The following is a 57,671-nucleotide window of genomic DNA, read 5'->3' on the forward strand; positions in this document are numbered from 1 at the left end:
AAAACGCCAGCCTGGTGCGAAGCCTGACCCTGGCCGAGGAAGAACTGCTGGCAGGCTTTGCTGCCGGCAGCCTGACCGGGCCGGCGGTGCTGCAGGCCAATCAGATGCTGATGAAGGTGCGCAGCGCCAACCAGTGGCTAGCCTGTGACTGTCGCAAGGACGCCTTGCCGGTGCTTAACATTGCCCTCAATGGCGATACTGGCAGGCTGGTCCTGCGCAATAATCCGGACACCCCCGAACATACCCCTGGCTGCCCGTTCAGCAAGGATGAGCGCGAGGCTGAACAGAGCCGCCACGAGAGCACACCGCCGCCCGCGTGGCTTGCACCGGACACGCCGCTGGGCCTGATTGGCGACTTCCGCAAGGCCAGCGAGCAAGGCCCCGCCGGCCCGGTCAACGAGGCTGCCGAACGCCGGGCACAACAGCACCTACTGTCGCTGCTGCTGACCTGGATCGAAATCAGCGGCCTCAACGTCTATGCCAGCCACCTGAAAAAGGACCTCACCGCGCAGTTCGCCGAGCTGCGCAGCGTGGCCAGCCGTTACCCATTGCTCGAGCGCGTGCCGGCCAGCAACTATTTGGAAACGCGGCTGGACATGAAGCACATGATGATGCTCAAAGCACGCCTGCGTGAGGCGACGGTGTTCGGCAATCACCGTCGGCATGGCTTGCTGCTCGACTGCGTCGATCAGATCAAGGGGCGCAAGCTGTTCAATCCCCGCAGTGAGGATGGCTTCGACTTCCAGGGCCATCATCTGTACTGGGGTGGCAACCGCACCAGCGGTCCGCTGCTGGCCCTGGCGCTGTACTCGCCGGCCACTGCCGGGAGCAACTTCTATGAGTTGATCCACGTTGCCAGCGTGCCGGTGCTGTCACGCGCGCATCTGTTCCCGGTGTACCGCGACGAAGAACGCGAACCGCTCAAGGCGTTGGTGTCGCTGATCGACTGGATGGCCAGCAAAGGGGTCAAGGTGCTGATGCGCCGGCCGGTGATTGGAGGCCAGGTAATGGATGAGCTGGTGCTGACCTCGGATCAGGACCGGGTGTTGTCAGTGTCACTGCTGGAACAGCCGGTCGGGCCGGAGCCCGACACCGAGCACTTCAAGCGTTACGCCGACTTCAAAAGCCTGGAGACCTTCCGCAAGTTTGTCGCCGGGTTTTTCATGCGCGAGCGCTGAAACGGCCTGGCCCCGCGTGGGGCCCGGCCGTGCTGGAACGGCTCAGAACGCCGCGCGGAAGATTGCTTCGATTTCCGCCTGGCTGGCGGTGCGTGGATTGGTCACGCCACAGGCGTCCTTCAACGCATTTTCAGCCAGCAGCGGCACGTCCTGCATACGCGCGCCAAGTTCTGCCAGGCCTGCAGGAATGCCAACCGCCGCGGCCAGGTGCTCGATCGCCGAAATCGCTGCGCCAGCGCCTTGCTCTGCATCCAGCCCACACACCTTGATCCCCATCGCCTTGGCGACGTCGCGCAAACGCGGCGAGCTGACCTTGGCGTTGAAGCGCTGCACGTGCGGCAGCAGCACCGCATTGCACACGCCATGGGGCAAGTCATACAAGCCGCCGAGTTGGTGCGCCATGGCATGCACGAACCCCAACGACGCATTATTGAAGGCCATGCCTGCCAGGAACTGCGCGTAGGCCATGTTCTCCCGCGCCTGCAGGTTGCTGCCATCGGCGACGGCCTGGCGCAGGTTGTCGCTGATCAGGCTAATGGCTTTTAGCGCGCAGGCGTCGGTAATCGGCGTGGCAGCGGTGGAAACGTAGGCTTCGATAGCGTGAGTCAGAGCATCCATGCCGGTGGCTGCAGTCAGGCCCTTGGGCATGGCAACCATCAGCGCCGGGTCGTTGACCGAGAGGATCGGCGTCACGTTGCGGTCGACAATGGCCATTTTCACCTGGCGGGCTTCGTCGGTGATGATGCAGAAACGGGTCATTTCGCTGGCGGTGCCGGCGGTGGTGTTGATCGCAATCAGCGGCAGTTGCGGCTTGCTCGAGCGGTCAACCCCTTCGTAGTCACTGATCCGCCCACCATTGGTAGCGCACAGGGCGATACCCTTGGCGCAGTCGTGGGGCGACCCGCCGCCCAGCGAGACGATGCAGTCGCAGTGTTCACGTTGCAACACGGCCAGGCCTGCTTCGACGTTGGCAATGGTTGGGTTGGGCCGCGCGCCGTCAAACACCACGGCATCGATATCACGCATGGCGAGCAGGCCGGCAATGCGCTCGGCAACGCCAGCCCGGGCCAGGCCCTGGTCGGTGACGATCAATGCCTTGCGCAGGCCGTAGCCAGCGATGGCAGTCATCGCTTCGTCCAGGCAATCAATGCCCATGATATTCACGGCGGGGATGAAAAAGGTGCTGCTCATGGGGGCGGATCCTCAAGGTCTGTCTACCTTGAGAATCTGCCCAATCGCGGCCCACCGTGTTGATCCACAGCAATGATCAATCCGCCAGGCAGACCGACTATCGGCTTAGCCGAGGAATAACCGATAGGCAGGGTTGTCGGTCTCGTCCCAGTAGCGGTAACCCATCTCATCCAGAGCAGCCGGCAGGCCCACCAGCTCCTCGTCGGGGACTTCCAGCGCGGCGAACACCCGCGCTTCGGCGGCACCATGGTTGCGGTAGTGGAACAGACTGATGTTCCAGCGTTTGCCCAAGCGCTCGAGGAAGCCCATCAACGCCCCTGGCCGCTCCGGAAACTCGAAGCGCAGCACCCGCTCATTGCTGCCTGGGGCAGCGTGCCCGCCGACGGTATGGCGCACATGCAGCTTGGCCAGTTCGTTGTCGGTCAGATCGAGCACCTGATAGCCCTGCCCGCTCAAGCTGGCCAACAACTGCTCGCGAGGGTCAGTCAGCGGGTGGGTCTGCACGCCCACGAACAGGCGGGCTTCCTTGCCTGGGTAAAAGCGGTAGTTGAACTCGGTGATCTGGCGCTTGCCCAGCGCTTGGCAGAAGGCGCGGAAGCTGCCGGGCTGCTCGGGAATGGTCACGGCAATGATCGCCTCGCGCTGCTCACCCAGCTCGGCCCGCTCGGCAACATGGCGCAGGCGGTCGAAGTTGACGTTGGCGCCGGAGTCGATCGCCACCAGCGTTTGCCCTTTTGCGCCCTCGCGGGCGACATATTTCTTGATCCCGGCCACGGCCAGCGCGCCGGATGGCTCGGTGATCGAGCGGGTGTCGTCATAGATGTCCTTGATTGCCGCACACAGCTCGTCGCTGCTGACGGTGATCACTTCATCGACAAAGTGCCGGCATAGTTCAAAGCAGTGCGCGCCGATCTGCGCCACCGCCACACCATCGGCAAAGGTGCCGACCTGGGGCAGGATCACCCGTTCGCCCGCCGCCAGTGCCGCTTGCAGGCAGTTGGAATCGTGCGGTTCGACGCCGATCACCTTGATCTCGGGGCGCAGGTATTTGACGTAGGCAGCAATGCCGGCGATCAGGCCACCGCCACCCACCGGCACGAAGATCGCATCCAGCGCGCCCGGCTGCTGGCGGAGGATTTCCATAGCTACGGTGCCTTGCCCGGCGATTACATCAGGGTCGTCGAACGGCGGCACGAAGGTCGCGCCATGCTCGTCGGCCAAGCGCAGCGCGTGGGCCAGCGCATGGGGGAAGCTTTCGCCATGCAACACCACATTACCGCCGCGCGAACGCACACCCTCTATCTTCAGGGTTGGCGTGGTGGTGGGCATGACGATAGTTGCCTGCAAACCCAGATGGGCAGCGGCCAGGGCGACGCCCTGAGCATGGTTGCCGGCAGAAGCGGTGATCACGCCGCGCTCGCGCTGGGCTGCGGTCAGGCGCGACAGGCGGGTGTAAGCGCCGCGGATCTTGAAGGAGAACGTCGGTTGCAGGTCTTCGCGCTTGAGCAGGACCTGGTTGCCAAGGCTGGCCGAGAGCGCCGCAGCGCCTTGCAGTGGAGTTTCAATGGCCAGGTCATACACCGGCGCAGCAAGAATACGCCGCACTTGCTCGGTTAGCAGTTGCGCGGGCGTGAGACGCGGGTTGACGTTGAGATTGGTCATCGATGACTCCTGGTGGTTGCGGTATTGCCCAGGAGTCAGAGAAAACAAACCCGCCTCCAGGGCGGGTTAGGTGCACGTACGCGCTAGCCCGCCAATCCGATAATGGCGGTAATAATAATGTTCAGGGCGCGACGCTGCGGGAAGGTATTCATGGGTAAGGAACTTATCCTGTTGCGCTACAAGCCGTCAACACTTGGCTTGCTGCGCCGAGAGCGGCACATCGAAGACCTTGTCGAAGCCCCACTGGAACACGAACGCGTAGACGAAGAAAAACGCGAACAGCGCCAGGTTGGTGAGCAATGCCGCCCACAGGCTGATATCCAGCCAGTACGCCACCAGTGGCAGCAACAACACAACCAGCCCGCCTTCAAAGCCCAGTGCGTGGAGGATGCGCCGCAGGACGGTGCGCTTGCGTTTGGTCTGGCGCGCCTCCCAGCGCTCGAACGCCCAGTTGAAGGCCATGTTCCAGCTCATCGCAACCCCGGACATGAGCACCGACAGCGCCGTCGAGTGGGCCATGCCGGCATCGAACATCAGCGCCAGGGCAGGGGCTACGCAGGCCACGGCGATGACTTCGTAGCAGATGGCCTGAACAATCTTGCGGGCCTTGCCTTGCATGTACGACTCCTGGGAGAAACGGCCCGCAAACGGTACGCCGCTTACCGGCGATGTTCAAGCCGCCGGCAAGCGTATGCGGAACTGCGCCCCGCCGAGCGCCGACTGGGAAACCGTGAGTGTGCCGCCCTGCCCTTCGATTGCCCGCCGGCTGATCGCCAGGCCCAGGCCAAAGCCGCCGCTATTGCGATCGCGGCTGCGGTCCAGCCGATAGAACGGCTGGAAGATCCGCTCGCGCTCCTCCTGCGGGATGCCGATGCCGTCGTCCTCAACCGTAAGCAGACAAGCGCCGTCCTCCAGGCGCAGGCGCAGCAGCAGCTTTTCGTCGCAATAACGCATGGCATTGCGTACCAGGTTTTGCACGGCGCGGGCGGTCAGGCGCGGGTCGAGGACGAAGCGCGGCAGGTTGGCCTCGGCTTTGACTTCCCACTGAACACCACGACTATCAAGCTCCTCGGCAAAACCGCCAAGGACGCTGTCGACCAGCTCCAGCAGCGACACTTCCACCCGTTCGTTGGCCTGCCCGGCGGTTTGCAGCCGGCTGTAGGACAACAACTCGAGGACCAGCTCATCCAGCTCGCGAACGTGGCCGACCAGCTCCAGCAAGCGCTTGCGGTTGGCTGGCGGCACTTCGTCAAACAGCAACACCAGACCAAAATCCAGCCGGGTCAGCGGCGTGCGCAGTTCGTGCGAGACGGCATTGAGCAGTTCACGTTGTTCGTTGACGTGCCGCTCCAGGTCGCTGGCCATGGTGTCGAACACACCGGCCAGTTCACCGATGTTGGAGCGCGCAGATATCTGCGTGCGCGCGGTTAGTTGCCCTTCGCCGAGACGCCGCGCGGTTTTCTTGAGCCGCTGCAGATCCCGCCAGTGTGGCCACACCCAGCCCAACAGGCAGCCGAGCAAGGCGGCACCGATCAGCACGGTCACGCCCCAGGACAGCAGGTTGATGTCGACCGGATCGGGCGGGCTGTGCAGGCTTACCAGCCACTCGCTGTTCAGCGCCGCCATTGCCGTTCGGTAGTAACCCCAGTCGCCCAGGCGCACAACATGCAAGCCTGCCTGCAGGCGCTCGCGTTCGGGCGCCGTTAGCGTAGCCTGATCCCAGCGCAGCAGTTGCACCTGCAACGGGCGGAAAATATCCGCCACTTCACGCTCGACAGCCGGCCATTGCTCAGCCGGTGCCTGCTGGAACTGGCGCACGATCAAGGTTTGCACGCCCCTGGCCTGGTCTTGGTTGAAGGCCATGAAACGTTCATGGAAAGCACCAACGATGGCATCGGGGATCAACAACAACGCGCCGGCGTAGGCAACGATGATCAGCAGGTAGAGGCGTACCAGAATCTTCAGCATGGTGCCTTCAGTACTCCCATTCGCCGCGGCTGAACAGGTAACCCTTGCCCCACACGGTCTTGATTTTGCGCGCTTCGCCGGCGTTGTCGTCGAACCTGCGCCGCAGCTTGGAGATCGCCACGTCCACCGAGCGATCGGTGCCGTTGAACTCGATGCCCCGCAACTGTTGCAGGATGCGGTCGCGGCTGAGCACTTCACCGGCGTTGCGCGCCAGCACCACCAGCAGGTTGTACTCACCGCTGGACAGCTCGACTGCCTCGCCGCGCCAATTCACCGTGCGCTCGGCCAGATTGATAAGCAACCCGCCGACCTGGATCACATCGCTTTCAAGGTGCGGTTCATTGACGCTGCTGCGACGCAGCAAGGTGCGTACTCGGGCCAGCAGCACCCGCGGCTCGCAGGGCTTGCTGACATAATCGTCAGCGCCCATTTCCAGGCCCAGCACCTGGTCGTGGCTATCGTCGCGGGCAGTCAGCATGAGAATCGGCAGGCACTGTGATTCCTGGCGCAGCAAACGGCATACCTGCAAACCATCCAGGCCGGGCAGCATCAGGTCGAGGATGACCAGATCAGGCCGCTGCCGCCGGCATTCGTCCAGCACCTGATCGCCGCGAGCAATGACGGTGACGTGGAAATCGTTGCGCTGCAGGTAGCTGGCAATCAGTTCGGACAACGCGCTGTCGTCTTCAACCAGAAGAATGTTCGGCATAAGTAGCTTGGCTGAGGGAAGTCAGTAATGAGGATATAGATCCTACGCAGCCGCAGCCGTTTTCCTTACACTTTTTCACATACGCCCTACAGTGCTTCACAGCTTATTAGTGGCCAGGTGCTTTAGCATAGCGCCGGTCATTATCGGAAAGCTGCGTATGTCTAACTATCCAACACTCCCCCTGCGCCATCTGGCGCCTTTGGCGCTGCTCGGTGTACTGCTCGCCGGCTGCGACAGCGCTGCCAAGCCAGACGACCAAGCGCCTCCGGCGCAGGTGCGGGTTGAGACCGTGCAGGTCCAGCCGCTGGCGATCACCAGCGAACTGAGCGGTCGCATCCTTGCCCCGCGCACCGCCGAAGTGCGTGCACGGGTGGCTGGCGTGGTGCTCAAGCGGGTTTATCGCGAGGGCAGCGACGTCAAACAGGGTGATGTGTTGTTCCTGATCGACCCGGCGCCGTTCAAGGCAGACCTCGACAGCGCCCGCGCCACCCTGGCCCGCGCCGAGGCGACCCGCTATCAAGCGCGCCTGCAGGATCAACGCTACGGCGAGCTGGTGGCCGACAAGGCCGTCAGCCGCCAGGAATACGACAACGCCCACGCCGCCTTGCTGCAAGCCGACGCCGAAGTTGCCCAGGCCAAAGCCGCGCTCGATCGCGCCCGGCTGAGCCTGGGTTATGCTACCGTCACCGCGCCGATTGCCGGGCGCATTGGCCGCGCGCTGGTCACCGAGGGCGCGCTGGTCGGGCAGAACGAAAGCACGCCGCTGGCGACGATCCAGCAATTGAACCCAATCCACGCCGACGTCACCCAGTCGACCCGCGAGCTGACCGCCCTGCGCCGGGCGCTGCGGGCCGGTGAGCTAAGCCAGGTCGGCGAGGATCAAGCCAAGGCCACCCTGATTCAGGATGACGGCAGTGCCTATCCGCTGCCGGGCAAGCTGCTGTTCTCGGACATCAGTGTCGACCCGAGCACCAACCAGATCACCCTACGCAGCGAATTCCCCAACCCGGACCTCGACCTGCTGCCCGGCAGCTACGTGCGCGTGCGCCTGGAGCAGGCGGTACAACCCAAGGGCATCAGCGTGCCGCAGCGGGCCATCCTGCGTGACAGCGCAGGCGTGGCCAAAGTCATGCTGGTCGATCAGCAGGACCAGGTCGTTGCCCGCGAAGTGGTCCTGGGCAATGCCCAGGGCGATCGCTGGATCGTCAATGAAGGCCTGCAGCCTGGCGACCGCGTGGTAATCGAAGGCCTGCAACACATCAAGGCCGGCGATCAGGTGCAGGTTGACCCAACAGCTGACGCCAACCCCATCGTCCAGCACAACGGCCAGTGAGGGCCTGATTCATGCCGCAGTTTTTCATTGACCGGCCGATTTTCGCCTGGGTCGTAGCGCTATTCATCCTGCTTGCGGGGGCGCTGAGCATTCCCAAGCTGCCGGTGGCGCAGTATCCCAACGTGGCGCCGCCACAGATCGAGATCTATGCCGTCTACCCGGGTGCTTCCGCTGCAACCATGGACGAGAGCGTGGTCAGCCTGATCGAGCAGGAGCTCAACGGCGCCGACAACCTGCTCTATTTCAACTCGCAAAGCAGCCTGGGCAGCGCCACCATCACCGCCACCTTCGAGCCGGGCACTCAGCCGGACCTGGCTCAGGTCGATGTGCAGAACCGCCTCAAGGTGGTCGAGTCGCGCTTGCCGCGGCCGGTCACCCAGCAAGGTTTGCAAGTCGAAAAAGTTTCGACCGGTTTCCTGTTGCTGGCCACCCTCACCTCCGAGGACGGCAGCCTCGATGAAACTGCCCTCAGCGACATCCTTGCGCGCAACGTGATGAACGAGATCCGCCGCCTCAAGGGTGTTGGCAAGGCGCAGCTGTACGGCTCGGAACGGGCCATGCGGATCTGGATCGACCCGGCCAAGCTGATCGGCTTCAACCTCACGCCCAACGACGTCTCGGTGGCCATCGCCGCGCAGAATGCTCAGGTGGCACCCGGCAGCATTGGCGATCTGCCGAGCCGGCCAACCCAGGAAATCACTGCCAACGTGGTGGTCAAGGGCCAACTGAGCACGCCGCAGGAATTCGCCGACATCGTCCTGCGGGCCAACCCGGACGGTTCCAGCGTGACCGTCGGCGATGTCGCCCGGGTCGAGATCGGCGCGCAGGACTACCAGTTCGGCACGCGCCTTAACGGCAAACCGTCGACGGCCTTTGCCGTGCAGCTGTCGCCCGGCGCCAACGCCATGCAGACCGCGACCCTGGTTCGCGAGAAAATGGAGCAACTGGCGCCGCTGTTCCCGGCCGGGGTCAAGTACGACATCCCGTATGACACCTCGCCATTCGTCAAGGTCTCGATCCAGCAGGTCATCACGACCCTGTTCGAGGCGATGCTGCTGGTGTTTGCGGTGATGTTCCTGTTCCTGCAGAACATCCGCTACACGCTGATCCCGACTCTGGTGGTGCCGGTGGCGCTGATGGGGACCTTTGCCGTGATGATGGCGATGGGGTTCTCGATCAACGTGCTGACTTTGTTCGGCATGGTTCTGGCCATTGGCATCCTGGTCGACGACGCCATCGTGGTGGTGGAAAACGTCGAGCGGATCATGGCCGAGGAAGGCCTGCCGCCCAAGCAGGCAACACGCAAGGCGATGGGCCAGATCAGCGGCGCCATTGTCGGCATCACCCTGGTGCTGGTCGCGGTGTTTCTGCCGATGGCCTTCATGCAAGGCTCGGTGGGGGTGATCTACCAGCAGTTCTCGGTGTCGATGGCGGTGTCGATCCTGTTCTCGGCCTTCCTTGCCCTGAGCTTGACCCCTGCCCTGTGCGCGACCCTGCTCAAGCCGGTAGCCAAAGGTGGCGAGCACGCCAGCAAGGGCTTCTTTGGCTGGTTCAATCGCCGTTTCGAGCGCATGAGCGACGGTTACCAGCGCTGGGTGGTGCACGCGCTCAAGCGCAGCGGTCGCTATCTGCTGCTGTATGGCGTGTTGCTGGCGGTGCTGGGATATGGCTTCAGCCAGTTGCCGACGGCGTTTCTGCCGACCGAAGACCAGGGCTACACCATCACCGACATCCAACTGCCGCCGGGCGCCAGCCGCGCCCGCACCGAACAGGTGGCGGCGCAGATCGAGGCGCATAACAGCGGCGAGGCTGGGGTTGGCAATACCACGTTGATTCTTGGCTTCAGCTTCTCAGGCAGCGGGCAGAATGCCGCGTTGGCGTTCACCACGCTCAAGGACTGGTCCGAGCGTGGTGCTGCCGACAGCGCGCAAGCCATCGCGGACCGGGCCAATCAGGCGTTCAGCCAGATCAAGGACGCCGTGGCGTTCTCCGTGCTGCCGCCGCCCATCGACGGCCTCGGCGAGTCGACCGGCTTCGAGCTGCGCCTGCAGGACCGCGGCGGCCTTGGCCATGCGCAACTGATGGCCGCCCGCGACCAACTCCTGGCCGAGGCAGGCAAGAGCAAGCTGCTGGTCAACGTGCGTGAGTCGTCGCTGGCGGAAAGCCCGCAGATTCAGCTTGAAATCGACCGGCGTCAGGCCAACGCGCTGGGCATCTCGTTCGCTGATATCGGTTCAGTGCTGGATACCGCGGTGGGCTCAAGCTACGTCAACGACTTCCCCAACCAGGGCCGCATGCAACGGGTAGTGGTCCAGGCCGAGGGCGATCAGCGCAGCCAGGTCGAGGACTTGCTGAAGATCCACGTGCGCAATGACAGCGGCAAGATGGTGCCACTGGCAGCGTTCGTACAGGCCAAGTGGGTCACCGGGCCGGTGCAATTGACCCGCTATAACGGGTATCCGGCGGTTTCCATCAGCGGCGAGCCAGCGCCTGGTTACAGCTCAGGTGACGCCATGGACGAAATGCAGCGCCTGGTCGATCAATTGCCTGCCGGCACTGCGCTGGAGTGGACGGGACTGTCGCTGCAGGAGCGCTTGTCCGGCAGCCAGGCACCGCTGTTGCTGGCCTTGTCGCTGCTGATCGTGTTCCTGTGCCTGGCGGCGCTGTACGAGAGCTGGTCGATCCCGACGGCGGTGCTGCTGGTGGTACCGCTAGGCGTGCTCGGTGCAGTGCTGGCAGTGACGCTGCGCGGCATGCCCAATGACGTGTTCTTCAAGGTTGGTTTGATCACCTTGATTGGCTTGTCGGCGAAGAACGCGATTCTGATCATCGAGTTCGCCAAGAGCCTGGTCGATCAGGGCCATGATCCGGTTGATGCCGCGGTACAGGCGGCAAGGCTGCGGCTGCGGCCGATCGTGATGACGTCGCTGGCGTTCATTCTCGGCGTGGTGCCGTTGGCGATTGCCAGCGGTGCGAGTTCGGCGAGCCAGCAGGCGATTGGTACCGGGGTGATTGGCGGCATGCTCAGCGCGACGCTGGCGGTGGTGTTTGTGCCGGTGTTCTTCGTGGTAGTGATGCGCTTGGCTGGGCGACGCAAGGCTGGCGTTGAGGCAAGCGAGCGCGGCTGACTGGACAAGCTGGGTGTGACATGGGAGGGTTTCTGGCTTGACTGCCGGGAGCCCTTTTTTATGTCTGCGCAATTGCCTGCCTGTTCTGTATTGATCCTTGCCGGTGGCCGGGGCGCGCGTATGGGTGGGCGCGACAAGGGGTTGCTGGAGTGGCGTGGGGAGCCGTTGGTGGCGCATGTGCAGCGGGTGGTGCGGCCGTTGACCGATGATGTGGTGATTTCCTGTAACCGAAATCAAGAGCTGTACCGTGGGTATGCCGATCAGTTGGTGGCTGATGCCGAGGCGGATTATCCGGGGCCCTTGGCTGGGGTGATTGCGGGGTTGGCGGTGGCTCGGCATGACTGGGTGGTGGTGTTGGGGTGTGATGCGCCGTTGATTGACCGTCGCTTGATCGAGGATTTGCTTGAGCTTGCGGTTGGGCAGGATTTGCCGGCGATGGTGCGTCAGGGGGGGTATTGGCAGCCGATGTTTGCGGTTTTGCCCCGGCAGGTGTTGCCGTTGTTGCGGCGGGCTTGGCTGGAGGGGGAACGGAGTTTGCAACGGGCTCTGGTGGGGGGTGGGGGGTGCTATGGGTTGGACTGTGCTGTGGGGGATCCCAGGTTGTCGAATTTCAATACTCCGGAGTTGCTTGGGTCGTGATCTTTCGACTTTAGATGCTGTCTTAGATCTATGCTATAAAATACTGATTTTTATCAGATTTTGTGTTTTAGATGATGATTGCAAGTTAGCCTTTCGTGGAGGACAGCCAATGGCCGATTGCTGTCTCTCGCCAAAAGCAGCAGCCAGCTAAAAGCGGCCTCTTGGATCGTGCACCTCTAACACCGCCCGTAGCGGCGATCTTGCCTATGTTCGCTAGCGAACAGACTCCCCCCCAATTAACACCCCACACTCGTCAGTGGAACGCTGCACCCGGCGGCACAACGCCCCGCACACCTGGCCTGGCGTAGAACCGCCTTCATTCCACATGCGACTTGCCCTGCGCGGGTCGTGCGAAGGAATTCATGCAAAATATCCTGACTCGCACCCTGTCCAGCCTATGGCGCTCACCGGCCATCTGGCTTCGGTGGAGTGCAGCGCGGCACAAGTTCGAATACGAGCCAATCCTGCGTTCCGACCTGTTCAATGCGCAGCAGATGGCAGATCACGGCATCGTACTTGCCCGTCAACATGTGCTCGGGCGCCTTTCAAGAAAGGACGCCTTGCTGGGCCGCCTGACTGACAACCAACTGCTGCTGGAACGCAGCTGCGCAGCGCTCATGACCGTGCAATTGTCCAGCCGACGCGCCACCCCTGCGGCAGAATGGCTGCTGGACAACCTCTACCTCATCGAAGAAAACATCCGTACCGCCAGAACCCACCTGCCCGACGGCTATAGTCGCGAGCTGCCACGCCTGGCCGAAGGTCCCTCGGCCGGCCTGCCGCGGGTTTACGACATAGCGCTGGAAACCATCGCTCACGGCGATGGCTGGGTTGATGCGCCCAGCCTGGATTGTTTCATCGCCTCTTATCAGACCATCACCCCGCTGACCCTGGGCGAGCTATGGGCCATCCCGATCATGCTGCGCCTGGCGCTGATTGAGAACTTGCGGCGCGTGGCGTCTCGGGTCATGGCAAACCGCGATGACCGTAACCTTGCCGATGACTGGGCCGATCGCTTGATCGAAATGGCCGAGCGCGACGCCAAGAGCGTGGTGTTGACCGTTGCCGACATGGCGCGATCGGCACCGCCGATGACGCCGTCATTCGTAGCAGAACTGGCGCGTCGCCTGCACGGGCAAAGCGCAGCATTGATATTGCCGATGGCCTGGATAGAACAAACGCTAGGCGAGTCGGGCCTGACCGTAGAACGCCTGGTGCAGATGGATGCCCAGCAGCAAGCCGGTGACCAGGTGTCCATCAGCAACAGCTTCGCCAGCCTGAGGTTGCTGACGGCGACCGACTGGCGCGAGTTCGTCGAGCTGCTCAGCCATGTCGAACAGGTCTTGTGCACGGATCCGGCCGGCGTCTACGCGAACATGGACTTTGCCACCCGCGATCGTTACCGCCATGTGATCGAACGCCTCGCCCGGCATTGCGTGCAGTCTGAAACCGAGGTGGCACAAGCGGCCATCGAACTGGCTAGCACTCCACAGCTCGTGAGCCATGTGAACGGGCATGTGGGCTATTACCTGGTGGCTGGCGGTTTGCCCCACCTTGAGCAGGCGCTGCACGCCAGCGTGCCGCTGCACCAACGCTGGAAGCGCCTGCTGCAGAGCGCCCCGTTGAAGTTCTACCTGTGCCCTGCACTGCTGCTGACGCTGCTGTTAGCCTGGCCGTTTCTCAGCAGCGCTTATCACCGCGGCACACCAACCTGGGGCTTGGTCCTGCTCGCCGTGCCAGCGCTATTGATGACCAGCAGTCTGGCGATTGGGCTGGTCAACTGGCTGGTGACCCTCACGGTAGTCTCCTCGCTTCTGCCGCGCCTAGATTACAGCAAAGGCATACCGGCCGAGGCACGGACGCTGGTGGCGGTGCCGACGATGTTTGCCAACGCCGACGACATCGAGGCGCTAGTGGAAGGCCTGGAAGTGAGGTTCCTGGCCAATCGCGATGCCAATCTGCATTTTGCGCTGCTCAGTGACTTCATGGACGCTCCTGCCGAGGTGATGCCCGAGGATGCCGAACTGCTCGCTCTGGCGCGGCAACTGATCGAGGCGCTCAACCACAAATATGCCGATGGCCAGGTCGACCGGTTCTTCCTGCTACACCGGCCCAGGCACTGGAGTTCGACCGAACGGGTCTGGATGGGGTATGAACGCAAGCGCGGCAAGCTCGCGGAGCTCAACGCGTTGCTGCTTGGTAAAGGAAAGGAGCGCTTCGCATTGATCGTCGGTGATGTCGCGCCACTGAGCACGGTACGCTTCGTCATCACCCTGGACACCGACACCTTGCTGCCCCGCGATGTCGCGCGTCAGTGCATCGGTACCATGATGCACCCGCTTAACCATCCGGTATTCGATCTACAGAGCGGTAAGATCGTCAGCGGCTACGCCATCCTCCAGCCACGCGTAGGGATCAGCTTGCCGAGTACGGCACGTTCGACCTACGCCCGCCTGTTTGGCAGCGATGCGGGTATCGACCCCTATACCCGCGCCGTCTCCGATGTTTACCAGGACCTGTTCCACAACGGCTCCTTCATCGGCAAGGGCATCTATGCCGTCGATGCCTTCGAACAGGCACTCGAAGGCTGCCTGCCCGATAACCGCATCCTCAGCCATGACTTGATCGAAGGCTGCTACGCCCGCTGCGGGTTGCTCAGCGATGTACAACTGTATGAGGAATATCCGTCGCGCTACAGCGCTGATGCCAAGCGCCGACACCGCTGGATTCGCGGAGACTGGCAAGTGCTGTACTGGGCCTTGCCGTGGGCACCGAAGCCCGAGGGAGGATTCGCACCCAACCCCCTGAGCAACCTTGCCCGCTGGAAGATTCTCGACAACCTGCGCCGCAGCCTGGAGCCAGGCGCCTTCCTGGCCATGCTGGTCTGGGGATGGTTGGGTTCGAGCGAAGCCATCTCCTGGACATTGGCGGTGGTCATCCTGGTCTTTGTCCAACCGACGCTGCAGTCAGTACTGGCGCTGGTGCAGAAAGCGGCCGATATTCCCCTGGGACAACACCTCAGCGCGGCATTACGGACCTCGGGCCAGCATTTCATGCGCGCGCTCTTGTCGATTGTCTGGTTGCCGTCCGATGCGTTGTTGAGCTTCGATGCGATTGGCCGCTCATTGTGGCGCATGCTGATCAGCAAACGCCGCCTGCTGCAATGGCAACCTTCCCGTGAGGTGGAGCGTTCCAGTGGCACCGGCCTGTCGGACATGTATAAAAGCATGTGGATTGCCCCGGCACTGGCGCTGCTGCTATTCGCGGCCCTGCTCCCCTCCCTCGCCGTACTCGCACTGGCGGCGCCTTTACTGCTGGTGTGGTTGGCAAGCCCGGCGATTGCCTGGTGGATCAGCCTGCCGACTACACCCGCGGGGTTTAGTCCTTCAGCGCAAGACCTGCGTTTCCTGCGCATGCTGTCACGCCAGACCTGGGCGTTCTTTGATCGTTACGTGAGCCCTGAGAACAACTGGTTGCCGCCGGATAACGTCCAGGAAGTACCCAAGCTGACCATTGCGCACCGAACCTCCCCGACCAACATGGGCATGGCCTTGCTCTCGCACCTGGCGGCCCACGATTTCGGTTACCTGAGCGGCGGGCGCTTGCTGGAACGCATCACTGCAATGCTTGAATCCATGGCCCGCCTAGAGCGTCATCAAGGGCACTTCTACAACTGGTACGACACCAAGACACTGCAGCCGCTGGCGCCTAGGTATGTGTCCACCGTGGACAGCGGCAACCTGGCGGGCATGCTGCTCACCTTACGACCGGGGCTGCTGGGATTGATCGACACGCCCCTGTTTGACCGAAGCACCCTGAGCGGCCTGGGCGACACCCTCGATGTGCTTCAACAGGCGTTAGAGGGCGTAAACCTCGATGACCGTGCCGTGCTTGAACTGCGCGTAAAGGTAGAGTCGGCGCTGGTCCAGGACACCCCGGACAACCTCCTGCCATTACTCGATCTAACGGCTGCTTTAACAATCGACAGTCCGCCCAGGGCTGCTGAAGAAGCCCATTACTGGCTACAGGCATTACAGGCGCAGTGCATGGATCTGCGGGCAGAACGATTACTCTTCGAGCTACCGCCGGCACCCGCCCGGGACAAGCCCCCCGCACTCACCCTAAGGCAAATGGCCGAGCTCGATTGCACCCTGTGGCTGCCCGCCGATCAGGCGCAAGTGCAGGCGGTACAAGGCTTGGCCCGCGCACGAATCATTCATCTTGAGCACCTGGCCGAATTTTGCGCGTCACTGGCCAGCATGGACTTCACCTTCCTCTACGATGCCCAGCGTGACCTGTTCTCGATAGGCTACAACGCCGACGAACGCAGGCTGGACCACGGCTATTATGATCTGCTCGCTTCAGAGGTACGCCTGACCAATTTCGTGGCCATCGCCCAGGACCAGCTGCCGCAACAGGCCTGGTTCACCCTCGGACGCCTGCTCAGCAACAATCGTGGGGTGCCGGTGCTGCTTTCCTGGTCCGGATCGATGTTCGAGTACCTGATGCCCAACTTGATCATGCCTAGCTATGAAGGGACGCTGCTGGAGCAGACCTGTCGCGCGGCCGTCGCCTTGCAGATCGAGCATGGGAACCAGTTGGGCATCCCCTGGGGCGTGTCCGAGTCGGGTTATAACACCCTCGACGCCCACTTCAATTATCAGTACCGGGCCTTCGGCGTTCCAGGCCTTGGGCTCATGCGCGGGTTGGCCGAGGACACCGTGATTGCACCGTACGCCAGCGCCCTGGCGCTGATGGTCGAGCCGCAAGCGGCCTGTCGCAACCTTCAACGCCTGGCGGCCCAAGGTTCGGCAGGGCGCTATGGCCTGTACGAAGCGGTCGACTACACCGAGGCACGCCTGCCGCGCGGCCAGCACTATGCGGTCGTGCGCTCGTTCATGGCGCACCATCAGGGCATGAGCCTGCTGGCCTTGACCAGCGTTCTGTTGGACCTTCCCATGCAGCGCCGTTTCGAGTCGATCCCGGCCTTCCAGGCGACCGTGTTGTTGCTGCAGGAGCGCGTACCGAAAACCGCCGCGCCCTACCTGCATGCAACCCAGGCACGTGCCACAGGGGAAAACCCGGAGACGCAGGAAACCAGGCTGCGCGTATTCGCCGATCCCGGGCGCAAACGCCCCGCTGTGCAGCTGCTCTCCAACGGCCGTTACCACGTCATGCTCAGCAGTGCCGGGGGCGGTTACAGCCGTTGCAACGACATCGCCGTGACCCGCTGGCATGAAGACGCGACCCGCGACAACTGGGGCATGTTCTGCTACCTGCGCGATGTCAGCAGCGGCGTATTCTGGTCCTCGGCCCACCAGCCGACCCTGCACCGGCCAGAGAGCCATGAGGCGATTTTCAGCGACTCCCGGGCCGAGTTTCGTGTTCGCGAGCTCGACTTCGATACGCACACGGAGATCGTCGTGTCTCCCGAAGACGATATCGAACTGCGCCGGCTGCACATCACCAACCGCGGCCGCGTAAGCCGTAGCCTGGAGATTACCTCCTACGCCGAGGTGGTACTGGCGCCGGCGGTCAGTGATGCCATGCACCCGGCCTTCAGCAACCTGTTCGTGCAGACCGAACTGGTGCCGGCGCTGCAGGCCATCGTCTGCACCCGCAGGCGGCGCTCCACTGAGGAAGCCGTGCCCTGGATGTGCCACCTGCTGGCCGCGCACGGCGTGGACATCGACGCCATTTCCTACGAGACCGATCGAGCGCGATTTATAGGTCGCGGACGCAACGCTTGCGCACCAGCGGCGCTCGATGGCCATGTCCAGCAGCTGTCCGGCAGCGCAGGTTCGGTGCTGGATCCGATCGTAGCCATCCGCTGCCGTATCACGCTGGAACCCGGGCAAACGGCGACCATTGACCTGGTGACCGGCGTCGCGGACAGCCGTGACGGCTGTCTGTACCTGATCAATAAATACCGCGACCGCCACCTCGCCGATCGGGTCTTCGACCTGGCCTGGACCCACAGCCAGGTGTTGCTGCGCCAACTCAATGTCTCGCAGGATGATGCACGCCTGTTTGAACAGATGGCTGCTTCGATCCTCTACGCCAATGCCTCGTTGCGCGCGGAAAACAGCATCTTGATGGCCAATCGACGTAATCAATCGAGCCTGTGGGGCCAGGCGATCTCCGGCGACCTGCCCGTCGTCCTGCTGCAGATTTCCACCGTCGAGAACATCGAACTCGTGCACCAGATGGTCAAGGCCCATGCCTACTGGCGGCAAAAGGGGCTGATGGTCGACCTGGTGATCTGGAACGAAGATCAGGCCGGCTATCGCCAGCAACTCCAGGACTTGATCATAGGTGTAGTGACATCCGGCAGCGAAGCCTCGTTGATCGATCATCCCGGGGGCATTTTCGTGCGTCCGGCACAGCAGTTGTCGAACGAGGACCGTAGGCTGATCCTGTCGGTCGCACGCTTGGTGCTGAGCGAAGACAACGGCGGCATCGCCGAGCAGGTTCATCGGCGCCACGCCGTCCCGGTACACCCGGCGCTCGTCCCCACGTTCAAGCACCAGGCAAAGGCAACACAAGCGACCCTGCCGGCTATCGAAGGTCTGCTGCTGGGCAATGCCTATGGCGGCTTCAGTGCCGATGGCGACGAGTACGTCATGACCTTGCAGCCTGGCAGGCCGACGCCGGCGCCATGGGCCAACGTATTGGCCAACCCGCACTTCGGCACGGTGATATCCGAAAGTGGTGGCGCTTACACCTGGATGGAAAACGCTCACGAATTTCGCCTGAGCCCCTGGCATAACGACCCGGTCACCGACGCCAGCGGCGAGGCGATATATGTGCGCGATGAAGAAACCGGGTATTTCTGGTCGGTGACGCCGCAGCCTTGTCCCGGTACTGGCGCGTACCGGACCCGGCACGGCTTTGGCTATAGCGTATTCGAGCACGATGAAGACGGAATCCACACCGAGTTGTGGGTGTATGTGGCGCTGGACGCTTCGATCAAATTCTCGCACTTGCAGATTCGGAATCGCTCAGGCCGCGCCAGACGCCTGTCGACTACCTGCTATGTCGAGTGGGTACTGGGCGACTTGCGCAGCAAATCGGCGATGCATGTGGTGACGGAAGCCGACCCTAGCAGCGGCGCATTGTTCGCCAGAAACGCCTATTCGATCGAGTTTGGCGAACGGGTGGCGTTCCTCGATACCGACTCGAGCGACATTCGCATCAGCGGCGATCGCACTGAATTCATCGGCCGCAATGGCAGTCTCAAAACACCTGCAGGACTGCAGCACGCGCGGCTGTCGGGCTGTACCGGTGGCGGCCTGGATCCCTGCGCGGCAATGCAGGTTGCCCTCGACCTCGACAACGGTGAAGACCAGGACGTGGTCTTCCGGCTCGGTGCAGCCAGGGATAAGGCGTCAGCCCTGCGCCTGGTTCATCAATACCGCGGCCTGGCGGCGGCCAGCGCGCAACTGGCGGCGGTACGCGAGCATTGGCGTGCGCAACTGGGCGTGATTCAAATCCAGACTCCCGACCCGAGTATCGATGTCATGGTCAATGGCTGGCTGATGTACCAAGTGATCGCCTGTCGCTTCCAGGCCCGCAGTGGCTACTATCAGTCCGGCGGGGCCATCGGCTTTCGCGATCAACTGCAAGACAGCATGGCGATGATCCATGCCGACCCCGCCAGCGTGCGTGGTCATCTGTTGCTGTGCGCAGCCCATCAATATGCCGAAGGCGACGTGCAACACTGGTGGCATCCGCCGCTCGATCGGGGGGTGCGCAGTGGCTGTTCAGACGATTACTTGTGGCTGGCATTGGCGACCAGCCACTATGTCAATGTCACCGCCGACCTCAGCGTGCTGGCAGAACCCGTGGGTTACCTTGAGGGCCGTCCGCTCAATGTCGGGGAAGAATCCTATTACGACCTGCCGGGCAAATCGCACCTGGTGGAAAGCCTCTACCAACACTGTGTCCACGCCATCGAACACAGCCTGCAGCGCGGCAGCCACGGCCTGCCCTTGATCGGCACGGGCGACTGGAACGACGGGATGAACCGGGTCGGCCAGCTGGGCCGCGGGGAAAGCGTGTGGCTGGGCTTCTTCGGCTTCGACGTTCTGCAGCAGTTTGCCATCACTGCCCAACTGCATGGCGACTCTGTTTTCGCCCAACGTTGTTCCCGTCAGGCCGCCCTGCTGCAGGCCAGTCTCGAGGAGCATGCCTGGGACGGCGAATGGTACCGGCGCGCCTGGTTTGACGATGGCCAGGTCCTGGGCTCGGCCAACAATGACGAATGCCGCATCGACTCGATCTCGCAAAGTTGGTCGGTACTGTCGGGCGCCGCCTCGCAGACCCGACGCCGCACGGCCATGGCCTCGGTCGAGCAGCACTTGGTACGGCTCGACACAGGCGCGGTCCTGCTGCTCGATCCACCTTTCGACAAGGGCGCGCTTGAGCCCGGCTATATCAAGGGCTATGTGCCGGGTGTACGAGAAAATGGTGGCCAGTACACCCATGCCGCCGTCTGGGCCGGCATGGCCTTCGCCAAGCTTGGCGACAATGCCAGGGCGTGGCGGTTGCTCAACATGATCAACCCCGCGGGCCATGAAGTCGCCAAGCGGATCGAAACCTACAAGGTCGAGCCCTATGTCATGGCTGCCGACGTCTATGGCACGCCGCCCCATGCGGGCCGTGGGGGGTGGACTTGGTACACCGGGTCGGCCGGCTGGACGTACCGCTTCATCGTCGAGTCATTGCTCGGCTTGCGGCGTGTCGGCACTTCATTGCACATCGAACCGCTACTGGCGCAGGGATGGCCTGGTTACACCCTGCAATACCGTTATGGGGCAACGACTTACCATATCGAAGTGCGGCCAGGCACGACCACTACGCTTGCGATCATGCTGGACGGCGAGTTGCTAGGCCAGGACACGCTTCAACTGTCGGATGATGGCAAGCAACATCAGGTATTGGTGACATGCCCGGTCAAAGCGCATCAGCCAGAAATACAAGGGCACGACAGAACTGTCGAAGCCGATCTTGAGCGCTGAGATGCAGCGACGTTCTCTTGAGCATCGCAGATTGCTGCGGCGGATTCGGTGCGTTGCCGCGCTTGGTGCGCTTTGGAGTAACCTGTCCCCCTCAGGAAATTTTCCCTCGAAGGGCGGCTGATATGTTCGTTGTACCCAGGCCACAACAGAACTACCTGCTGGCAGCGCTTCCGGGGCCAGCACTGGAGCGCCTCCTACCCCATCTCGAACCGGTCGAGCTGCCACTGGGCAAAGTGCTCTATGAATCTGGCGGTGCCCTGCGACATGTGTACTTCCCCACCGATTGCATCGTGTCACTGTTGTACGTGATGGAGAACGGCGCCTCGGCCGAGATTTCGGTGGTCGGAAACGAAGGCTTGATCGGCGTGGCAGTCTTCATGGGCGGCGAAAGCACACCCAGTCGTGCCGTTGTGCAAAGTGCCGGGCATGCCTATCGCTTGCCCGGCCAGCAACTCAAGGACGAGTTCAACCGCCATGAAGAGATGCTGGTGCTGATGCTGCGCTACACACAGGCACTGATCACGCAAATGGCCCAGACGGCGGTGTGCAATCGCCACCACGCCATCGACCAGCAACTGTGCCGCTGGCTGCTCTTGTCGCTTGATCGCCTACCAGGCAATGAACTGATCATGACCCAGGAATTGATCGCCAACATGCTGGGTGTCCGCCGCGAAGGCGTGACCGACGCTGCCGGCAAGCTCCAGCGGCTGGGGGTCATCGAATACAGTCGGGGACATATCAAGATCCTGGACAGGACTCGTCTGGAGGAGCTGAGTTGCGAATGCTACGCCGTGGTCAAAAGAGAAACCGAACGGTTGCAGCCTTACTTTCCGTTCCCAAGCGACTCATGAGGATGTCCGAAAGTCGGCTTTGGGTCGAAAGCGCTCAGTCGCGAATGACTGCTATCGACCCATAGCGGCCATTTACAGATACGCGCTATCAGCCAGCAGCGGGCGAACCATTCTCTACACGTCAGACCTGTCTCCGAGCACTTGCTCGAGGCATTCACATGCCCATGAAGACACAGTCGTCACCTGTCGCTTTCCAAGACTGATGAGCAAATCTCATGAACCCTTGCCAATTTAACCGTCTAGTACCCACTCAATAGCTCGCCTACTGTTCTCCCAACGCTAAATGTCGGGAGATCTAAATGCACAAGCGCACGCTCGGAAACAGTTCACTCGAAGTGTCAGCCCTGGGTTTGGGTTGCATGGGCTTGAGCCACGGCTACGGCCCGGCGACTGATACACAGCAAGCCATTGCGCTGATCCGGTCGGCGGTTGACCGAGGCGTTACGTTCTTCGATACCGCCGAGGTTTATGGCCCGTACCTGAATGAACAAGTGGTCGGCGAAGCGCTGGCACCGGTGCGCGATCAAGTAGTCATCGCCACCAAGTTCGGCTTCACCTTCGGCGACGACAATAAACAGCAGATTCTCAATAGCCGCCCCGAGCACATCAGAATCGCGCTCGAGGGTTCATTGCGTCGACTGAAGACCGACTATATCGATCTGCTTTACCAGCACCGCGTCGATCCGGACGTGCCAATCGAGGACGTCGCCGGGCTGGTGAAGGACTTGATTGGTGAAGGCAAGGTCAAGCACTTCGGCCTGTCGGAGGCCGGTGCGCAGACCATTCGCCGTGCACACGCGGTACAGCCGGTCACAGCACTGCAAAGTGAATATTCGCTGTGGTGGCGCGAGCCTGAGCAGGAAATCCTGCCGGTGCTGCGGGAGTTAGGCATCGGCCTTGTACCGTTCAGTCCATTAGGCAAAGGTTTTCTCACCGGCACGGTGTCGGCACAGGCCACTTACGGCAGCGACGATTTCCGCAGCATCGTCCCACGCTTCAGCCAGTCGGCGCTGCAAGCCAATCAGGCCCTGGTGGTGTTGATCCGCGAGATAGCCGCGCAAAAACAAGCCACACCCGCGCAGATTGCGCTGGCATGGCTGCTGGCGCAGGCGCCGTGGATTGTGCCGATTCCAGGGACGACCAAACTTCATCGCCTGGAAGAAAACCTCGGCGGCGCAGACATCACCCTCGAAGCCCTCGAACTGAAGGCAATTGATACAGCGTTAGCGCAGATCCGCATCGAAGGCGAGCGGTATCCCGAGGCACTCAAGGCGCGAGTCGGTCGATGAGCAACGATCATGATCCGCTGCGGCGCACGGTGATCGCCGCTCTGGCCAGCGCCCCGCTGCTGTCGCTCGCAGGCACCCAAGGCGCCAGTGAAACACCGCGCTCAGGCTCGCGGATTCTGGTCGCGTATTTCTCGCGCTCGGGTAATACCCGCGTGGTCGCCGGGCTGATCCAGCGTGGACTGGGTGCCGACCTCTTCGAGATTCGCCCGGCCTACGCTTACCCCGAGGACTATTTGCAAACCGTGGAGCAGGCGCGTCAGGAGCGTGACAGCGGCTTCGAGCCCGAGCTGCAACACAAGCTTCACGCGCTCAGCGACTACGACACGATCTATCTCGGGTTCCCGATCTGGGGTGAAACCGCCCCGCCCATCGTGCGCGCCTTTCTCAGCGCCCACGACCTGACCGGCAAGACCCTCATCCCCTTCAACACCCACGGCGGTTATGGCTTGGGCAACAGCCACAGCGTGCTGCTCAAGCACGCGCCGAAGGCAAAGTTTCTAGAAGGTTTTGTAATGGAGGGTGAGCAGGAGCGCAAGACCATGGAACGCGTGAACGGCTGGCTGAGCGATCACCCCCGCACGCGTTAACCGAACTCTGTACGGAGTGACATCATGAAAATCCGCACGTTGGGCAATGGCCTGGAAGTGTCCGCACTGGGCCTTGGCTGCATGAGCATGACCTCGGCCTATGGGCCGGCTGCCGACAAGGCCAGCATGATCAAGCTGATTCGTTCGGCCCATGAGCAAGGCATCACCTTGTTCGACACCGCGGAAGCGTACGGCCCGTTCGCCAATGAAGAACTGCTGGGCGAGGCCTTGCAGCCGATCCGCGAGCAGGTCGTCATCGCCACCAAGTTCGGCTTCGATATCGACCTGATTACCGGCGCACGCGGCGGCGGAACCAACAGTCGCCCGGAACATATCCGCGCCGTGGCCGAGGCGTCGTTGAAGCGTCTGCGCACCGATTGCATCGACCTGTTGTATCAGCACCGCGTTGATCCGCAGGTGCCTATCGAAGATGTCGCCGGCACGGTCAAGGAGCTGATCGCCGAGGGCAAGATCAAGCATTTCGGCCTGTCCGAAGCGGGTGTGGAAACCATTCGCCGGGCGCACGCGGTGCAAGCGGTCACGGCGGTGCAGAGCGAATATTCGCTGTTCTGGCGAGGCCCAGAGCTGAAACTGCTGGCAGTGCTGGAAGAACTGCGGATCGGTTTCGTACCGTTCAGCCCCCTCGGAGCCGGTTTCCTCACCGGTCAGATCGATGAGCACACGCAGTTTGACGCCAGCGATTTCCGCAACTTCGTCCCGCGTTTTTCCCCTGAAGCGCGCAAGGCCAATCTGGCTTTGGTCGATGTGCTGAAAGCCGTCGCACAACGCAAACACGCCACGCCAGCGCAAGTGGCGCTGGCTTGGTTGCTCGCACAGAAACCGTGGATTGTGCCGATCCCGGGCACCACCAAACCCCATCGACTGGAAGAGAACGTGGGCGCAGTCGAACTGCAATTGACCGGTGACGATCTGCGCGAGATCAACGAACAGATGGCGCAGATTGAAGTGCACGGTGAACGCCTGCCGGAATCGGCACTGAAGATGACCGGACTCTGAATCTGCCCAACGCGGCGCCACGTGCGGCGCCACTTTCACGTCTGACCGGAGTTGACACGATGAACCGATTGATCGCACCACTCGTTGCTTTGTCATTCATGGCAGCAGAATCCCAGGCCGCCAGCGAAATCCGCGTTACGCCGAACGGCTCGCAGCCCTCGGTCAAGGGCGCTGCTCAAAACTTTACCGGCACGGTGCGCGTTGATGGCTTGTTCAACGGTGATGCGCCAGCGCGCATCGGCGGCGGCACGGTGACCTTCGAGCCCGGCGCACGCACGGCGTGGCACACCCACCCGCTGGGGCAAACGCTGATCGTCACCGCTGGCGTCGGCTACGTGCAGCAAGAAGGCGGCCCGCGACAGGAAATCCGGCCGGGCGACACTGTCTGGATTCCGCCGCACACCCGTCACTGGCATGGCGCCACGGCCAGCAACGGCATGACCCACATCGCCATCGCTGAAGCCGAGGACGGCAACACCGTTACCTGGGCAGGACAGGTCTCGGAGGCGCAATACGCCGGCCAATGAAGTTACGGAATGTGTCGAAGCTGCTCGCCCGGCACCTTTATCGCAGTCCGTCATCCGTCCTACAGGCCCCGCATCAGCGGGGTCGCGCCGGAATTGCAGCGGTAAGGTCAATATCGATTGATGAGCTCTGCTCAGAAGTCCATGCGCAATTTCGGGGTTAATCGATACAACCATCCTCCGTACGATCCAGCGACACCCCGGTGACCTGCAATGGATGGAGCCTTTCACGATGACCATTGACACACGCAACAACTCTACCCTCCCCACATTCATGGCGCTTTGTCTGGGCATCGGGGCGATGTTCAGCGTTACCACTCAAGCAACCGAGGCATCCCAGACCATGGCCAGCAAGCCCGCCAGCGCAGCCACCTTGTCGCGCCAACAACAAACGATCCCTCTGATCGCCGCGTTCATGGCGACCAGCGACATGCCCAACCTCAACACCGCGCTCAATCAAGGGCTCGATGCCGGCCTGACCATCAGCGAGACCCGGGAAATTCTGGTGCAGCTGTACGCCTATGTGGGCTTCCCGCGTAGCCTTAACGCCTTGAACGAGCTGATGACTGTGGTGCAGGCGCGCAAAAAGCGCGGTATCGAAGACGCGCCGGGGCGTGAGCCGAGCCGGCCGACCCCGATCGGGGATGAGTTGCTGACCGCCGGCACTGCGAATCAAACCAGGATCTCCGGCGCCCCGGTCAAAGGCCCGGTGTTCGAGTTCGCTCCGGTGATCAACCGGTTCCTGCAAACCCACCTGTTCGGCGATATCTTCGCGCGCGACAACCTCGACTGGCAAAGCCGCGAGCTGGCGACCGTCGGGGCGCTGGCGGCAACGCCAGGGGTCGAGCCGCAATTGCGTTCGCACATGGCGGCGAGCCTGCGAGTCGGTCTGAGCACGGCACAGTTGCTCGAGGTCACGGAACTGCTGAAAAAACACGGCGATGCGCATACGGCTGAACGTGCCAATACCGCGTTGACCCAGGCCCTCGCGGCTTCGGGGAAATGACATGAAATCTGCAAAGTACCTGCTGAGCATCACGCTGTTGAGCCTGTTGGCGGCCTGCGCGAACCACCCCGATGGCGCGTTGCTGATTCAACAACAAGGCAGCTTTGCCGCCGGCGGAACGGTGACCACTGCACCGGGCACCTTCAACCCGCGCCAACCGATGATGCCCAACGGCCAGACCTACCACGGTGACCACGCCTACGCCTTCTATCAAATCCCGGTGGATGCGCGAAAACTGCCCATCGTCATGTGGCACGGGGCGGGTCAGTTCTCCAAGACCTGGGAGACCACTGCCGATGGCCGCGAAGGCTTTCAGAACATCTTTCTGCGCCGCCATTACGGCGTTTACCTGATCGATCAGCCCCGGCGCGGCGATGCCGGGCGCAGCATGGTCGAAACCACAATCAAGCCTGTGCCTGACGAACAACTGTGGTTCAACCAGTTCCGCATCGGCCTGTGGCCCAACTACTTCAATGGCGTGCAAATGGCACAGGATGCACAGACCCGCGAGCAATTTTTCCGGGCGATGACGCCGAACACCGGGCCGTTCGACATGAACGTGGTCTCTGATGGCGTGTCAGCACTGTTCGACAAAATCGGCCCGGGGATTTTGTTCACTCATTCGCAAGGTGGCGGGCCGGGCTGGTTGACGGCGATCAAGAACGACAAGGTCAAAGCCATCGTGGCGTTCGAACCGGGCAGCAGCTTCGTGTTTGCTGATGGTGAAGTGCCTGCGCAGATTCCCAGCGCGTTCGACACAGTGCAAGGCGCGGCGGTGCCGATGGAGCAATTCATGGCCCTCACGCGCATTCCGATTCTGATCCTTTACGGCGACAACATCCCGGAGCAGGCGGTCGACCTGCCCGCTCAGGACAGTTGGCGCGCACGCCTGAAAATGGCCCGGCTCTGGCGTGATGCGGTCAATCGCCACGGCGGTGATGTGCGACTGATCCACCTGCCGGAAATCGGAATACATGGCAATACCCACTTCCCCATGTCGGATCTGAACAACGTGCAGATCGCAGACCTGGTCGCGCAATTCCTAAAAGATCACCAGCTGGACTGACCCAGACACTTTTGCAACTACCGCCCTTTTGGTTGCTCAGGAGCCTCACGTGAAAAACACTCTCAAAGCCACGTTCATATCGGCATTGGTCGGCCTCTCGGCGGGCGAAGCCTTGGCTGCCGATTACAAAAAGAATCCATTCACCCTTGCCTACAACGGCGCGATCAGCAAGAACGAACCGGGCAAGGTCAACATCCACCCGGTCAGCTACAAACTCAATGGTCTGGACATCGCCGCCAACGTTTACACACCGGCCAACTACGATGCAAAGAAGACCTACCCGACCGTGGTCGTTGCACACCCCAATGGCGGCGTGAAAGAACAAGTCGCAGGTCTGTATGCTCAACGCCTGGCCGAACAGGGCTACATCACCATCACGGCCGATGCGGCGTATCAGGGTGCCAGCGGTGGTCAGCCGCGCAGCATCGATAAACCGGCGTATCGCATCGAAGACATTCACGGCATGGCCGACTTCATCAGCCAATTTGCCGGCGTCGATGACAAGCGTCTGGGCCTGCTCGGCATCTGTGGTGGCGGTGGTTATTCGCTGGCGGCAGCGCAAACCGACAAACGCTTCAAATCGCTGGCAACGGTGAGCATGTTCAACTCGGGCCGGGTACGTCGCAACGGCTACAACGACGCTCAACTGGACAGCATTCAGCAACGCCTGCAACAGGCGTCAGCAGCCCGCGCGCAAGAGGCGGCCGGCGGCTCGGTGCTGTATTCGGGCGATGCCAACCTCACCGACGAGCAGATTGCCAAACTGCCCTTCGAGCTGTATCGCCAAGGTTATGAGTACTATTGGAAGACCCACGCGCACCCGAACTCGACCTTCAAATACACCACCAGCAGCCTGATCGATTTGATGCGCTTCGACGCCACTGACCAAATCGAGCTGATCAACCAACCTTTGCTGATGATCGCTGGCAGCAAAGCAGACAGTCTGTACATGACGCAGGACGCCTTCCCCAAGGCCACCGGCACCACCGACAAGGAAGTGTTCATCCTCGACGGTGCGACACACATCGAAACCTACTGGGTGCCGCGTCATGTCGATGCCGCGATCGGCAAACTGACCGCGTTCTACGCCCGCACCTTGTAATCAACGTTCTTGAGGGTCGCACATCCGTGCGCAACCTGCTTTCATGGATTAATCCCGCGCCCCTCATGAGAGACTCTCATCAATGCCCCGTGCCAACCTCAACGATCTGCAAGCCTTCGTGGTCATCGCCCGCGAAGGCAGTTTCACCCGCGCGGCCGCCCAGCTTGGCGTCTCGCAGTCGGCACTGAGCCACACCATGCGCGCGCTCGAAAGCCGATTGGGCGTGCGCCTGCTGACACGTACCACGCGCAGCGTTTCACCGACCGAGGCGGGTCAGCGGCTTTATCAGGCTATGGCGCCGCGCTTCGATGAAATCGAACTTGAACTGGCTGCGGTAAGCGAGTTCCGTCACACCCCGGCAGGCAACGTTCGGATTCAGGCATCCGAACATGCCGCCAACAATATTCTGTGGCCCAAGCTTCTAAAGGTGCTGCCAGACTATCCAGACATCAAAGTCGAAATCACCGTCGACTACGCCCTCTCCGACATCGTCGCGCAACGCTATGACGCCGGCGTACGCTTGGGAGACCAGGTGGCCAAGGACATGATCGCAGTGCCTATCGGGCCACCCTTGCGCATCGCGGTCGTGGGCTCACCCGAGTATTTCAACGAACGGCCGATGCCGAAGGAACCCTGTGATCTGGCCACCCAAAATTGCATCAATCTGCGCCTCCCTACCTATGGCAGCCTGATGCAATGGGACTTTGAAAAGGATGGTCACGAACTGAAGGCCCGTGTCGACGGGCAATGGACGTTCAACAGCAGCCTGCCGATCCTGCGTGCGGCCGTGGCGGGATGTGGCTTAGGTTTCCTGCCGGAGGACATGGTGGCTAAGGAGCTAGCCGACGGTAGCCTTGTGCGGGTATTAGAAGATTGGTGCCAACCCTTTGCCGGTTATCATCTCTACTACCCCAATCGACGCGAACATTCATCAGCGTTTGGCGTTGTAGTTGAAGCGTTACGCTACAAGCACTGAGTCATGGTCCTTCAAGGCATCTTAATGTTACCCGCCCCACAAGTCCGCGAATGAGCACATGCTTTTGATCGATGGCAGTTGGACGCGAACGGTTGCAATGAGTCGTTAATGTCCTTCCTGAAGGGCTGCTTTGAGTCGATAGCCGTCATTCGCGAACGGCTGCTAGCGCCCCATGGAGACGAAAGAGTTCTTAGCGCTTCCCTACCCCGCCGATACATATACGCAATCGTCGTCTCTGGATAACATCGCGGGACAAGACGTGTAGCGGGCATTCATCGATGTACTCAGGCCCGCAGTTGATGTGCGGGCTATCAAGACCCGTCAAGACCCGGGAGCGTGGTCGTGCGAGTCCCTGAGTAATCGCCAGCGGCTGCCCACGCCGGGCTCAGCCCCGAGCGTCGGAGGCTTGAACTTGAAGCTCATTGATGTAGCCAGCCAACCCAAGTGTCCGCCGATCTCAGTGATCAAAGTCGCAGTCAGGAGGCCTTGAGCGATGGTGCCGTCAAAACCTTTGGCTACAGCGTATCGGGCATCGGAGTGGACTGGGTTGTGGTCATGCGATAGTGCTTCGAACTGAACGAAGTCAGCCTCCGAGAAGGTGCGCTTGATCTCGAATGTGTCGCCCTCTTCAAGCCCTTCAATCGCCCTCTGGCGTATCGCGTTCATTGGACTCTCCTGCCGCATCAAAAGGTGTGCTCAGATCCTGGGAATGATCCTGACTCCACATCCTTAGCAAAGGCTTGAGCAGCGTCATTCAACACCTTTCGCACATCAGCGTATTGCTTGATGAATCGAGGCAACTGGCCTTGCCGCAGACCTGCCATGTCCTGCCATACCAGTACTTGAGCGTCACAGCCGTTCCCCGCCCCGATTCCAACGGTGGGAATGCCAACTGCCTCGGTGATTCTTCTTGCAACGTCGCCTGGCACCATCTCAATGAGCAGGCCAAACGCTCCTGCGCGCTCAAAAGCCATCCCTAAATCAATCAACCTTTGCGCGTCTGAGCCCTTGCCCTGGATACGGTAACCGCCCAGTTGATGCTCTGCCTGCGGGGTGAATCCAATATGGGCCATCACTGGAATCCCTGCGGCCACCAGCTTCTCGACCTGGGGGAGCATCTCAATTCCACCTTCGAGCTTAACGGCGTGCGCGCCACCTTCTTTCATAAAGCGCACGGCTGTATGGAAGGATTGCTCAGGTGATCCCTGGTACGAACCAAAAGGCAGATCGGCAATGATCAATGCGTGCTTGGTAGCCCGCGAGACCGCGCTGACCAAGGGCAACATTTCGTCAGCGGTTACTGCCAAGGTCGAGTCATAGCCGAAGACATTGTTACCGGCTGAATCGCCGACCAGAAGCACAGGAATTCCTGCCTCCTCAAATATGGCTGCGGCGTACATGTCATAAGCGGTCAACATGGCCCATTTCTGGCCCCGCGCTTTCATCTGGTGTAGATGAGGAATTCTTACCCGCCCACGATTTTGGCTAGCGTAGGGGGCGGTGGTCTGTTCAGACATTGCTTTACCTTCCATTAAACGGTCAGCCGCTCCGCCGCGAGGACGACAGCGATGACAATCATTGCGGTCCCTGAGATGCGGCTCACATTGAGCGCGGCCCCAGGTCGAGAAGTCAGTACAGCGCGTGCGCCATAGCCCACGGCCAGATAAACGACTCCGCAACTGAAAGCATGGATGAGCCCTAGCGCAATGATCTGGACTGCAACCGGCCAAGCGGCAGACGAATCAGTAAACTGAGGTAGCAAAGCCAGGAACAGCAGCAGCACTTTTGGGTTCAGGCCGCTTACACAAAGTCCCTTGAATGCCCAAGTGATCCAGCCTCCATCATCTGCGGCGTCCCCTTGAGCGGGAACTGAGGGTTTGAGCAGCATGTTGAAGCCGAGCCACAAGAGATAAGCAGCCCCCATCAGCGTAAGCGTCGACAACGCATAAGGGATTTTCACCAGCAGGCCACCCACACCCGCCGCGACGATCAATGTCGCGAGAACATGGCCTGAGAGCATGCCCAATACCGCAGGTACCACGGTATGGCCTCGCAAACCCGCTGAAATGGCGTAAGCCCAATCAGCACCTGGGGTGATAACAAACAGAAATGAAACGGCCCAGAAGGCCATCATCAGAGAAGCGCTCACGATCAATTTTCCTCTTGCTCATCACCAGTACGGCACCTTCGGCCCTGGTAGAAACTGAGAGAAGGATAAAGAAAGTCTGGTGTTATTATCTTGCGTAGTTACTCGCAGAGCACCGAGGCCGTGGAAGGTTTTACGTAATGGATCGAATTGATAGGAAGATTCTTGCGGAGCTGCAAGGAGATGGTCGCCAGTCACTCACGGACTTGGCCGAGCGCGTGGGGCTGAGCTTGTCCCCCTGCCATCGACGAGTTCGCGCTTTAGAAGAGGCTGGAGTGATCAAGGGATACCGCGCCCACCTCTCTGCCCCCGAGCTAGGGCTCAATTTCTCTTCACTGGTGTTCGTGACGTTACGAGAAGGGCATCAGCAGGCCGTAGCAGACTTCGAAAAAGCCTTACCAAGCATTCCCTACATCGTCCAAGCTCAACGACTGTTTGGTGATCCGGACTACCTGCTAATGGTCGTAACCGCAGACCTTCCGGCGTTTCAAAAGCTCTATGATGATGAGCTATCGAGGCTGCCAAATGTACAGCGGCTAACCTCGACCTTGGTAATGAAAGATGTCATCACAGATCGCCTACTGCCGTTGGAATGAGCGCCACGAATCCGGTTGTATCAACCTGACTTCACCGGACGCTTACGCCTCAGCAGCAGTTCAGCGCAAATCAGCTCGTTTCAAGCACTAATGTTAAGCCTCGCGGGTCGGGTTGGTGCAGGCAACATTGCCGGCGTTGGAGTTGCCGTAACAATGGGGGGGCGGGCGCTGTCTTCTGGATGTGGGTCACAGCTTTGGTTGGATTGGCGACCACGCTTATGGAGTGTAGCTTGGCCAAGTTGTACAAACGTAAAGATGTCAGAGGCCAATACTAGGGCGGGCCGTCCTTCTACATCGAATACGGGCTGAATAAGCGGTGGCTCGGCGTACTGATGGCAATTTTGCTGATCGTCATCTTTGGTTTTTCATTCAACGGCCTGCAATCGCATGCCGTAACCCACTCCCTGCAAAATGCCTTCGGCATTGATCCTAGTCATTCGGGCATCGTCCTGGCCGTCGTACTGGGACTGGTATTTGTAGGCGGCATCAAGCGTATCGCGAAGGTGGCAGACCTGCTGGTACCGGTGAAGACGCTTGCCTACGTGGCGGTAACGCTCTACGTGATTGTTTTGCAGTTCGATTACGTGCCAATGATGTTGCTGACCATCATCAAAAGCGCCTTCGGCCTGGACCAGGCATTCGCCGGCCTCGTTGGCAGCGCCATCGTGATGGGGGGCAAACGCGGCATGTTCGCCAATGAAGCCGGCCTGGGCAGTGCTCCGAATGTCGCGGCAGTGGCTGAGGTCAAGCATCCAATTTTGCGCTTGGTGGCTTCCTGCTGGCACGCGCCACGAAGAACATTAGGTTAATTGAGCAGGCGACCGAGGCATACTGCGTTGAAATCGGCGTAACACCGGTTTAACGGCAGAGCCAGACCGCGTTAAATTCCGACCTGCGCTGACCGCCTGGGCGCCAGCGTTTGAATGTCATATCGCGGCCTACTGGCTCAGGGCTGCATCAAGGCTCTGGCTGGCACCAGGGCCACACCGTCACCTGCATTCTGGAGGCGCTGCGGCTGGTCAGCTGGAACCGCCAGGCTGACAAGATCAAGCTCACAGCCAAGGGTCGGCATTACATCGACCTGGCATTCAAAGCCAGTCCAGCACTTAGAGCAGATTTGTACTCCACTCTGCTGTAACCCCTCTACCCTCTATTTCGGACAGGCGATTCGGCCCTTTGAAGCCGCGCCTTCTGTAGCAATTAGCCGTGCACGCCCTACACCCCAAGCCAATGCCCTAGTCATCGACTCGCCTGGTCGGGAGTCGAAGGCCTCTTCGTGCAATGCCATGCCTTCGGGCGCATAGACTCCGATGAACATCTGCGTGCTCCCCGTGCGCGAAAGCCTCACTTGTACATCGATGTAGGTGCCGTCATCGAGGGTTTCGTCATGGATTCGATGGTGGAGCGTGGGGTCAGCCCAACCCCAGAAAATATCACCGCGGATTCGCATGCCGTACTCCTACGACTCAGATAGTTATGAGGTTGTAGTAAGCAAGATAGCGAAAGCGAGGCGGTAATCAACTGCGGCTCAAGAGGCCGAGGGCTTCACCGGACGAGCGGAACCGCCTTACGAATCGACACCGGGCTTATCCAGAGTTGCGGCGAAACTCATCCATTCATCGAACGCCTTCCGATGCTGGGCGCAGACATAGTCCCATCCAGCACCAGTAGTGCACCCGTAGGCCACCTGGCTCATCGTCGCAGCGGTTTGCATGTCCAGCTTGCGTAGCAGCTCATAAGCTTGAAATTGCCTCTCCCTGTCTAGCTTTGTCACTGTAATCACCGATGTCCAAGGCCAGCCGAATGGCCCGCTTATTCGGTAGACCCTTGCAGTACCACTTAAGTCATTAATCCTCCCGATTACACCGAATGACCTTAGAAGTGCGGCCAAGGAATCGTCATGTCTGAAGATATCAAGCTGATCCAGCCAGCGCCGGTCGTCGCGACGAATACGGAATGTTCCAGCACCCTGACCTGCCTGACTTCAAGGAGGGTGATGTCGACCGGTGCAAAGCCTGGCGCGCCTCAGGGCCGGATGGTTACAGTCGGGCGCATGCCGCCTATCTGTGCATCGGCATATTCAATCCAGCGCGCGAAGGCATCACGGTGCTGGCGGCACGTTTCCTCCCAATCAATCTGTTCCATCTGCTCGTAGGCTATTTGCTTCATCGTGTCAGCAGCCAAGTCGCTCAGACCCTTGAGAGCCTGGTACGCCTGATATTGGCGCTCATGCCTTTCAGTGTCCATGAGAGTTCATCCGCAGTAATTAATAGTAGCCACTGATCAAGCGACCTTGGCAAGCGGCGTGAAGGTTCGCTACTTACTCAAAAAGCCGACGAGCGACACTAATATTCACCGCATACGAACGCGGAGCCGGCGGAGCCAAGACCAAGATTGACGCCGTGCGCAACGGAGAGCATCTGATCGAACCTATCTATTGGGTGAAGTCATGATCGCCGTTGCTCAACTCCGCTCTATCCGGCTCTCAAACTGCGGTGGGTAGTCAGCACTCCCTTCTCATCAAACAAGAAAATCATCTGGTTTCCGCCTTTGTCCTGACAAACAACTCCATCAGTGTTCCCGTCAACAATTCCTTGGCAAGCCATATTCCATGCGTATGGACGGATTTGGCACTTCAGGGTTTTGCCATCTTGGATAATTAGGTGGTTGGTAGCAGAGACATCTTTTGGATCGGGCCTAGGGCAAGCGCCTTCACCCCAGTCGACACCCTGATGATTTGGTTGCGAAGCACAGCCGGCCAATAGCAGAAGGGGTAAAAGACACCTGAAATTCATGAGCACCGTCCTTGGTTATGAAGATATGTTCGAGGGTCGTCCATAGAAGCCCCTCTTATTGTGCGTCACTTCGCAGAGGAATCGAGATCTTCCGCAACTCCCTCCGCATCCGTTTCACATAGACCCTGCTCCGCCGCGTCATCGCTGAAACAGACTGGACGTCAGCCGACGTGAAGCGCAACGCGATCACCAGACTCGCGACGATTCTGGATGCCGCAACCCGTGAGGGTATGCTGACCAAGAGCCCAGCAGCGCTGATTGAGCTGCCAAAGCGCTCGAGGAAAGAAATCGACCCGTTCACCCTGGCTGAGGCCAACACCATCATCAGGCAGACGTCGAATCTACACAAACAGTGGGTGCCGGTGCCGAATGAAATGGGGATCAGACGTCGCCCCCCATACAACTGCCGCCACACCTATGCGACAATGTGCGCAATGTCCGGCCTCAATCCCGCATTTATTGCCCAACAGCTGGGTCACAGCGTTCAAATGCTGCTGTCGACGTATGCCCGTTGGCTCAACTCAAGCTCCGATTGGAGCGAGCTGGAAAAACTCAAGATTGGTATCAAATCGGTATCAGCTGAAAAGCCAGCCCCGTAAGTGACTGATAGGTAAGCCCTTTGATCTCCACCGCTAACATCACCATGCAATTCGGCGCCAAGCCGCTGTTCGAAAACGTTTCGGTCAAATTCAACAACGGCAACCGCTACGGCCTGATCGGCGCCAACGGTTGCGGCAAGTCGACCTTCATGAAGATCCTCGGCGGTGACCTTGAGCCGTCCGGTGGCCAGGTGATGCTCGAGCCGAACACCCGCCTGGGCAAGCTGCGCCAGGACCAGTTCGCCTATGAAGACTTCACCGTGATCGACACGGTCATCATGGGCCATGAACAACTGTTCAAGGTCAAGGCCGAGCGTGACCGCATCTACTCGCTGCCGGAAATGAGCGAAGAAGACGGCATGGCTGTCGCCGAGCTGGAAACCGAGTTCGCCGAGATGGACGGCTACACCGCCGACTCGCGCGCCGGTGAGCTGCTGCTTGGCCTGGGTATCCCGCTGGAGCAGCACAACGGCCCGATGAGCGAAGTCGCACCGGGCTGGAAGCTGCGCGTATTGCTGGCCCAGGCGCTGTTCTCGGACCCGGACGTGCTGCTGCTCGACGAGCCGACCAACCACCTGGACATCAACACCATTCGCTGGCTTGAAACGATCCTCACGGCGCGTAACAGCACCATGATCATCATTTCCCACGACCGGCACTTCCTCAACAGCGTCTGCACCCACATGGCTGACCTGGACTACGGTGAGCTGCGCCTGTTCCCTGGCAACTATGACGAGTACATGACTGCTGCGACGCAATCGCGCGAGCAACTGCTGTCGGACAACGCCAAGAAGAAAGCCCAGATCGCCGAGCTGCAGACCTTCGTCAGCCGCTTCTCTGCCAACGCCTCGAAAGCCAAGCAGGCTACGTCGCGGGCCAAGCAGATCGACAAGATCCAGCTGGCCGAAGTCAAGCCATCGAGCCGGGTCAGCCCGTTCATCCGCTTTGAGCAGAACAAGAAGCTGCACCGTCAGGCCGTGACCATCGAGAAGATGGCCAAGGCGTTCGACAACAAAGTGCTGTTCAAGGACTTCAGCTTCACCGTCGAAGCCGGCGAACGTGTTGCCATCATCGGCCCCAACGGTATCGGCAAGACCACCTTGCTGCGTACCCTGGTCGGTGAACTGCAGCCAGACGCAGGTGCGGTGAAGTGGACCGACAGCGCCGAGGTCGGTTACTACGCGCAGGACCACGCCCACGACTTCGAAGATGACGTCAGCCTGTTCGACTGGATGGGTCAGTGGACCCAGGGCGAGCAGATGATCCGTGGCACACTGGGCCGGATGCTGTTCTCCAACGACGAGATCCTCAAGTCGGTCAAGGTCATCTCCGGTGGTGAGCAAGGCCGCATGCTGTTCGGCAAGCTGATCCTGCAAAAGCCCAACGTACTGGTGATGGACGAACCGACCAACCACCTGGACATGGAATCGATCGAAGCGCTCAACCTGGCGCTGGAAAACTACCCGGGCACGCTGTTGTTCGTCAGCCATGACCGTGAGTTCGTGTCGTCGCTGGCCACTCGCATCCTCGAGCTGACGCCAGAAGGCGTAGTCGACTTCAGCGGTACCTACGACGACTACCTGCGTAGCCAGGGCGTCGTGGTCTGATCTGTCGCTGACAGGTTGAACCCAGCGCGGGGCAAGCCTGCGCTCATGTGAACCGAGGCATTCGGTCATGTGGGCGCGGGCTTGCCCCGTCGTCGTTTACAGGGCCACGCCAATCCACGCCGTAGTACTGGCAATTCGTTAGCCTGCTTTCATTTCCCTCGCGCAACCGCCATGATGGGGCACGCCCCACCGCCCGCCAGCGAACGAGCCCATGACTGCACAAGTGCCCTCCCCTGATCAAGGCTTTGCCATCACCCGCCAGATTCTTGCGATCGTGTTCTACACCTTCATTACCTTTCTCTGCATCGGCCTGCCGATCGCGGTGCTGCCCGGCCACGTGCATGACCAACTCGGCTATGGCGCGGTAATCGCCGGGGTGACCATTGGCCTGCAATACCTGACTACGCTGCTCAGCCGCCCGTTTGCCGGGCGGGTGGCGGATAGCCTGGGCGGCAAGCGTGCAATTGGCTACGGGCTGTTGGCGATCATCGGTTGCGGAGTGCTGACGCTGTTCTCGGCCTGGACATTGGCTTGGCCGCAAGCAAGCCTGGCGCTGCTGCTCGGCGGCCGCGTGCTGCTCGGGCTGGCGCAAGGCCTGATCGGTGTCGCGACCTTGAGCTGGGGCATAAATCAGGTCGGTGCCGAGCACACCGCACGGGTGATCTCCTGGAACGGCATTGCCTCGTATGGTGCCATTGCGATAGGTGCCCCCGTCGGCGTGCTGCTGGTGGATGGGCTTAACTTCAGCGTGCTCGGCCCGTTGCTGGTGATCCTCGCAGTGGTTGGCCTGTTCGCCCTGCGTCAACGACCCGATGTGGTGGTAGTGCGTGGCGAGCGCCTTGGCTTCTGGTCAGCGTTCGTGCGCGTGGCGCCGTGCGGCACGAGCCTGATGCTGGCGTCGATCGGCTACGGCACGCTGACCACCTTCGTCACCTTGTACTACCTCGAACGCGGCTGGACCGGCGCTGCGCTGTGCCTGAGCGCCTTTGGTGTGTGCTTCATCATTTCGCGCTTGTTGTTTGTCAACGCGGTCAACCGCTTTGGCGGTTATACGGTGGCGATAACCTGCATGGCGACCGAAGTGGTCGGCTTGACGTTGCTGTGGCTGGCCCCCTCACCGGGGTTTGCTTTGCTTGGCGCTGGCCTGACCGGCTTTGGCCTGTCGCTGGTATACCCGGCGCTCGGCGTCGAAGCGATCAAGCATGTGCCACCGAGCAGCCGTGGTGCCGGCCTGGGCGCCTATGCGGTGTTCTTCGATTTGGCGCTGGCCATTGCCGGCCCGGTAATGGGCGCGGTCGCCGTACATCTAGGTTACGCCTCGATCTTTTGCGTAACCGCCCTGCTGGCGCTATCAGGAGTAGGCCTGACGCTACTGCTGGCGCGGCGGAATCAGCGCGGCTGAGCGTTCTGCCGGTTCTGGCGCACCAAGCGCCTGGGTAAAGAAATCAGCCGTTTCACGCTGCAACGAGCGGTGGATCTGGCGCCGGTCGATACCGGCAGCGTCCTGGCAGAGCACCGGCATGCGTGCATGTTGCTCGTCATCGCAAGGTGCCATGAATACGAAATGCCCGGCGCCGGCCAGCAGGCGGTAATCGGGTGTCACCGGCAACTTGCGCGCCAGCGCATCGGCGTTGTGCTCCAGTGCGAGCAACTGATCGTTGTCGCCGCTGTACATCAATACCGGCAGGTGGACGTTGCTCAAAGCATGCCTACCAAACATCAGGCTAAGCGGCGCCATCAACACCACAGCGCCGACGCGCGGGTCGGCATGGGGCGCCAGCTCACTGCGGTCGGCAATCAGCACACCATGGGTTTTACAGGCATCGGCGTCGGTCGGCCGTTCCTGGCAATAGCGCTGCAGACGCTCCAGATCAGGCTGCGCACCGGACAGGATCAGCGCGGTCTCGCCACCTGCCGAATAGCCGATCACGCCGACCTTGCCGTCGTCCAGATAGGGGCCCAGCAACGCATCCGCGCGGGCGGCAGTGATCGCCGCGCTGACTTGCAGCGGGCGCCCGTACAGATTGCTCAGGGTACCCAGCCGGCTCGGATCACGGGCATTGTCACCAGGGTGGGTCAAGGCGATGACCACAAAGCCCTGGCGGGCAAGGCCTGTGGCCAGGTCATGCAGCGCCAGTGGACTCCCGGTATTGCCGTGGGAAATGACCAACAGCGGAAAATGCCCAAGCGCCACCGGCGCTTCCTCGGCAGCGCGCAGCTGATAGCCGTCGATACGCAGACTGTGGGTCGCGCCACTGGCAGGATAGAAAGCCAAGGCGTGCATGGGCCGCGCATCCACCGGATCGGTGAGTTGCAGAGCGTGCAGGCCAGCGACCCAAGGCGCGGCATTCGCATGGCCAATCAGGCTGGTGAGCACTACCAGCGCGGCAATCGTTCGTGAGAGGTAGGTCACTGGCGTCTCCCCCGCAGATGGGCGGATGACATCAGCTTAAGGCCCTATGGCTCAGGGCAGATGAAAACTGGATGAAACACACAACGATTGCGGGCAGATGACAGCCAAATTCGCCGCCACCTGCCCGCTTCCAGCTGGTTGAACCGTGATCAGGCGGCTGCGAACAGCTCGCCGGCGATCTGCGCCTGGGCAGCGTCGATAGCCGCAGTGCGCTGCTCAGGGCCATAAGCCAAGCCGTGGGCGCGGACGATTTCCAGATCGGTGACACCGATAAAGCCCAGGAACACCTTGAGGAAATCTTCATGACCAGCGCCAGTGGCCTGGCCGGCGTGCAGGCCGCCAGCAGTCGACACCAGGATCACCTTCTTGTTGCCGCACAGGCCTTCTGGGCCGGCCTCGGTGTAGCGGAAAGTCTTGCCGGCCACCGCAACGCGATCGATCCAGGCCTTGAGCTGGGTCGGCACGCTGAAGTTGTACATCGGCGCACCGATCACTACCGCGTCGGCAGCGAGGAATTCGTCCAGGGTTTCCTGGCTCAGCTTGGCCTCGAACGCCTGGGCGGCATCACGCGCTTCTTCAGCGGTGCCTGCAGCCAACAGGGTGGCAGCCGAGAAATGGCTGATGGCGTCGGCAGCGAGGTCGCGGTACACCACTTCGATGCTGGCGTCGGCAGCCTGCCAGGCCTGGACCACTTCGCGGCTGAGCTGGCGGGAAGCGGAATTGTCACCGAGGATGCTCGAATCGATGTGCAACAGTTTCATGGGGACTCTCCAGGATTGGCGACCGCGATAGGAGCGATCTCGATGGAGAGAATCCTACAGAGCTATCGAATAGATGATTAGTAGCTGAGAATGCACTAGATTGTCCCATCGGTAGAACAATGGGCTACGTGAATGCAAGATCTTAACGACCTGTTTTATTTCGCTAGGGTGGTCGAAGCCGGTGGCTTTGCCGCCGCCGGGCGCCAGCTGGGGATACCCAAGTCACGCCTGTCGCGGCGCATCGCCGAGCTGGAAGAGCGCCTCGGCACGCGCCTGCTGCAACGCACCACCCGCCAGCTGAAGCTGACGGCGATCGGCGAACGTTACCTGCAGCACTGCCAGGCCATGCTGCTCGAGGCGCAGATGGCCGACGAAGCGGTCGCAAGCATGACCAGCGAACCGCGCGGGCGGCTACGGGTGTCGTGCCCGGTAGCGTTGGCTCATACGTTCCTGCCGGAGGTGATCAATCGCTTTCTGCTGGCGTACCCGCTGGTGCAGCTCGACATGGTCCTGCTCAATCGGCGTGTGGACCTGATTGGCGAGGGTATCGACGTCGCCATGCGAGTACGCGATCTGGGCGATGAAGACCCTGCCCTGGCTACCCGACGTCTGCGTCAGGCACAGATGCATCTGGTGGCCGCCCCAGGGTTCGCCGAAGGCCTGACCGAGCCGGCGCAGTTGGCGACGCTGCCGGTCCTCGGCGCGACCGAAGCGGACCGGCTGGTGCACATCCGCCTCCTCGGGCCCAATGGCCGTGAGCAGGAGCTGGCGCTGGAGCCACGGCTGGCGATTGATGACTTCATCCTGCGCAAGGCTGCGGTGCTCGCCGGGTTGGGCTTCACACTCCTGCCAAGCCTGTACTGCGAAGAAGAGCTGGAGCGTGGCGAGCTGGTCAGGCTGCTCCCGGAATGGTCGCTGCCTGGCGCTTGGCTGCAGGCAGTTTACCCGCACCGGCGCGGCATGCTGCCCGCGGTGCGTGTGTGGATTGATCACCTGGCAGCAGCCTTTGAGGCCTGTGGAGAGCGGTATGTCTGAAGCAAGCATGAACCCCGAACAAGCAGCAGCCTTGTGCCTGGGTTTACCGGGCGCGCGAGAAGATTACAAATGGGGCGGTATCCGGGTGTTTTCGGTGGCCGGCAACAAGATGTTCGCGGTGCTTGATCTGGGCGGTGCCGGGCTGTCGTTCAAGGTCGCCGATGAGCTGTTTCTCGGCTACGTTGACCGTCCGGGGGTGAAGCCTGCGCCCTATCTGGCCCGTGCCCGCTGGATCAGCGTGGCAGCGCCCTATGCGATCGGGCGCGAGGAGCTGGCTGACTTGCTGCAGCGCTCGCACCAGCTGGTGGTGCGCAAACTGCCAAAACGGCTGCAAGCGGGTTTGTTACTTTGAGCGGCAACGCTGCCGCTTATATAGGCACCAGCGCCAGCCAACGCCCACCCAGCAGCACCTGATCCAGCCAGAACAGCTGGTGCAACGCAACGATGGCCCAGAACGTCAGCTGAAACGACAACTTGCGCGTCTTATGCCGGAAAAGCTGCTGCGCCAGCAACGCTCCGGGCCAGCCGCCCAGCAGCTCGCTGGCATGCAGGACCTTTTCTGGCGTGCGCCAGGCCTGGTTGCGAGCCTGTTGTTTATCCTGCCAATACAGCAACAGGCTGATCAGGCTCACACACGGATACAGCGCCAAGGGCAGCCATGACTGCCCGTTCCAGGCCATCTGCGCGGCGCCGAGTCCCGGCAGCAAACACAACCCAGCCAATGCCAGCAGCTTCACGCGCAGGTTGCGCACGCCCTCGCCCGGGGCGTGGCCGCGCGGGCGCGAGGTTGCCGGTTGCGGGCGGGCCATATCAGCCTTGCGCCGTTGCCCAGTCGATCAGGCCAAACTGCCAGGTCGCCAGGATCAGCAGGCCGAACACGATGCGGTACCAGGCAAACACCGCATAACTGTGGTTGGCGATGAACTTGAGCAGCCCACGCACGGCAATCATGGCGAAGATGAACGACACCACAAAGCCAATGGCAAACACCGGCAAGTCGGCGGGCTGGAACAGGTCGCGGTACTTGTAACCGGAGTACACCGCAGCGCCGACCATGGTTGGCATGGCCAGGAAGAACGAGAACTCGGTAGCTGCCTTGCGCGACAGGCCAAACAGCAGGCCGCCAATGATGGTCGAACCAGAGCGCGAAGTGCCGGGGATCATCGCCAGGCACTGCACCAGGCCGATTTTCAAAGCGTGGGTCCAGTTCATCTGGTCGACGTGCTCGACTTCGATGCGGTGGTTGCGGCGCTCGGCCCAGAGCATGATCACCCCGCCGACGACCAGGGCCGCAGCCACGGTGATCGGGTTGAACAGGTGATGGTGGATGAAGTCGGCGAACAGCACCCCAAGCACCACTGCCGGCAGGAACGCTACCAGCAGGTTGACGGTAAAGTGCCGTGCGCTCGGCTCACTGCGCAGCCCCAGCACCACCTCGATGATCTTGCGGCGAAACTCCCACACCACCGCCAGGATTGCACCGAGCTGGATGATGATGTTGAAGGCCATCGCCCGCTCGCCGCCAAAGTCGATCAGATCGGCGACAATGATCTGGTGGCCGGTACTGGAAATCGGCAGAAACTCGGTCAGTCCCTCGACGATGCCTAAGATGATTGCCTGAAAGGCACTCCAAAAATCCATTGTTCCCCCGCTGTGGCACTGCTGACTGCAGCGCCGTTGTTCTTGATTTACTGATAGTGGCCGCGTCGCGGCCCGGCAGTTTTACAGCGACTGTTGGTCGCTACGCCAGTCGAAAAGTTCGAGATGCCTAAAGGTTTCATCTTGAGCGGCCGAGATGCTAACAGACGAGCCTGTTTTAGGCTTGCCTGGATCCACCATGAAATGCCGCGCCAGGCACTTGGCCTTTGGTCGAGTACGGTTCGCAGGCCACACATGCTTGGATGCCCCTGAATAACAAGAACAATCCGGGAGTGCCCTGTTATGAAGACCTTGAGGTCGATGTCGATCAGCCGTCGCTTGTGGCTGATCCTGCTGGTGGCAGTGGCAATGCTGGTGGTGCTGGGCCTGGTGATGCTGCGCCAGATCCATGGTGACCTGTATCGGGCCAAGGCTGAAAAGACCGAACACGTGGTACAGACCGCAGCCGGGGTGCTGGCCTACTACCAAGGGCTTGAGGCCGCAGGCACGCTCAGCCGTGACGCCGCGCAGCAACAGGCGCTGCAAGTGGTGCGCGGCCTGCGTTACGACGTGCAGGACTATTTCTGGATCAACGACCTCGGCCCGCGGATGATCATGCACCCGGTCAACCCCAAGCTCGATGGCCAAGACCTGTCGGCCATTCGCGACCCGGACGGGTTTGCCCTGTTCAACGAGATGGTCACCGTGGCTCGCAGTCAGGGCGCCGGGCAGATCGACTATCGCTGGCCCAAGCCCGGCGCCAGCGAGCCGGTGGCGAAAACCTCCTATATCCAGCTGTTCAAGCCGTGGGGCTGGATCATCGGCTCCGGCGTCTATGTCGATGACGTGCAAGCCGAGTTCGCCCGCCAGGTACGCGATGCCTGCCTGATCGGCCTGGGCATCGCCTTGCTGATGGCGCTGCTGGTGATGCTCATCGCGCGCAGCATTGCCCGTCCGTTGCAGCAGGCCGTACAGGCGATGGGCACCATTGCCAGCGGCGAAAGCGACCTGACCCAGCGCCTGGATACCCATGGCAAGGATGAAGTCACCTACCTGGGCGAGCACTTCAACCGCTTCAACGGCAAGTTGCAGGGGGTGATTGGCCAATTGCAGGGTGCCGCCCATGCCCTTGCCCAGTCTGCCGGCCAGGTCGGCGACAACGCCGGGCAAGCGCAACTGCGCAGCACCCAGCAATCGCTGCAGATGGACCAGGTGGCCACCGCAGTCAACGAAGTCACCTATGCCGTGCAGGATGTGGCCAAGAACGCCGAACAGGCCGCCAGCGAAATGCGCGCCGCGCAAGCGCAGGTCAGCCATGGCCAGCAGGCGATCCACGGTAGCCTGGCGCAGATCGACCGCCTTTCGCTGACCATCGACGAGGCCGTTCAGGTGATTCGCCAACTGGCCGGGCACAGCACCAAAATCGGCGGTGTACTGGAGGTGATCCGCTCGATTGCCGAGCAGACCAACCTGCTGGCCCTCAACGCTGCCATCGAAGCCGCGCGGGCCGGCGAGCAAGGCCGCGGCTTTGCCGTCGTGGCGGACGAAGTACGCTTGCTGGCGCAACGTTCGGCGCAGTCGACCGCTGAAATCCAGACCATGATCGAGCACCTGCAAGGCCAGTCCGAGGCTGCGGTGAAAGCTATCGATACCTCCAGCGAGGCCTCGCGCCAGACTGTCGCACAGGCCCGCGAAGCCGGTTCCAGCCTGGATGCGATCAGCCAGGTGCTGAACAACCTGACTGCGCTCAACGCCTCGATTGCCAGTGCCACCCTGCAGCAATCGCACGTGGTCGAGGAGATCAACCGCAATGTCACCGACACTGCCGGGCTGTCGCTGGAAACCGCCGAGGCGGCCCGCCAGTCAAGCGCTGCCGGCCTCGCCCTGGGCCAGTTGAGCGAAGAACTGGAACAACTGCTGCGCCAGTTCCGCGTCTGATGCCTACAGCCACTGGATCAGCTCTTGCTGCCTGATCCAGTGGCCTTACGCAGACAGCTACACCTGCCCCGCCCCACAGGCTACAATCGCGCCCTTCCCCTGCCCCAAGGATCGCCGATGTCCGGCCTGGAACTCTTCGCCGCCGCCCTCGGCGTCATCGCCGTATGGCTCACGGTCAAGCAGAACCCCTGGTGCTGGCCGATCGGGCTGGTGATGGTGGTGCTGTACAGCTGGGTCTTCTATGAAGTGAAACTGTACTCGGACATGCTCCTGCAACTGATCTACGCCGTGTTGCAGCTGTATGGCTGGTGGCAGTGGACTCGCCCTGGCCACCGCAAAGACGCCCGCCAGGTCTCGCGCCTGCAGACCACACCGATGCTGACCGGGCTGGGCATGGGCCTGCTGGCCAGCCTGGCACTGGGCGCGGCGATGGCGCACTGGACCGATGCCGCGCAGCCCTGGCTCGACGCAGCGCTGACCGGCTTCAGCCTGGTGGCACAGTTGTGGATGGCGCAGAAGCGCCTGCAGTGCTGGACTTTGTGGATCGTACTGGACGTGATCTTCGTCGGCCTGTTCCTGTACAAAGGCCTGTACCTGACTGCCGCGCTGTATGCACTGTTCACGCTGATCGCCGTACGTGGCTGGTTCGAGTGGCGGCGCGACCCTGCCCTGGTGCAGGCATGAAGGTACTGGTGCTGTGCGGTCCGGAGTCCAGTGGCAAGAGCTGGCTCAGTGGCGAAATCCAGGCACACTTCGGCGGCGAACTGGTGGGCGAGTACGTCCGCCACTTCATTGACGAGCAGGGCCGGGATACATGCTTCGCCGACATCCCGGCCATTGCCCGTGGGCAGCTGGCCTGGGAAGACAGCGCGCGGGCCCGCCAGCCTGATCTGTTGATCCTCGATACCCACCTGCTGAGCAACATGCTCTGGAGCAAGGCTCTGTTCGGCGATTGCCCGCCTGATATCGAACAGGCGCTGTTGGCGCGGCGCTACGACCTGCACCTGCTGCTAGACCCGGCCGGGGCCGACTGGGTCGCCGATGGTCAGCGTTGCCAGCCGGACCTGCACGAGCGTCAGGCCTTTTTTGCAGACAGCCTGGACTGGCTGCAACGCCACCAGCAACCGGTGCAAATCATCGGCGGCAGTTGGCCGCAACGCAGCGCTGCGGTTTTAGCTGCAGTCCAGCGCCTGCTTGATGGCAAATCGCCGGCCTGCGCTACCGAGTGTTAACTCGCTGACACACCCAACTGGGTCCAAGTCCCTGTGTTTACGTGCCCTGCGGCGCAAACAGCGGTGCTGTCACGCTGGTGATACAGCTTCGACCAAACGCCGTTCAGGTATGGCCAGAGCCGATGCGTCGCTTGTTTGCCCGGGAAACTGTGTCAGTGCTGAAACAGTTGCTGCGATGCGTAAACAGCATGTGGCCGTAGCTGACTGATTCCCAAGCAATTAGTAAAAGCGGCACGGCTCCTGCTCTCCTCCTTCGCAACGCTGATCAGGGCCAGCGATCCGAAGAAGGAATTGCCACCGTGGCGACACTCGATAAAGGCACCTTTCACCTGTTACTGGCAGGTTGCGCACTGGGGGCAAGCCTGGCGCTGCCGGCCCAGGCCGACAATGGGCTGATCGTCATCACCCGCGACGTGCAGACGCGCAATGCAGTGCGAGCACCGCTGATCCCCGACCCGAGCCCAGTCACCGTCAACACCAACCCTTCCGCGCAGATCCTCAGGCAAACCAATGAGCTCAGCGATGGCGACTTCGCCTCGATCAGCAGCGGCGCAGGCATCAGTTCGCTGATCACCCAGCAGACCACCAACCTGGGCGGCAACATCAGCACCCAGAACCAACTGCCGAATCTGGCCGGCGGGCGTTCCACAGGCTCGGGCAGCGGCATCGCCAACATGGTCAACTCCAACGTGCAGCAAGGCCTCGGCGTACTGAAAAGCATCGGCGGGGGCCAATGACATGAAGCGCTCATTGCTGATGCTGGCCACGCTCCTCACAGCCCCTGCGTTCGCCCAGTCACCCATCGTCAACAACGCCAGCATCGACAGCTCCGGCGCCATGTACCAGGGCAACATGGCGGTCAACCAGGCTGCGGGTGATTTTTCCCAGCAAGCCAACGCCCGCGCCCTTGCCAATGGCCACGGCGCCAGCGCCACCACGCAGATCCGCCAGCGCCTGCACACCACGGTAGACGCCAACATGGACGCCACTGCCAGCATTCAAGGCAACGCCTTTACCAACGGCAACGGTGTTCTGGGGGTAAACCAGAGCAGCGGCGCCAGCAACCAGCAAGCCAATGCGCTGCGCATCAGCATCAGTGACCAGCCGCAAAGCATCGACGACAGCGTCCTCATGCAACAGAACGTGGCGCTGCTCAACAACTCCGATCCAGCTGACCCGAACCTTGGCAGTCGCCAGGTCACTACCGGTAACCAGGCATTCACCGGCAGCCGTGGGGTCATTCAGTTGAATCAGAGCGCCGGGGTAGGAAATCGAACGGCCAACACCCTGAGCGTCCGGGTCGTGGACTGACCCAAACAGGTAAGAACAACACTTAACCTAAAATAAGTACGGAGAATCACCATGAAACCTTCGATGGCAATCAAGCCTCTGGTTTTCGCAATTGCTGCGATCATGGCTGTAGCTGTACAAGCTGATGATCGGCGTGGCAACGGGCATGGCAATGGCAACAACAACCAGCCCCGCACGACCATCATCCCTATTAGCGCAACTGCCAACGCAATCGACCGCCAAAGCAGTACAGGCAACACGATTCACAATGAAGGCACCATCAACGAAGCCGAAATGAGCAGCTCCGGCTCCGGCGCCAGCGGCAACGTCGGCGTCAACGTTGCGGCCGGTAACGGCAACCAACAGGATAACGCCGCGGCCATCGCCAACGCTGCTTCTGATTCCAGCCTGGACAACAGCTTCGTGTTCGGCACCGCCACCGCAACTGCCGACGTCAAGCAATACAGCAACAACAACAAGGTCAACAACTGGTCGACCCAGAGCTCGGCGGTGATGTCCGGTTCGGCGTCTGGCACCAGCGGCAACGTCGGTATCAACATTGCCGGCGGCGACCTCAACCAACAGAAAAACACCATGGCGATCGCCAATACCAACTCGCCTATCGGTAACTCGGTCGCCACTGCCCGCGCCGATCAAAACGGCCCAGGGCTAACCGTCAACAACCGTGCAGATCGCAGCTACACCGTCGAAACGCTGAGCTTCACCACCTCCTCCAGCGGCTCCTCGTCACGCGAAGGCACCTTCAATTCGACCGACGACCGGAGTTCCTCGTCGAGCCTCAACCTGAGCGGCTCCAACGCCGCCGCGTCGAGCGGCTCGCACAGCTCCAGCGCCAGCGGATCGAACAGCTGGTCAGCCAGCGGCTCGGGCAGCGCCAACGCCAGTGGCTCCAACAATGCCAATGTCAATGGCTCGGCCAGCGGCAACGCCAACAGCAGCAGCTCGGCTTCGCTGAGCGCAACCCTTGCCGCCGCAGCCGACGCAGCGCGTTCGGTGACCTTCACCAACGGCGACCGTGAACGCACCCGCAGCGAAACCGCCAGCGGCTCGCTCAACGCCTCGCTGGACGCTTCGGTCGATACCTCGCACCAGACCAGCTACGATTCTTCGTTCGAAAAATCCTTCGGCTCTTCGTATGACAAGTCGCGTGACTACTCCTACGACAAAGCCCGCGATTCTTCCTACGATAAATCCCGCGAGTCTTCCTACGAGAACGCTTCTGCTTCTGCCTATGAAAAATCAGTCGAGGCGGCTTCCGAGTCTTCCAACGACATTTCCAAAAGCTACAGCGAAGCCAACTCGTATGACCTGAGCAACACCGTTTCCTTCCAGGTCCTGACTCCTACCGGCTGGGCCAACCCTGTGACCAACACCGCTACCCTGAGCGGTTCGGTCAACGGCGGCAGCGGCAACCTGGGCGTCAACGTCGCATCCGGTGTCGGCAACCAGCAAAGCAACTCGCTGGCGATCTCCAACACCTCGTTCTGAGTGTTGCCTCGAAGGCCCCCTGCCAAGGGGGCCTTTCTCACCCGAAGCAGAAGGCCCGATCATGCGCATTATCGCCCTGGCGTGTTTGCTTTGCCTGGCCAGCCTGAGTGAAGCGGCGCAAATGCCACTTTCCGTGCTGCCCAATGGTGCGGTGGTGTACAAACCCATTCAAAGTGTTCGCGAGCGCAAGTTCGCTGACCTGGTGCAGCAGAAGACCGACTTCAGCTGCGGCGCAGCAGCGTTGGCAACCATTCTGCGCCAGGCCTATTGGCTGGACGTCAACGAAGAACAGATCATCGAGGGCATGCTTGCCCACGCCGATCAGGACATCGTCCGCGTGCAAGGCTTCTCGATGCTGGACATGAAGCGCTATGTGGAAAGCCTGGGCATGCGCGCTCGCGGCTACCGCGTCACCACCGACACCCTCAACAGCATCCGTATCCCGGTCGTGGTGCTGATGGATATCCGCGGTTACAAGCACTTCGTAGTGATGCAGAGGGTCGACAAGGGCTTCGTCTATATCGGCGACCCGGTCCTGGGCCACAAACGCTACAAGACCGAAGATTTCATCAAGGGCTGGAACGGCATCATCTTCGCCATCATTGGCCAGGGCTACGACAAGAGCAATGCCCTGCTCGACCCACCCCAACCTTTGACCGCCAAGAGCCGCGTCAATGGCTTCACCCCGCTGCAAGACGCCGAGTTGATGGACTTCGGCTTTATCCAGAGCGACTTCTTCTAACACTAACAACAGGGGCAGCAAGCTCCGGGAGCACGCGATGAAGATTCCACTGTGGCTGGCACTGACCTGCCTCGCCGCCAGCCTGCCAAGCCATGCCCAGGTACTGCAACCGATCGAACTCAAGGACCAGGAACTGGCCAACCTGCGCGGCCGCTACGTGCTGCCGGGGCGCATTGTCAGCTTTGGCCTGGTCATGAGCAGCACCTGGGAGAACGCCAAAGGCGAGGTGATCGGCGCACGCTCGTCGATGCAGATCCAGCAATCCACCATCAAGCCGCAGTTCTATGTGTCCTTGATTGACGAAAAAGGCACCGGCACAGCTTCGACGCAAGCCCCTGGCACTGGCACCGTGACAGGCGGCAACGGACTCAACAGCACTACCGGCGTCACTCAGGTAGTGCGTGCCGCTGGCGATCACAACACCGCCTACAACGATGTCGATATCAATGTCAGCCGCGGCAACCAGGCTCCTGCCAGCGAACCCCAAGGCCAAGTATTAGCGGCCGGCACGCAGTTGGTCGGCGCCAACGGCGCAGGCTCGTTGAGCGTTTCTTCAAGCGGTTCCGGAATTCAGTTGAACATCGCCGCAGGCAACAACCAGGGCAGTACAGTGCAACGCCTGGCCCAAGGTGGACTGATGCAAAACACCACGTTGCTCGGCGCCGGCAACCAGGTTCGCAACATCACCTCGCTCAATGTCGTGCTGCGTGACAACGTCGCCGGCGCGGGCGCCATGAACGGTAATCTGGACCAGCTCAAAGGCATTCGCACTCTAGGATTCTGATCTACGCTCTGTCTCATCACATGTAGTCAGAAGGGACGGCTAACCCATGCATCGATTGACCACGATCAGAGCTATCGTTTGTCTGAGTAGCCTGACTCCGGTGACATTGCTTTACGCCGCTGCCGACCCTCAGGTCGAAGCGCTCAAACAAGAACTGATCGAACTCAAACAGCGCTACGAGGCGCAGCAGAATGCGCTGATGGTGCTTGAGCAAAGAGTGCGTCAGGTTGAAGCCGCGCCCCCGGCCGCGCCACCGCCCAAGCGCCTGACCCGTTCCCCTGCCGAATCGGTCAAGGGTGGCCAGAGCGTGGCCGCCGGCGCGCCAGGTGCATCCGGTAGCTCGTACGGGCAGTCTCTGCAGGACGACTCGGAGCCGGCGCAGAGCGTTTCCAACCTGTATGACGAGGCCAGCGGCTTCTTTGGCCGCGGCAAGTTCAGCGTCGAAACCGGCATCACCTACACCCACTACGACACCCGCGCACTGACCCTCAATGGTTTCCTCGCGCTGGACTCGATCTTCCTCGGCAACATCAATCTGGACCGGATCAAGGCCGACAACTGGACCCTCGACCTGACGGCGCGCTACAACCTCGATCAGCGCTGGCAGTTCGATATAAACGTGCCAGTGGTGTACCGCGAGTCGACCTACTCCTCAGGCGGCGCTGGCGGAGCCGGCCCCGTCACCTCGGATGCCACCGTGACGCGCGACCCGACCATAGGTGATGTCAACGTCGGCGTTGCCTACAAATTCCTCGATGAATCGGAAGATTGGCCGGACGCGGTATTCACCCTGCGAGTCAAAGCCCCGACCGGCAAGGATCCGTACGGCATCAAGCTGGTCAACGACCCCACCAACGACAACCTGTCGGTGCCCGAAAGCCTGCCGACCGGCAACGGCGTATGGGCGATCACGCCGGGCATCTCGCTGGTCAAGACCTTCGACCCGGCGGTGCTGTTCGGTAGCTTGTCTTACACCTACAACATGGAAGACTCGTTCAGCGACATCAGTGCCCAGGCCAACAGCAAGGTGCCGGGCGACGTCAAACTGGGCAACTCGTGGCAGATCGGTGCCGGTATCGCCTTTGCCCTGAACGAGAAGATGAGTATGTCCTTCTCGGTGTCGGACCAGTTTGCCAGCAAGAGCAAGATCAAGCCTGACGGTGGCGACTGGCAGTCGATCAGCAACAGCGACTACAACGCTGCCAACTTCAACATCGGCATGACCCTGGCTGCGACCGACAACCTGACCATCGTGCCAAACCTGTCGATCGGCCTGACCGACGACTCGCCAGACTTTTCCTTCAGCTTGAAATTCCCTTACTACTTCTGATCCGGCAAGCACACGCGGGCGCTTCGGCGACCCGCGTTTTGGTTACTTGCCTTGTCCAATCCGGCCTCGCCGAGCTACGCCTGTTATCATCCAACAGATTTGTGTGACTGTTTGATGGCAGGAAGGACGCTTTGGTGAAAATTATACTCGGCCACCCCCGCGCACGGTTGTGGGCGCTGACCGTACTGGTCTTGCTGATCCCCTTGGGCGTGCGCGCTTTGTTGGGCTGGTCCAACCCATTTGGTTACTTATCCGATCTGGCCATTGGCAGCCTGCTGGTGCTGGCTCTGCACCGCTGCGCCTGGTGGCTGGCGATGCCCGTATTGATCGCCTGGGCAGCGCTGCTGGTGGCCTCGGCGGAGCTGGTCAGCGCGGTAGGCAGGCTGCCGGCCAGCGCCGACCTGAATTATCTGTTCGACCCCCAATTCATGGAAAACTCCACCGGTGGCGCCCTCGCCCACGCCTGGCTGCCCTGGGTGTTGCTGGCAGCCGTAGTAGCCTGGCTGGCGAGCATCTGGCTGACGCGCGGCGCCGTCCCGCAGGCATTGCCGCGCAAAGCCTGGGCGCTGCCAGTACTGTTGCTTGGCACGCACTGGGCCGGCCAGCACCTGTTACCGTCCGACGCTGACCAGTGGCGCCAATTCAACCTGCCCCATCAGTTGCTTTCGGCAGGCGCGGGTGATCTGCAGCGCAAGGCAAACAAGCACTTTGGCGACAATCTGCCGGTCCCGGTGCTGGAAAGCGCCGGTCTGACCCAGTCCGACCTCAACGCGCCGCGGCTGCTCGATGGCCCTGGCAGCGCCCGCAACGTCCTGGTGATCACCCTGGAGGGGATTCCCGGCGCTTACGTGCGCGCCAACCGCAAGGCCTTGCACAGCCGTTTTGACGAGGAGCTGATGCCCAATCTCAGCCGCTGGGCCGAGCGTGGCATGAACACTCCGGATTACGTTCTGCACACCCACCAGACCATCCGCGGGCTATATGCGATGCTCTGCGGCGACTATGACAAGCTCGCCAACGGCACCCCCAAGGGTGTCGAACTGCTGACCCAGGAGCAACGCAACCAGGCCTGTCTGCCCGCGCAGTTGCGTCAAGCGGGTTTCAGCACACATTTTCTGCAGGGCGCCGGACTGCGCTTCATGGCCAAGGACCGGGTCATGCCGCACATTGGCTTCGAAGATGTGCATGGGCTGGAGTGGTTCAGCAACGCCAACTATCTGGAGTTCCCCTGGGGCAAGGACGACCGCGCGTTTTTCGAAGGCGCTCACACCTACCTGAGCCAACTTCGCAAACAGAACAAGCCGTGGATGCTCAACCTGCTTACGGTAGGCACTCATCAGCCCTACTCAGCACCTGAGGACTACCTGCAGCGCTTCGACAGCCCGAAGCAGGCGGCAGTGGCGTATCTGGACGATGCGCTGGGCGCGTTTCTCGATACGCTGGAGCGCGAGGGCGTACTCAAGGACACGCTGGTCGTGATTACCTCGGATGAATCCCATGGCATCGACGGTGTGCGCCTGGCTTCCTCCTGGGGCTTCAACCTGACCCTGGCGCCGGAACAGGCCAGCCTGCCACAGATAAAGAACGGCACCTATGGGCATGTCGACCTGACCACGTCGATTCTCGATTACTTCGAATTGCCTATCCCGGCGGCGCTGGGCGGCCGCTCGTTGTTCCGCGAGTACGATAGCGGTCGCGAGATGATCTCGTTCACCAACGGCATGCTGCGCTACCACAACGGCCAAGGCACCTATACCGAGTGTGACTTCCAGCAGCGCTGCCGCAACTACGCCAGCACTGGGTTCATTGCCGACACGGCCAAATACCTCGGCCCGAGCAGGGACGACGTCGGCCAGCAATTGGCCGATCTGGCCACCACCCTTGACCGCTCGCTGCTGCAAAGCCCGCTGAACCTGCGCTACCAGTTTGGCGGTACCAACCGCATCGCCTTGGGCAAACACGCCGACAATGACTGGACAGACAACCTCATCGGCGCGCAGTACCTGGAAATGCCCGAAGGTTCGCGCACGCGCATTCGCCTGGAGGTTCGCGCATTGGACCCGGCCCATGTCGCGCACTTGCAGCTCAAGGCCAAGGAGTTCGAACAGGACGTGCAAGTCGGCCTGCCGGAACAAATGGTCGCGACCGCCGACGAGCCCATGGTTCTGGAGTTCGATTTCGATAACCCGAGTGTACGCAAGGCCTTCTCGTTCCACCTGCTGGGCTACGGCGAAGGCGAGATCGAAATCAGCGACTTCAGTGTGATCACCGCCATGCCTGGCGAAGAAGACAACCTCGACGAGCTGGACGGGCACGTCGCCCAGTCCAGCTGACGCTACTGCAACGCTATTGTGCAGCCGCCTGGGAACTCGGCAAAGCGGCGCTGCCTCTACTTGAAAGACGCACTGGTGAAGTTCACCCGAGCGTCTTTACTTGAATAAAAACAATAGCGTCACAGAGGGATGTGCCCCATGAAGATTGTGGTCACCAGTATTCTTGTCGACGATCAGGCCAAGGCTTTGGCTTTCTATCACTACGTATTGGGTTTTGCCCCCAAAGAAGATGTACCCATGGGTCGGCATCGCTGGCTGACCCTGACCTCGCCTGACGTTCCCAACGGCGTCGAATTGCTCCTCGAGCCTGACGACCACCCGGCGGCAAAAGCCTACAAGATCGCCATGCGCCAGGACCAGATCCCCGCCACCTCATTTGCGGTCAAGGATATCCAGGCTGAGTACACCCGCCTCTGCGCAGCCGGTGTCGCCTTCACCAAACCACCTACCGACCTCGGCGCGGTCACCGTCGCCGTGTTCGATGACACCTGCGGCAACCTGATCCAGATCGCTCAGCGCCACTGAGCACCAGCGTCGTCAACGCAAGGAATGACCCATGCGCTACGAATTCAACGAAGTGCTCAACGATCAGATTGATTATTTTTTGCTTGGCGACATCCAGCTGCTCGCCCGTTTCAAGGAAGAAAACGGCCTGCCCGACGACCTTGCCTATGAATTCACCCACACTGACAGCGGGGATCGGGCAGTGCTGGAAGGCGTGGTGCTGCCTCTGGCCGGCATCGAAAACCTGCCTTATACCGTTATCTTCAGCCTTGATGAAGTCAGCGCCGCCCTGCTCCAGCCAGGTAGCCAGCTCAAACACCGCCGAGAGGGTTATTGGTTACGCGTGGAAAATCGTGCGGTGATGCTGTTCACCTGGCGGATTCTGCAGCATTTCACCAACAAGACCATGGGCGATCTACTGGCGCGCTATCAAATGCGCAACCGGCCGATCATCGAGCTGGAAAACGGCTGGTACCAGGTTGAGGTACTGGCCGGTGCCGTGCTGCGCGATGGCCTGTATGAGCCCACGTTCGAGTTCATCTTCGAATCTGCTGCACGGCGCATTGACCGTGCGCCAGTCGACACCGCTTACGCCTTCACGTTACGCGCTGACATAGCCTGAACCGAGGCCCGACGGGAGCCGGCCGAGGCCGCTCCCGCAGGCAGTCCCAGGGCGTCAGGTAATTTCCCGATCCTTGGTTTCGGGCAGGAACAGGATCCCCAACACCGCCGTCATCAGCGCAATGATGATCGGGTACCACAGCCCATAGTAGATATCGCCCGTGGCCGCGACCATGGCGAACGCCACGGTCGGCAGAAAACCACCGAACCAGCCGTTGCCGATGTGATACGGCAGCGACATCGAGGTGTAGCGGATGCGCGCCGGGAACAGCTCGACCAGCCAGGCGGCAATCGGCCCGTAAACCATGGTCACGTAGATCACCAGAATCGTCAGCAGCAACAGCACCATGGGATAGTTGATCTTGTTCGGGTCGGCTTTTTCCGGGTAGCCGGCTTCTTTCAAGGCTGCGCCGAGAGTGGCGGTGAACGCGTCATTGCGGAGTTTGAACTCTGCACTGGCCAGGCTGCTGCCATCAAAACTGGGCACCTGCCGCTCGCCAATCTGGATCTGGGTCAGGCTGCCAGGTTCGGCGTGCTGGTTCTGGTAGGGAATCGCACGCTTGGCCAGCAAGCTCTTGGCCACGTCGCAAGAGCTGGTGAATTTGGCTTTGCCCACCGGATCGAACTGGAACGAACACTGCTCAGGATCGGCAATCACCACCACAGGGTTCTGCGCCTGGGCGACAAACACGTCCGGATTACCGTATTGAGTCAGGGCCTTGAAGATCGGAAAGTAGGTGAACGCCGCAATGATGCAACCGGCCATGATGATTTTCTTGCGGCCGATGCGGTCGGACAGGCTACCGAAGATGATGAAAAACGGGGTGCCGATCAACAACGAGCCAGCAATCAGCAGATTAGCCGTCTGCGGGTCGATCTTCAGGGTCTGCAGCAGGAAGAACAGCGCGTAGAACTGCCCGGTGTACCACACCACCGCCTGCCCCGCAGTGCCGCCAAGCAGCGACATGATCACCACCTTCAGATTATCCCAGCGGGCGAACGATTCGGTCAGCGGTGCTTTGGACTGCTTGCCCTCAGCCTTCATCTTGAGGAATACCGGCGACTCGTTGAGCTGCAGGCGGATGTACACCGAGATCGCCAGCAGCACGATCGACAGCAGAAACGGTATACGCCAACCCCATGCTTCGAACGCCTCGGTACCCAGCGCCGTACGACAGGCAAGGATCACCAGCAGCGAGAGAAACAGGCCCATGGTCGCGGTGGTCTGGATCCAGGCGGTAAAGAAACCCCGCTTGCCCTTGGGTGCGTGCTCAGCAACGTATGTCGCGGCGCCGCCGTACTCACCGCCCAGCGCAAGGCCTTGCAACAGCCGCAAGGTAATCAGAATGACCGGGGCTGCTACACCGATGGTCGCGTAACTGGGCAACAGCCCGACCACTGCGGTAGACACCCCCATGATCACAATGGTGATCAGGAACGTGTGCTTGCGCCCGATCATGTCGCCGAGGCGGCCGAACACGATTGCGCCAAACGGGCGCACGGCAAAGCCTGCAGCAAAGGCCAGCAGCGCGAAGATGAACGACGTGGTTTCGTTGACACCGGCGAAGAAGTGCTTGGCGATGATCGCCGCCAGCGAACCGTAAAGATAGAAGTCGTACCACTCGAAGACTGTGCCCAGGGACGAGGCAAAGATGACCTTGCGCTCCTCCTTGGTAATGCTGTGCTTGGGCGCGCTGCCCGTCGATGTGCTGTTGATCGCCGCCATGGGTTGCCTCCGTCGTGCATGAGTAGGCCGGAGTACTACACAGTCGAGCACCGCACCCTGGCCCTTGGGCTTGTCTTGGATCACGGTTGCGCGAAGCACGACGAAGCAGACCGCCTCGGATCGCAGCAAGGTAAGCTCAAGCATAATCGCCTTTAGCGGGATATCCAGCCGCACCAGGCGACACGACCGGATAGGCTTATGTACCACCCGAGGCAATCAACTATCGGGTTCGATAGCGCTCCTATTCCAGAGGAGTGCAGCCATGAACAATCAGCCCTTTCACCATGCGCAGATCGCGCGCAGCCTGCCCGCCTGGAGCAAGGCGTTGCACCCCGACCATGTCAAACAGGTGCTCGGCGCGGCACGCAAGGATTACCTCGACCCGACAGGCAAGCCGTACGCCTGGTACGCCACTGCGCTGCCGATCGAACAGGACGCCATCCGCCGCGCCAGTGTTGAACGCGACCGCAGTCGACAAACGCTGCAAACATTGCTCAGTCCTCTGAAGAGCGTTGGCGATTTTTGCCGGCCGTTGCTCCAGAAGCGGCTGGCTATTGCCGCACCCGTTGACCAGGCGCAATATGTGTATCAAGCCACCCAGGTTGAACAGCCAACCCTTCCCCCCAACGGGCCGAGCGTGCCGACCACGCAGTTGCCAGTCATTGCCAAGGGCAAACCGCAACTGCGCAGCCTGCTTGAAGCCGCCCTGCACAATTTCATGGGGCCTGAAGACACCACCCGAATGAGCCGCCTGCAGCTCAGCAGAGAGCAAATCGCCGGGCTGCCGGAGTTGAGCCTGGCCGAGTTCATCGTCCATTGCCGAACA

General features: G+C 61.1%; 48 protein-coding genes and 3 pseudogenes (2 of these 51 only partly in view). 36 read left to right on the forward strand and 15 right to left on the reverse strand.

Annotation, left to right across the window (positions count from 1 at the left end):
* Nucleotides 1–1,178 carry the 3' portion of a hypothetical protein gene (locus CXQ80_RS11810; protein ID WP_101319609.1) on the forward strand. Its footprint begins 16 nt before the window's first position, so the window shows 1,178 of its 1,194 coding nt (coding positions 17–1,194); the start codon falls outside the window, past its left edge; its stop codon occupies nucleotides 1,176–1,178.
* A 42-nt stretch (nucleotides 1,179–1,220) separates the two neighbouring features.
* Here the strand turns inward: CXQ80_RS11810 and yiaY are convergent, their stop codons facing one another.
* The 5 genes from yiaY to CXQ80_RS11835 form a co-directional block, all read right to left on the reverse strand.
* Nucleotides 1,221–2,369 carry an L-threonine dehydrogenase gene (yiaY, locus tag CXQ80_RS11815; protein ID WP_101319611.1) on the reverse strand — a complete coding sequence of 383 codons (1,149 nt, stop codon included), beginning with the start codon at nucleotides 2,367–2,369 and terminating at the stop codon, nucleotides 1,221–1,223.
* Between the two features lie 105 nt (nucleotides 2,370–2,474).
* Nucleotides 2,475–4,031 (reverse strand): threonine ammonia-lyase, biosynthetic, encoded by a 1,557-nt coding sequence (ilvA, locus tag CXQ80_RS11820; RefSeq protein WP_101319613.1) that lies wholly within the window; start codon nucleotides 4,029–4,031, stop codon nucleotides 2,475–2,477.
* A 186-nt stretch (nucleotides 4,032–4,217) separates the two neighbouring features.
* Nucleotides 4,218–4,649: a PACE efflux transporter gene (locus tag CXQ80_RS11825; RefSeq protein ID WP_101319615.1), complete on the reverse strand. Its 432-nt coding sequence runs from the start codon at nucleotides 4,647–4,649 to the stop codon at nucleotides 4,218–4,220.
* Between the two features lie 54 nt (nucleotides 4,650–4,703).
* Nucleotides 4,704–5,999: an ATP-binding protein gene (locus CXQ80_RS11830; RefSeq protein WP_101319617.1), complete on the reverse strand. Its 1,296-nt coding sequence runs from the start codon at nucleotides 5,997–5,999 to the stop codon at nucleotides 4,704–4,706.
* 7 nt (nucleotides 6,000–6,006) lie between these two features.
* Nucleotides 6,007–6,708, reverse strand: coding sequence for a response regulator transcription factor (locus CXQ80_RS11835; protein WP_101319619.1), 702 nt, complete (start codon nucleotides 6,706–6,708; stop codon nucleotides 6,007–6,009).
* A 157-nt stretch (nucleotides 6,709–6,865) separates the two neighbouring features.
* Here CXQ80_RS11835 and CXQ80_RS11840 point away from each other — a divergent pair, with 157 nt between their 5' ends.
* The 13 genes from CXQ80_RS11840 (at nucleotide 6,866) to CXQ80_RS11900 (ending at nucleotide 29,246) form a co-directional block, all read left to right on the forward strand.
* Nucleotides 6,866–8,041 carry an efflux RND transporter periplasmic adaptor subunit gene (locus CXQ80_RS11840; protein WP_101319621.1) on the forward strand — a complete coding sequence of 392 codons (1,176 nt, stop codon included), beginning with the start codon at nucleotides 6,866–6,868 and terminating at the stop codon, nucleotides 8,039–8,041.
* 11 nt (nucleotides 8,042–8,052) lie between these two features.
* Complete coding sequence (locus CXQ80_RS11845; protein WP_101319623.1) at nucleotides 8,053–11,169, forward strand: efflux RND transporter permease subunit; 3,117 nt, start codon at nucleotides 8,053–8,055, stop codon at nucleotides 11,167–11,169.
* A 60-nt stretch (nucleotides 11,170–11,229) separates the two neighbouring features.
* Nucleotides 11,230–11,808 carry a molybdenum cofactor guanylyltransferase MobA gene (gene mobA / locus CXQ80_RS11850; RefSeq protein ID WP_101319625.1) on the forward strand — a complete coding sequence of 193 codons (579 nt, stop codon included), beginning with the start codon at nucleotides 11,230–11,232 and terminating at the stop codon, nucleotides 11,806–11,808.
* A 362-nt stretch (nucleotides 11,809–12,170) separates the two neighbouring features.
* Nucleotides 12,171–20,828 (forward strand): GH36-type glycosyl hydrolase domain-containing protein, encoded by an 8,658-nt coding sequence (locus tag CXQ80_RS11855; protein WP_101319627.1) that lies wholly within the window; start codon nucleotides 12,171–12,173, stop codon nucleotides 20,826–20,828.
* Nucleotides 20,829–20,950: 122 nt separating this feature from the next.
* The gene (locus CXQ80_RS11860) at nucleotides 20,951–21,679 is read left to right on the forward strand and encodes a Crp/Fnr family transcriptional regulator (RefSeq protein ID WP_101319629.1); all 729 of its coding nucleotides are present in this window, start codon (nucleotides 20,951–20,953) and stop codon (nucleotides 21,677–21,679) included.
* Nucleotides 21,680–21,978: 299 nt separating this feature from the next.
* The gene (locus tag CXQ80_RS11865; RefSeq protein ID WP_101319631.1) at nucleotides 21,979–22,968 is read left to right on the forward strand and encodes an aldo/keto reductase; all 990 of its coding nucleotides are present in this window, start codon (nucleotides 21,979–21,981) and stop codon (nucleotides 22,966–22,968) included.
* Nucleotides 22,965–23,555, forward strand: a complete 591-nt coding sequence (locus CXQ80_RS11870; protein ID WP_101319633.1) for a flavodoxin — start codon at nucleotides 22,965–22,967, stop codon at nucleotides 23,553–23,555. The genes CXQ80_RS11865 and CXQ80_RS11870 overlap by 4 nt, the downstream gene beginning before the upstream one ends.
* A 24-nt stretch (nucleotides 23,556–23,579) precedes the next feature.
* Entirely contained in the window at nucleotides 23,580–24,572 is a 993-nt protein-coding gene (locus CXQ80_RS11875; RefSeq protein ID WP_101319635.1) for an aldo/keto reductase, read from the forward strand.
* Nucleotides 24,573–24,631: 59 nt separating this feature from the next.
* On the forward strand, nucleotides 24,632–25,099 hold the full coding sequence (locus tag CXQ80_RS11880; RefSeq protein ID WP_101319637.1) for a cupin domain-containing protein: 468 nt from the start codon (nucleotides 24,632–24,634) through the stop codon (nucleotides 25,097–25,099).
* A gap of 229 nt (nucleotides 25,100–25,328) precedes the next feature.
* Nucleotides 25,329–26,102, forward strand: a complete 774-nt coding sequence (locus CXQ80_RS11885; RefSeq protein ID WP_101319639.1) for a carboxymuconolactone decarboxylase family protein — start codon at nucleotides 25,329–25,331, stop codon at nucleotides 26,100–26,102.
* Nucleotides 26,103–26,223: 121 nt separating this feature from the next.
* Nucleotides 26,224–27,168 carry an alpha/beta fold hydrolase gene (locus CXQ80_RS11890; RefSeq protein WP_178080828.1) on the forward strand — a complete coding sequence of 315 codons (945 nt, stop codon included), beginning with the start codon at nucleotides 26,224–26,226 and terminating at the stop codon, nucleotides 27,166–27,168.
* A gap of 49 nt (nucleotides 27,169–27,217) precedes the next feature.
* The gene (locus tag CXQ80_RS11895) at nucleotides 27,218–28,270 is read left to right on the forward strand and encodes an alpha/beta hydrolase (RefSeq protein ID WP_101319643.1); all 1,053 of its coding nucleotides are present in this window, start codon (nucleotides 27,218–27,220) and stop codon (nucleotides 28,268–28,270) included.
* An 82-nt stretch (nucleotides 28,271–28,352) separates the two neighbouring features.
* Complete coding sequence (locus CXQ80_RS11900) at nucleotides 28,353–29,246, forward strand: LysR family transcriptional regulator (protein ID WP_101319645.1); 894 nt, start codon at nucleotides 28,353–28,355, stop codon at nucleotides 29,244–29,246.
* 321 nt (nucleotides 29,247–29,567) lie between these two features.
* Here the strand turns inward: CXQ80_RS11900 and CXQ80_RS11905 are convergent, their stop codons facing one another.
* The 3 genes from CXQ80_RS11905 to CXQ80_RS11915 are packed head-to-tail and all read right to left on the reverse strand — an operon-like array spanning nucleotide 29,568 to nucleotide 31,401.
* Nucleotides 29,568–29,912, reverse strand: coding sequence for a MaoC/PaaZ C-terminal domain-containing protein (locus CXQ80_RS11905; protein ID WP_101319647.1), 345 nt, complete (start codon nucleotides 29,910–29,912; stop codon nucleotides 29,568–29,570).
* Nucleotides 29,913–29,929: 17 nt separating this feature from the next.
* On the reverse strand, nucleotides 29,930–30,763 hold the full coding sequence (panB, locus tag CXQ80_RS11910; RefSeq protein ID WP_101319649.1) for a 3-methyl-2-oxobutanoate hydroxymethyltransferase: 834 nt from the start codon (nucleotides 30,761–30,763) through the stop codon (nucleotides 29,930–29,932).
* Nucleotides 30,764–30,777: 14 nt separating this feature from the next.
* Entirely contained in the window at nucleotides 30,778–31,401 is a 624-nt protein-coding gene (locus tag CXQ80_RS11915) for a LysE family translocator (protein ID WP_258197250.1), read from the reverse strand.
* 131 nt (nucleotides 31,402–31,532) lie between these two features.
* On the opposite strand from CXQ80_RS11915, the gene CXQ80_RS11920 reads away from it, so the two are divergent.
* From CXQ80_RS11920 to CXQ80_RS11930, 3 genes and pseudogenes are all read left to right on the forward strand, one after another.
* Nucleotides 31,533–31,988, forward strand: a complete 456-nt coding sequence (locus CXQ80_RS11920) for an Lrp/AsnC family transcriptional regulator (RefSeq protein WP_101319651.1) — start codon at nucleotides 31,533–31,535, stop codon at nucleotides 31,986–31,988.
* A gap of 48 nt (nucleotides 31,989–32,036) precedes the next feature.
* Nucleotides 32,037–32,770 (forward strand): annotated as a pseudogene (locus CXQ80_RS11925) (amino acid carrier protein); the annotation flags it as partial.
* 137 nt (nucleotides 32,771–32,907) lie between these two features.
* Nucleotides 32,908–33,126 (forward strand): hypothetical protein, encoded by a 219-nt coding sequence (locus CXQ80_RS11930; RefSeq protein ID WP_224786350.1) that lies wholly within the window; start codon nucleotides 32,908–32,910, stop codon nucleotides 33,124–33,126.
* Nucleotides 33,127–33,138: 12 nt separating this feature from the next.
* On the opposite strand, the gene CXQ80_RS25030 is transcribed toward CXQ80_RS11930, so the two are convergent.
* Complete coding sequence (locus tag CXQ80_RS25030; protein ID WP_101319653.1) at nucleotides 33,139–33,438, reverse strand: hypothetical protein; 300 nt, start codon at nucleotides 33,436–33,438, stop codon at nucleotides 33,139–33,141.
* A gap of 575 nt (nucleotides 33,439–34,013) precedes the next feature.
* A complete protein-coding gene (locus tag CXQ80_RS24735; protein WP_157831745.1) occupies nucleotides 34,014–34,235 on the reverse strand; it encodes a hypothetical protein in 222 nt (73 codons plus the stop codon).
* A gap of 670 nt (nucleotides 34,236–34,905) precedes the next feature.
* Between CXQ80_RS24735 and CXQ80_RS11945 the strand changes: the two are divergent.
* The 3 genes and pseudogenes from CXQ80_RS11945 to CXQ80_RS11955 form a co-directional block, all read left to right on the forward strand.
* Nucleotides 34,906–35,382: pseudogene (locus tag CXQ80_RS11945) on the forward strand (hypothetical protein); the annotation flags it as partial.
* Nucleotides 35,383–35,402: 20 nt separating this feature from the next.
* Nucleotides 35,403–36,989 carry an ABC-F family ATPase gene (locus tag CXQ80_RS11950; RefSeq protein WP_101319657.1) on the forward strand — a complete coding sequence of 529 codons (1,587 nt, stop codon included), beginning with the start codon at nucleotides 35,403–35,405 and terminating at the stop codon, nucleotides 36,987–36,989.
* Between the two features lie 211 nt (nucleotides 36,990–37,200).
* Nucleotides 37,201–38,391: an MFS transporter gene (locus CXQ80_RS11955; protein WP_101319659.1), complete on the forward strand. Its 1,191-nt coding sequence runs from the start codon at nucleotides 37,201–37,203 to the stop codon at nucleotides 38,389–38,391.
* On the opposite strand, the gene CXQ80_RS11960 is transcribed toward CXQ80_RS11955, so the two are convergent.
* Nucleotides 38,359–39,402 (reverse strand): dienelactone hydrolase, encoded by a 1,044-nt coding sequence (locus CXQ80_RS11960; protein ID WP_101319661.1) that lies wholly within the window; start codon nucleotides 39,400–39,402, stop codon nucleotides 38,359–38,361. The genes CXQ80_RS11955 and CXQ80_RS11960 overlap by 33 nt on opposite strands.
* 149 nt (nucleotides 39,403–39,551) lie before the next feature.
* Nucleotides 39,552–40,163, reverse strand: coding sequence for an FMN-dependent NADH-azoreductase (locus tag CXQ80_RS11965; RefSeq protein WP_101319663.1), 612 nt, complete (start codon nucleotides 40,161–40,163; stop codon nucleotides 39,552–39,554).
* Nucleotides 40,164–40,295: 132 nt separating this feature from the next.
* Here CXQ80_RS11965 and CXQ80_RS11970 point away from each other — a divergent pair, with 132 nt between their 5' ends.
* Together CXQ80_RS11970 and CXQ80_RS11975 are read left to right on the forward strand one after the other, a co-directional pair.
* Complete coding sequence (locus CXQ80_RS11970; RefSeq protein ID WP_101319665.1) at nucleotides 40,296–41,198, forward strand: LysR substrate-binding domain-containing protein; 903 nt, start codon at nucleotides 40,296–40,298, stop codon at nucleotides 41,196–41,198.
* Entirely contained in the window at nucleotides 41,191–41,550 is a 360-nt protein-coding gene (locus tag CXQ80_RS11975; protein WP_101319667.1) for an MmcQ/YjbR family DNA-binding protein, read from the forward strand. The genes CXQ80_RS11970 and CXQ80_RS11975 overlap by 8 nt, the downstream gene beginning before the upstream one ends.
* 16 nt (nucleotides 41,551–41,566) lie before the next feature.
* Here CXQ80_RS11975 and CXQ80_RS11980 read toward each other — a convergent pair whose 3' ends face one another.
* Nucleotides 41,567–42,007: a DUF1294 domain-containing protein gene (locus CXQ80_RS11980; RefSeq protein ID WP_101319669.1), complete on the reverse strand. Its 441-nt coding sequence runs from the start codon at nucleotides 42,005–42,007 to the stop codon at nucleotides 41,567–41,569.
* A gap of 1 nt (nucleotide 42,008) precedes the next feature.
* Entirely contained in the window at nucleotides 42,009–42,839 is an 831-nt protein-coding gene (locus tag CXQ80_RS11985) for an undecaprenyl-diphosphate phosphatase (RefSeq protein ID WP_101319671.1), read from the reverse strand.
* A 390-nt stretch (nucleotides 42,840–43,229) separates the two neighbouring features.
* On the opposite strand from CXQ80_RS11985, the pseudogene CXQ80_RS25330 reads away from it, so the two are divergent.
* The 13 genes and pseudogenes from CXQ80_RS25330 to CXQ80_RS12045 all read left to right on the forward strand — a co-directional run.
* Nucleotides 43,230–43,901: pseudogene (locus tag CXQ80_RS25330) on the forward strand (cache domain-containing protein); the annotation flags it as partial.
* A gap of 138 nt (nucleotides 43,902–44,039) precedes the next feature.
* Nucleotides 44,040–44,774 (forward strand): methyl-accepting chemotaxis protein, encoded by a 735-nt coding sequence (locus tag CXQ80_RS25335; RefSeq protein ID WP_371411612.1) that lies wholly within the window; start codon nucleotides 44,040–44,042, stop codon nucleotides 44,772–44,774.
* Between the two features lie 117 nt (nucleotides 44,775–44,891).
* Complete coding sequence (gene pnuC, locus CXQ80_RS11995; RefSeq protein ID WP_101319675.1) at nucleotides 44,892–45,458, forward strand: nicotinamide riboside transporter PnuC; 567 nt, start codon at nucleotides 44,892–44,894, stop codon at nucleotides 45,456–45,458.
* Nucleotides 45,455–46,006, forward strand: a complete 552-nt coding sequence (locus tag CXQ80_RS12000; RefSeq protein WP_101319678.1) for an AAA family ATPase — start codon at nucleotides 45,455–45,457, stop codon at nucleotides 46,004–46,006. Before pnuC ends, CXQ80_RS12000 begins: the two co-directional genes overlap by 4 nt.
* Before the next feature lie 299 nt (nucleotides 46,007–46,305).
* On the forward strand, nucleotides 46,306–46,743 hold the full coding sequence (locus tag CXQ80_RS12005; RefSeq protein WP_101319680.1) for a hypothetical protein: 438 nt from the start codon (nucleotides 46,306–46,308) through the stop codon (nucleotides 46,741–46,743).
* Between the two features lies 1 nt (nucleotide 46,744).
* On the forward strand, nucleotides 46,745–47,317 hold the full coding sequence (locus tag CXQ80_RS12010; protein ID WP_101319682.1) for an adhesin: 573 nt from the start codon (nucleotides 46,745–46,747) through the stop codon (nucleotides 47,315–47,317).
* A gap of 51 nt (nucleotides 47,318–47,368) precedes the next feature.
* Nucleotides 47,369–48,805 (forward strand): heme utilization protein, encoded by a 1,437-nt coding sequence (locus tag CXQ80_RS12015; RefSeq protein WP_101319684.1) that lies wholly within the window; start codon nucleotides 47,369–47,371, stop codon nucleotides 48,803–48,805.
* Nucleotides 48,806–48,866: 61 nt separating this feature from the next.
* Entirely contained in the window at nucleotides 48,867–49,547 is a 681-nt protein-coding gene (locus tag CXQ80_RS12020; RefSeq protein ID WP_101319686.1) for a C39 family peptidase, read from the forward strand.
* Between the two features lie 37 nt (nucleotides 49,548–49,584).
* Nucleotides 49,585–50,331 carry a hypothetical protein gene (locus CXQ80_RS12025; protein WP_101319688.1) on the forward strand — a complete coding sequence of 249 codons (747 nt, stop codon included), beginning with the start codon at nucleotides 49,585–49,587 and terminating at the stop codon, nucleotides 50,329–50,331.
* Between the two features lie 46 nt (nucleotides 50,332–50,377).
* Nucleotides 50,378–51,661 carry a hypothetical protein gene (locus CXQ80_RS12030; protein ID WP_101319690.1) on the forward strand — a complete coding sequence of 428 codons (1,284 nt, stop codon included), beginning with the start codon at nucleotides 50,378–50,380 and terminating at the stop codon, nucleotides 51,659–51,661.
* 134 nt (nucleotides 51,662–51,795) lie between these two features.
* Nucleotides 51,796–53,994: an LTA synthase family protein gene (locus tag CXQ80_RS12035; RefSeq protein ID WP_101323034.1), complete on the forward strand. Its 2,199-nt coding sequence runs from the start codon at nucleotides 51,796–51,798 to the stop codon at nucleotides 53,992–53,994.
* Between the two features lie 138 nt (nucleotides 53,995–54,132).
* The gene (locus tag CXQ80_RS12040; protein WP_101319692.1) at nucleotides 54,133–54,519 is read left to right on the forward strand and encodes a VOC family protein; all 387 of its coding nucleotides are present in this window, start codon (nucleotides 54,133–54,135) and stop codon (nucleotides 54,517–54,519) included.
* 31 nt (nucleotides 54,520–54,550) lie between these two features.
* On the forward strand, nucleotides 54,551–55,120 hold the full coding sequence (locus tag CXQ80_RS12045; RefSeq protein ID WP_101319694.1) for a hypothetical protein: 570 nt from the start codon (nucleotides 54,551–54,553) through the stop codon (nucleotides 55,118–55,120).
* 54 nt (nucleotides 55,121–55,174) lie between these two features.
* On the opposite strand, the gene CXQ80_RS12050 is transcribed toward CXQ80_RS12045, so the two are convergent.
* On the reverse strand, nucleotides 55,175–56,845 hold the full coding sequence (locus CXQ80_RS12050; protein ID WP_101319696.1) for an MFS transporter: 1,671 nt from the start codon (nucleotides 56,843–56,845) through the stop codon (nucleotides 55,175–55,177).
* Nucleotides 56,846–57,107: 262 nt separating this feature from the next.
* On the opposite strand from CXQ80_RS12050, the gene CXQ80_RS12055 reads away from it, so the two are divergent.
* A protein-coding gene (locus CXQ80_RS12055; RefSeq protein ID WP_101319698.1) for an NEL-type E3 ubiquitin ligase domain-containing protein crosses the window boundary here: on the forward strand, nucleotides 57,108–57,671 show its beginning. Its footprint extends 4,326 nt past the window's final position; the window shows 564 of its 4,890 coding nt (coding positions 1–564); it begins with the start codon at nucleotides 57,108–57,110; its stop codon lies off the right edge, out of view.

It is taken from the genome of Pseudomonas sp. 02C 26 (assembly GCF_002843585.1).
Classification (GTDB): Bacteria; Pseudomonadota; Gammaproteobacteria; order Pseudomonadales; family Pseudomonadaceae; genus Aquipseudomonas; species Aquipseudomonas shirazensis.

Excerpts from the sequence above, each read along its gene's own strand:
- yiaY (WP_101319611.1), bottom strand. The coding sequence starts at position 2,369 with ATGAGCAGCACCTTTTTCATCCCCGCCGTGAATATCATGGGCATTGAT.
- ilvA (WP_101319613.1), bottom strand. The coding sequence starts at position 4,031 with ATGACCAATCTCAACGTCAACCCGCGTCTCACGCCCGCGCAACTGCTA.
- CXQ80_RS11825 (WP_101319615.1), bottom strand. The coding sequence starts at position 4,649 with ATGCAAGGCAAGGCCCGCAAGATTGTTCAGGCCATCTGCTACGAAGTC.
- CXQ80_RS11830 (WP_101319617.1), bottom strand. The coding sequence starts at position 5,999 with ATGCTGAAGATTCTGGTACGCCTCTACCTGCTGATCATCGTTGCCTAC.
- CXQ80_RS11835 (WP_101319619.1), bottom strand. The coding sequence starts at position 6,708 with ATGCCGAACATTCTTCTGGTTGAAGACGACAGCGCGTTGTCCGAACTG.
- CXQ80_RS11840 (WP_101319621.1), top strand. The coding sequence starts at position 6,866 with ATGTCTAACTATCCAACACTCCCCCTGCGCCATCTGGCGCCTTTGGCG.
- CXQ80_RS11845 (WP_101319623.1), top strand. The coding sequence starts at position 8,053 with ATGCCGCAGTTTTTCATTGACCGGCCGATTTTCGCCTGGGTCGTAGCG.
- mobA (WP_101319625.1), top strand. The coding sequence starts at position 11,230 with ATGTCTGCGCAATTGCCTGCCTGTTCTGTATTGATCCTTGCCGGTGGC.
- CXQ80_RS11855 (WP_101319627.1), top strand. The coding sequence starts at position 12,171 with ATGCAAAATATCCTGACTCGCACCCTGTCCAGCCTATGGCGCTCACCG.
- CXQ80_RS11860 (WP_101319629.1), top strand. The coding sequence starts at position 20,951 with ATGTTCGTTGTACCCAGGCCACAACAGAACTACCTGCTGGCAGCGCTT.
- CXQ80_RS11865 (WP_101319631.1), top strand. The coding sequence starts at position 21,979 with ATGCACAAGCGCACGCTCGGAAACAGTTCACTCGAAGTGTCAGCCCTG.
- CXQ80_RS11870 (WP_101319633.1), top strand. The coding sequence starts at position 22,965 with ATGAGCAACGATCATGATCCGCTGCGGCGCACGGTGATCGCCGCTCTG.
- CXQ80_RS11875 (WP_101319635.1), top strand. The coding sequence starts at position 23,580 with ATGAAAATCCGCACGTTGGGCAATGGCCTGGAAGTGTCCGCACTGGGC.
- CXQ80_RS11880 (WP_101319637.1), top strand. The coding sequence starts at position 24,632 with ATGAACCGATTGATCGCACCACTCGTTGCTTTGTCATTCATGGCAGCA.
- CXQ80_RS11885 (WP_101319639.1), top strand. The coding sequence starts at position 25,329 with ATGACCATTGACACACGCAACAACTCTACCCTCCCCACATTCATGGCG.
- CXQ80_RS11900 (WP_101319645.1), top strand. The coding sequence starts at position 28,353 with ATGCCCCGTGCCAACCTCAACGATCTGCAAGCCTTCGTGGTCATCGCC.
- CXQ80_RS11905 (WP_101319647.1), bottom strand. The coding sequence starts at position 29,912 with ATGAACGCGATACGCCAGAGGGCGATTGAAGGGCTTGAAGAGGGCGAC.
- panB (WP_101319649.1), bottom strand. The coding sequence starts at position 30,763 with ATGTCTGAACAGACCACCGCCCCCTACGCTAGCCAAAATCGTGGGCGG.
- CXQ80_RS11920 (WP_101319651.1), top strand. The coding sequence starts at position 31,533 with ATGGATCGAATTGATAGGAAGATTCTTGCGGAGCTGCAAGGAGATGGT.
- CXQ80_RS25030 (WP_101319653.1), bottom strand. The coding sequence starts at position 33,438 with ATGCGAATCCGCGGTGATATTTTCTGGGGTTGGGCTGACCCCACGCTC.
- CXQ80_RS24735 (WP_157831745.1), bottom strand. The coding sequence starts at position 34,235 with ATGGACACTGAAAGGCATGAGCGCCAATATCAGGCGTACCAGGCTCTC.
- CXQ80_RS11955 (WP_101319659.1), top strand. The coding sequence starts at position 37,201 with ATGACTGCACAAGTGCCCTCCCCTGATCAAGGCTTTGCCATCACCCGC.
- CXQ80_RS11965 (WP_101319663.1), bottom strand. The coding sequence starts at position 40,163 with ATGAAACTGTTGCACATCGATTCGAGCATCCTCGGTGACAATTCCGCT.
- CXQ80_RS11970 (WP_101319665.1), top strand. The coding sequence starts at position 40,296 with ATGCAAGATCTTAACGACCTGTTTTATTTCGCTAGGGTGGTCGAAGCC.
- CXQ80_RS11975 (WP_101319667.1), top strand. The coding sequence starts at position 41,191 with ATGTCTGAAGCAAGCATGAACCCCGAACAAGCAGCAGCCTTGTGCCTG.
- CXQ80_RS11980 (WP_101319669.1), bottom strand. The coding sequence starts at position 42,007 with ATGGCCCGCCCGCAACCGGCAACCTCGCGCCCGCGCGGCCACGCCCCG.
- CXQ80_RS11985 (WP_101319671.1), bottom strand. The coding sequence starts at position 42,839 with ATGGATTTTTGGAGTGCCTTTCAGGCAATCATCTTAGGCATCGTCGAG.
- CXQ80_RS25335 (WP_371411612.1), top strand. The coding sequence starts at position 44,040 with ATGGACCAGGTGGCCACCGCAGTCAACGAAGTCACCTATGCCGTGCAG.
- pnuC (WP_101319675.1), top strand. The coding sequence starts at position 44,892 with ATGTCCGGCCTGGAACTCTTCGCCGCCGCCCTCGGCGTCATCGCCGTA.
- CXQ80_RS12000 (WP_101319678.1), top strand. The coding sequence starts at position 45,455 with ATGAAGGTACTGGTGCTGTGCGGTCCGGAGTCCAGTGGCAAGAGCTGG.
- CXQ80_RS12010 (WP_101319682.1), top strand. The coding sequence starts at position 46,745 with ATGAAGCGCTCATTGCTGATGCTGGCCACGCTCCTCACAGCCCCTGCG.
- CXQ80_RS12015 (WP_101319684.1), top strand. The coding sequence starts at position 47,369 with ATGAAACCTTCGATGGCAATCAAGCCTCTGGTTTTCGCAATTGCTGCG.
- CXQ80_RS12020 (WP_101319686.1), top strand. The coding sequence starts at position 48,867 with ATGCGCATTATCGCCCTGGCGTGTTTGCTTTGCCTGGCCAGCCTGAGT.
- CXQ80_RS12025 (WP_101319688.1), top strand. The coding sequence starts at position 49,585 with ATGAAGATTCCACTGTGGCTGGCACTGACCTGCCTCGCCGCCAGCCTG.
- CXQ80_RS12030 (WP_101319690.1), top strand. The coding sequence starts at position 50,378 with ATGCATCGATTGACCACGATCAGAGCTATCGTTTGTCTGAGTAGCCTG.
- CXQ80_RS12040 (WP_101319692.1), top strand. The coding sequence starts at position 54,133 with ATGAAGATTGTGGTCACCAGTATTCTTGTCGACGATCAGGCCAAGGCT.
- CXQ80_RS12045 (WP_101319694.1), top strand. The coding sequence starts at position 54,551 with ATGCGCTACGAATTCAACGAAGTGCTCAACGATCAGATTGATTATTTT.
- CXQ80_RS12050 (WP_101319696.1), bottom strand. The coding sequence starts at position 56,845 with ATGGCGGCGATCAACAGCACATCGACGGGCAGCGCGCCCAAGCACAGC.